Source organism: Methylobacterium sp. CM6246 (assembly GCF_054818005.1).
In genome coordinates this window covers 6,015,660-6,073,330 of the sequence record NZ_JBTXKY010000001.1, presented here as the reverse complement: position 1 = coordinate 6,073,330, position 57,671 = coordinate 6,015,660, and the positions used below count along the sequence as shown (strand labels likewise).

The following is a 57,671-nucleotide window of genomic DNA, read 5'->3' as shown; positions in this document are numbered from 1 at the left end:
GTCCACCAGCATGTAGGCGGCGAAGATCAGAATTAGAGAGATGAGGGTCGAGACCGGCATCGCGAGGGCCGTGATGCTGAACACGATCGCGAGTACGCCCCGGAGGGCTATTACCCACCAGTTCTGGGCCAGCGAATAGTTCATGACGTCCGTATCGAGCGAGATCCGGCCGACTATTGAGGGTTGAGGGCTTCCACCAGCCATGTGCGTCCTCGTCGTCTGGAGTGTGTGAGATGGACCGGCCCGTGATCCGGTCCGTCAGTGCGGCGTGGTCTGGTCAGGCGCTTTGTCCTGCTGGTCCGATGCGGCGCCGCTCTGGCTGGGGGAGCCTGCCGGGGCGTTGTCGGCGCTGGCGCCATGAACCTGCACGCGGCGCGTGCGCCGCTGTGCCCCGCTCTTCGGGAGCGTGATCGTGAGCACCCCGTTCGCGACACGAGCCTCGGCCTGCTCAGGATCGACACGGAACGGCAGTGCAAGCGCACGTTGGAACGTGCCGAAAAGGCGCTCACGCACCTGAATACTCTGCCGATCCTCCGCGTGCTCGATCTCTTTCACGGCGCGGATGATCAAGGTGTAGTCATCGAGCATCACCTCGACATCCGCCTCGCGAGCGCCGGGCACCTCGGCGGTGATGCGCACCTCACGCTCCGTCTCGGTCATAGTGATGTCCGGGACGAGGATCTTGGCGTCGAGCTGGTCGGCCGCACCTGCGGTTCCAGCGCCCGCGCCCGGCATATCCTCGAGCAGGCGGTTCATGTCGTGGTAGAGGGCGAGAAACGGCGGCAACAGCGGGCTCGGCACGCCGCGCTTGGTCGAACCGCCCGACCGCTGGAAGGCGACGGGTTCGCGAGACATAATATGGATCCTCCCTAAGCTTGGCAGGATACCGCCCGGCTTGCTTCCTCGGTCGAGCGGGCGGAAGACCATCGATTAGCGGGTGCTGCCCGTCTCGGCCCTGACGCGGATCAGTCTGACTTCAGGATCGGCCGCGCGCCGACGATCCCGGCCCCATAAGGCCGGCGGTAGCGTCAGGCTACACCGGCAAGGCTGGCAGACATTCGTTCACGACCAGCCGCACGCCGCCGGCCTGATCGGAGCGGTCGAGCACGACCGCGATGCCAGAGATCTGATCCCGAGATCGGTCCGTTTCGGGGACCGAAACCGCCAGCCTCCAGCGCGAACGGCGGCGATACGAGCCGGAAGGCTGCCGCGGGATGCGCCCGTCCCGTCGCGCGAAGATCTGACGTCGCCGCCATCCGCACCCCGCGAAGTGATCGCGGAAATATCCCGGACCTGGCCGCATCCGCGCGAGCGTCACCCCATTCGGCTCGCGAGCCTGTCCGGGCGGCATGCGGGCGAAACTGCACTGGGCTGACACGCGTCAGGGCAGTGGGCGCAGACCGCAGCAAAGTTTGTCTTCCGCTTCGCCCACTCAGGGGAGGCTAGCCCCGTAATCAGCGAGCGGAGATCTCGGCGGGGAGCGCCAGAGCCACCCTAGCCGCGGTCGCTTCCGCAAACAGGTCGCACGATGACGCCGGTCAGGGCGCCCTCAACCCCGCGCCGATACTGAGCGCGGCTCGCGTTGGGCTCACTCCGCCGTCGACAAAGGGCTCCGATTCCCGTCCGCCACACAGGAGGCACGACAATGGCCAGAGCGCCCGCGAGTCCACCGACCGCGGCCCCGCCGAGCGCAGCCGCGACGAAGCCGGCCGCTACAACCGGTCCGACGCCCGGGATGGCAAGCGCGGTGAGAGCCGCGAGCGCGGTCACGCTGCCGCCCACGACGCCGCCCACCGCAGCGCCAGCGACCGCCGGGTTCCGAGCGCTCCCGTCGAGACGCTCGGCCTGTTTCGTGTCCGCGTCGTTCGATACCAAGCTGATCTCGACACGGTGCAGGCCGGCGCGCTCGAGCGCCTGGACCGCCGTCGCAGCCGTCTCTTAGTCCTCGAACAATCCGGCGACGGCAACCACATTCTCGGCCATCGAAGCACCCTCTCGCGGCAGCCCTGAGAAAATCCGGTCCGGTCGAGACTGACATTTCGCGGCGCGCGCGCATTGACGCGCGTCAGTGCGCAACGCGACGATGCGGTGTCAGACATGCGGGGCACACCCCCTCGTACCGCAGAGAATGCTGTCAACCCGGACGCGCTGTTCCGCCGCTTCGAGGGCATTCAAGGTGTCAATCCGTGTCGGGCCCAGCATTTATTTGGGAGCTGTAGGCAATCCTCTCACGGTAGGCTCAGAGGACCTGCAACGGACCGTCGCGCGGTCCGAGCCCATCGCTGGCACCTCGGAGAAGTCGCTACCGTACCCGGGAGGAATGGCCGCGCGACCTCAGGCCAGCTGTGCTCCTGGGCCACCTGTGCGGCTGCGGGTTTAGCGCCGTCGACCGCCCGAAGCCCGAGTTGCGACCCAGGCCTCTCGCTGCCCGGTCGTCCAGCGCACCATCGTGGGGCCCGGCAGGGCGTAGTAGATCAGCAACAGAATATAGATGCTGACGCTGAGATAGGGGGACACGAAGGCCAGAACGAAGGCGAGGCCGTACAGGAGCGGCACGAGCCGCCAATGCCAAGTCAGCGCGTAGCGACGATTCGCGTCTACGTTTGCTTTCACCAGTTTGGCCCGCTGGGCATGCTGCCACATGAAGCTGAACATCGTCCCCGCCAGACAGAGCGCGGCGCTGTAGAGAAGCGCTGCGACGCGAAGGTCGTTCGTGTCGGCACGCGCGTATTCCGCCATGAGCGCGGTCGTGAACGGAAGAATGGCGACGCAGAGCAGCAAGATCAGGTTCGTGAACAGCAGCACATGGTCGCTATGGCGCAGATAATGGAACATGGTGTGATGGTTGGCCCACACCACGCCGACCTGCAGGAAGCTGAGGACGTAGGCGGCATAGACGGGCCACTGCCGCAGCAACAACGCAGTCAGTTCCTCTCCGTGCCGCTCGGCTTCCCGCGGCACGCGGATGTCCAGGACCAGGAGCGTGATGATGATCGCGAAGACCCCATCGCTGAACGCTTCGATCCGTGCTGGCGAAGGCGCCTCGTCGATCAGCGTGAACGGAGCATCACCGGGAAGCTCGGATCGTTGCTGCAGCATGCCCTGTCCATAGTCTGTAGCGGCGTTTCGGGAATTGCGCCGCTTCCGGATCCGCCGGACTCGGCCGTCGCTCGGTCCGTCCGAGCCCCGATACTCATAGCGCTTCGCGAAATCTGTGTTTTACTCGCACTGTTGGGCCCATGATCCGCGAGCATCGGCAATCACGTCGGAAACGGTGTGTCACGGCGGCTCAGAAATCCATGCCCCCCAATCCACCACCCATGCCTCCACCCGGCATGGGCGGCGGTGGGTCCTTCTTGGGCGTTTCGGCGATCATCGCCTCCGTGGTGACGAGCAGGCCGGCCACGGAGGCCGGGTCCTGCAGGGCGGTGCGCACCACCTTCACGGGATCGACGATCCCGACCTCGATCATGTCAACGTAACGCTCGGTCTGAGCGTCGAAGCCGAATGTCGGCGAGTTACTTTCCATGACCTTTCCGACCACGATGGATCCTTCGACGCCAGCGTTGTCGGCGATCTGACGAATCGGAGCCTCGAGAGCCTTGAGGACGATCTTGATGCCGGATTGCACCTCGCTGTTCTCGCTCGTCAGGCCGCGGGCCGCCTCCTTTGCCCGGAGCAGCGCGACGCCACCACCGGGGACGATGCCTTCCTCGACCGCCGCGCGAGTGGCGTGCAGGGCGTCCTCGACCCGATCCTTCTTCTCCTTGACCTCGATCTCGGTCAAACCGCCGACGCGGATCACCGCGACGCCGCCCGCGAGCTTGGCCAGGCGCTCCTGCAGCTTCTCACGGTCGTAGTCCGAGGTGGTCTCCTCGATCTGCGCCTTGATCTGGCTGATCCGGCCCTCGATGTCGGACTTCTCGCCGGCGCCGTCGATGATCGTGGTGTTCTCCTTCTCGATCCGCACGCGCTTGGCGCGGCCGAGCATCGGGAGCGTCACGTTCTCGAGCTTGATGCCGAGATCCTCGGCGATCATCTGGCCCTTGGTCAGGATCGCGATGTCCTCGAGCATCGCCTTGCGGCGGTCACCGAAGCCCGGCGCCTTGACGGCCGCGACCTTCAGGCCACCGCGCAGCTTGTTCACCACGAGCGTGGCCAGAGCCTCGCCCTCGATGTCCTCGGCGATGATCAGGAGCGGCTTGCCGGTCTGGACCACGGCCTCGAGCACCGGCAGCATGGCCTGGAGCGAGGAGAGCTTCTTCTCGTGGATGAGGATGTAGGGATCCTCGAGCTCGGCGACCATCTTCTCCGGGTTCGTGACGAAGTAAGGCGAAATATAGCCGCGGTCGAACTGCATGCCCTCGACGACATAGAGCTCGGTCTCGGCGGTGCGGGCCTCCTCGACGGTGATGACGCCCTTGTTGCCGACCCTCTGCATGGCGTCGGCGAGCATACGGCCGATCTCCGGATCGCCGTTGGCCGAGACCGTGCCGATCTGAGCGATCTCATCGTTCCTGGTGATCTTGCGGGCGTTCTTCTCCAATTCCCTGATAACCGCCGTCGTCGCGAGGTCGATGCCGCGCTTCAAATCCATCGGGTTCATGCCGGCGGCGACGTACTTGGCGCCCTCGCGGACGATGGCCTGGGCCAGAATGGTCGCGGTGGTGGTGCCGTCACCCGCGATGTCGTTGGTCTTCGAGGCCACTTCGCGCACCATCTGGGCGCCCATGTTCTCGAAGCGGTCGGAGAGCTCGATCTCCTTGGCGACCGTCACACCGTCCTTGGTGATGCGTGGGGCGCCGAAGCTCTTCTCGATCACGACGTTGCGGCCCTTCGGGCCCAGCGTCACCTTCACCGCGTCGGCGAGGATGTCGACGCCGCGCAGCATCATCGCGCGCGCTGTGACGGAGAACTTGACTTCCTTGGCAGCCATGATTCCGCTCCATAAGCCAGATTTTCAATCTTGGTTGTGCGGAAGGCGCGATCTAATCGACAATGACGCCGATGATGTCGGACTCCTTCATGACCAAGACATCCTCGCCATCGACGACCAGTTCGGTCCCGGACCATTTCCCGAAGATCACGCGGTCGCCGGCCTTGACGTCGAGGCCGACCATGTTCCCGTTGTCGTCACGTACACCCAGACCGACGGCGACGACTTCACCCTCCTGGGGCTTTTCCTTCGCCGTATCGGGAATGATGATGCCTCCCTTGGTCTTCTCCTCGGCACCGGTGCGCCTGACGACGACCCGATCGTGCAGCGGTCGGAGTTTCATCGTAAGCCTCCTCAATAGTCCGGTTCGGCTGTTTCTGCGTCGCGGTGACGTTCGGTCGAGCATTGCGCCCCGTGGCGCGAGGGCTCGGCGCGCCAACACCGCGATCGAGCCGTCGTTCAGACTGTCGGCGCCGGCCTTGTTTGTGTTGAGGGCACCCGGCGGGACCGGTCGATCACGCGTCGCGCCAGGCTGCCGTCACGTGAGGTAACGAAACTCCGGCAATTTACTCAGCTCGTCCTTACTGGCACCGGGCAGCACGATCTTTCCTTTCTCGTCATCAAGTTGCAGCCGCTCGAACGGGGTTGCAATCAGGTGACCGCCGAGCCCGAGGAATCCTCCCACCTGTATAACGGCGAATAGAACCTTATCTTTTCCGATGATGATATCGTCGATGCTGCCGATTTTCTCATCCTTGTCATTGACGACAGCGCTACCGTGCAGTTTCGTCGTACGCCAGCCTTTCGCCACTTCCTTCACGTCCACGCTGAGGAGGCGGACGACTTGAGAGAAGGCCGGCACGGCCACCCCGACCGTCGCGACACCGCCCGCGCACATGGCCGCCGCCACGAGCGTCGCGATGACGCGATGGCGCGCCCCGGCGGCATGACCCGAACGCTGAGGCCGAGACGCGTGGTGCAGACCGTTGTGCACCAGGGCATCCCGCCAAGCTGCGGCCGGTCGAACGTGGCGATAGAGGTTCATGAGACCACTCCCTGGAAACGGTGCTGGACACGGCGCGCGACCGAAACCGGGGTCATGGCCGCCGACACTCTCTGCAATCGAAGTTGTGCTTCCGCGATGGACCTCGCACATTGATCCACGTCAGACGGATGAGCGATTGTTCGCGGCCCCTGCCGGCGGCCGGCTTGGACGAACTTCGGAGGCTGACGGTCCCGGCGACGAGTACCGAGGCGGAACCAGTCCTCAAATATGCTCATGCCGCAATCGCGCGCGACGGGCCCCGCCGGGATCGGACCGATGCCGATCTGGATCGCCCGCTCCGGCCCGTGGGCCGTGCCGCACGAGCCGGACGCATTCGTCCGACAATCGCAGATCCCGTGTCGCGGTTGGGAAGGCCCCGGCCTTTAGCGCGAAGGCGCGGGCAAGCACACGGCAGGCGCCGGCGCCAAATACTGTCCTTCCGGTGACCTGCACCGTAATTGTCCTGCGCGCCGAAGCGTCACGCCATAGTGGGCTCGGTGAGAATGTAATCGATCATCGCAGCGAGCTCCCTCTCGAAATCGCCTCTGACCCTCTGACCATCGCCGCTGACCATCGCGGTGTCATCGGCCGCGCGGATCACATCATAGGACGGCTCTCTCAGAGCCAGAAGGATCGCACGTATGATCGCTGTGCGGTCGTCGGGCAAAACTGCGACGTGCCATTCGAGCGATCCAGCCTTGTTTGCTGCCTCGTACAGGTGCTTCATGTCAGGGGTCATCAGTCGTCCCCTTGTAACTCGCCAACGCGGTATCAGCCGAAGAGCGCCAGCGAGCACGGCCGAGAATATCGGCCCCTCGCGCAAGCCGATCCTGCGTCCCCATCCACCCTCCTCGCCGACAGACTTCCGCCTCGCATCGCCGGCCATCGCCGCGGTGGTCAACCGTTAAGAGGCAGACGAGTCCGCGCGGCATCACGGACAGGGCGTCCCGCTCGCGGGGCCGGACTCGACCGCGATCTCGATCGTCCGTCGCGGGAGCGTGAGCGGTGTCCGTGTACAATGCTCGGGCAGACACGGTCGCCGCTGAGACGATACGGCCGATACCCGACACCGCGCCGCTTGTCGGCGGAACCGCTCAGCGTGGCGTGAGGAAGCCGATCGGCTGGCGCTGCGGACCCTCCTGCCTGAGGGTGCGCAGCATCTCCTCGTAGTCCCTCTCCATCTCGGGGGTGACCGAGGGCCGGGTCTCGCGGACCGCCTGCTCGAAATGGTCGCGCTGCACCTGGGTCGCCTCCAGCGACGCGCGCAGGGCCAGCAGACCGGCGCGGCGGGTGAGATCTTCCAGGTCCGCGCCGGTGAAGCGGGCGGTGCGCTCCGCGATCGCGTCAAGGTCGACGTCCTCCGCGAGCGGCATGTCCCGCGTGTGAATGGTCAGGATCCGACGGCGACCGGCCACATCTGGAACCGGCACGTAGACGAGTTCGTCGAAGCGTCCCGGGCGCAGCAACGCCGGATCAAGCAGGTTGGGGCGGTTGGTGGCCGCCATCACGACGACGCCCTGCAGCTCCTCCAGCCCATCCATCTCGGCCAGGATCGTGTTGACGACGCGCTCCGTGACGGCGGGCTCGCCCAGCCCCCCACCCCGCGCCGGCGCAAGGCCGTCGATCTCGTCGATGAAGATCACCGTCGGGGCGACCTGCCGAGCCCGCTGGAACAGGCGTGAGACCTGCTGCTCGGACTCACCGTACCACTTCGACAAGAGGTCGGAGGATTTCGTCGCGACGAAGTTCGCTTCTGCCTCCCGCGCCACCGCCTTGGCCAGCAGTGTCTTGCCGGTGCCCGGTGGCCCGAACAGGAGGAAGCCCTTGGCCGGGCGGATCCCGATGCGGCGGAAGGCCTGCGGCCACCGCAGGGGCAGCTCGACGCCCTCGCGCAAACGCATCTGCGCCTCGGCCAGCCCCCCGACATTGTCCCAGGTTACATCCGGCACCTGGATCATGATCTCGCGCAGCGCCGAAGGCTGGATGCGCTTCATCGCCGAGAGAAAGTCGTCGCGCCGGACGCTCAGGCCCTCCAGGATCTCCGCTGGGATGCCGTCGCGCAGGTTCACCTCCGGCAAGATCCGGCGCACCGCGTCCATGGCGGCCTCGCGGACCAGCGCGCCGAGATCGGCCCCGACGAACCCGTAGGTGGTACGCGCCACGTCATCCAGGTCGACATCCTCGGCGAGCGGCATGCCGCGGGTGTGGATGCCGAGAATCTCGCGCCGGCCCGGCTGATCGGGCACACCGATGATAATCTCGCGGTCGAAACGGCCGGGACGGCGCAGGGCCTCATCAATGGCGTCGCGCCGGTTGGTGGCGCCGATCACCACGACGTTCTGGCGTGGCTCAAGCCCGTCCATCAGAGTGAGGAGCTGCGCGACGATGCGGCGCTCGACCTCGCCCGTCACCTGCTCGCGCTTCGGCGCGATCGAATCAATCTCGTCGATGAAGATAATCGAGGGCGCGTTCTGGGCGGCCTCCTGGAAGACTTCGCGCAGGCGCTGCTCGGACTCACCGTAGCGGCTGCCCATGATCTCGGGGCCGGCGATGTGGAAGAACCGCGCCTCGGTCTCATTGGCCACCGCGCGGGCGAGCCGCGTCTTCCCCGTACCGGGCGGCCCGTGCAACAGCACGCCCTTCGGCGGGTCGATGCCGAGGCGCTGAAACAGCTCCGGGTGGCGCAGGGGCAGCTCGACCATCTCGCGGATCTGATCGACGGTGTCGCCGAGGCCGCCGATATCGTCGTAGGTGACGTCGGCGCGCCGCCCATCTTTCGGCTCTTCGAAGAGCGGCCTGAGCTCAATCTCCGTTCCCTCCGCCACAAAGACGATGCCGCGGGGCTGCGTGGAGACGACCACGAGGCGGATTTCCTGCAGGCCGTAGGTGGGCCCTTCGAAATAGGGGCGCAGCTCCGGCGGGACGCGCGGGTCAGCTGCGGCGCGCGACTGGGTCGAGGTCGAGATGACGTCGCCCGACACGAGGGGGCGCCGGAACAGGGTGCGGCGCAGGGCCTCTCCCGACCCCTGGAGGCGCATGTTCTTCTGAGCCGGCGCGACCACGACGCGGGCGGCGGGTCGGATCTCGGCGGCGCGGATCTCGACATGGTCGCCGCTCGCCGTGCCGGCATTGACGCGCTGGAGCCCGTCGAGGCGGACGAGGCTCAGACCTTCGTCTTCATCGTAGGGACCGACCGCGATCGCCGCAGTGTGGCGCTTGCCGACGATCTCAATGACGGCGCCCTCGCGCAGGCCGAGCTGGGTCAGAGCCGCATGGCCAAGACGGGCGATGCCCCGCCCCGCATCCTGGGGGCGGGCATTAGCGACCTGCAATCTGAGGGTCTGCTCCTGGGCTTCAGCCATAGGAACTCCCGGTCGGGACGTTTGTCATCCCCACGCAGTCAACCGCTGGTGCCTAAGTTGGTTCGAGTCGACGCCTTGAGAAATACTTGCCGCGCCGCGGGAGCTGCCCCCCCGGCTCTTCGGTTCCGATGCGCTTGGCGACTTACATGACCGGCAAGATGCTCAACTGGAAGCGACCGATCGCCGAGCAGAGCTCGGCGTGACATTTCCCACAAGTGGGCGGCCAAATGGAGCTTCAGCGACTTCGTGTTCCAGAGTGACTTCGATCGCGTCTCCGATCTGGGCAAGATCGGGAGCGGGGTCGGAGAGAGCTTTGATAGCGTCGCGGCCCTCGTGAGCGCCATTCAAAGCCTGCACGTGGCGAAGGTGCTGCCGCTCTAGGCGCACCGGCATCTCGGCGACCGGTTGGGAGCGATCCGACGCTCGATGGAGCGGCCCGGTAAGCGCCCCATTCTGAGGCGGACGTGTGGGGCAAGAGGTCGAATGGTGTGTAGGGCGGAAGGCGAGATAGGCATAGCGCCTAAAAGCGAACTCTCGGCCATGCATCCAAGACGACCGCAGCAGCTGAGTCACCCCGTCGGCGACAGCGGACAGCCGCGCAGGCGTCTCAGCAGTCTCTGGAACAGACAAGAAAATTGATTTCGGCAGAATGGCCAAGCCCTTGTGCCGAGCGTGCCGAGAGATGCTCACCAACGAACGCGTCGGGCTGCCACGTGTTCAGCAGCCACGGCACGCGCGCCCCCGCCATCGGCTCGGCATAGAGGTAGCCCTGCGCGTAGTCACACCCCATGGCCGCGAGGTGCTGCGCCTGCCCCACCGTTTCCACACCTTCCGCCGTGGCCGTCATCCCGAGGTTCCGGCCGAGGCCGATCACGGCCGCCACGATCGCCGCGCTGTCCGCGTCCTGGTCCAGATCGCGCACGAAGCTCCGGTCCACCTTGATGTGATTGACCGGGAACTGCTTCAGGTGCGTAAGCGAGGCGAAGCCTTTCCCGAAATCGTCGAGCGCGATGCTGATGCCGTGGTCGTGCAGGCGTGCGAGGGTCGCGGGAAGGGTCTCCGCGCCGTGTCCGAGGAACACCGTCTCGGTGATCTCGACCTCGAATTGTGGTGCGGGGATCCCGAAGCGGTTCAGGATATCGAGGATCAGGCCGGCCAGATCGGGCTTGCGGAACTCGGCCGACGCGAAGTTCACTGCGACGCGCCTGAAGGGGAGGTCCTGCTCGTTCCAGGACCGCATGTCGGCCGCCACCGTTTCGAGAATGGTGTCGCCGATCGCGGTGGACAGCTCCGGATCCTCGAAGGCCGAACCGAAATAGCCCGGTGTCAGCAGACCCCTCTCGGGGTGGCGCCAGCGTGCCAGCGCCTCGAAGCCGACGATCCGGCCGGTCGTGATGCAGACCTTCGGCTGGTAGTACGGCACAATCTGCCCGGCCGCGAGGGCGGCGCGAACCTCGGCGGCGATCCGTAGCCGGCGCAGCACGTCCACGTGCATCGAGGGCGAGAACGCAACGACACGGTCGCGGCCCCGCAGCTTGGCCTGGGTCAGCGCGAGGTCGGCGTCCTTGAGAAGCTCGCGCCAATCGGCGTGCTGATCCGGGTAGGCCGCCACGCCGACGCTGGCTTGGCAGGTCAGCGTATGGTCCCGGATCCGCAAGGGCTGCCGCAGGCGCTCGATCAGCGTTTCCGCGTGCTGAACGGCGTGGGACAAGAGCAGCGGGTCGACGAGAATGAGGGCGAACTCGTCGCCCGTCAGCCGCGCGAGCGTATCGCAGGGGCGCAGGCCGTCCCGCAGGCGATCGGCGACCGCGCAGATCACGGCATCGCCGACGTCGTGGCCGAGGGTGTCGTTCAGGGCCCTGAGACGATCGAGGTCGATCAGCAGCAGGCTCACGCAGGTCCCGTCCCGCTCCGCCTCCGAGAGGGCCGCCTCGATCCGTCCGCGGAACAGTTGCCGGTTCGGCAGACCCGTGAGGGCGTCGAGGTTGGCGGTCCGCCACAGCTTCTCCTGCGCGAGCTTGCGTTCCGTGACGTCGAAGGTGATCCCCACGATCCGATCCGCATCGACCCGCTCGACCGACGAACACAGCCATTGGAGGCGGCCGCCAGGTGAGACGTACCGGAACTCGTGCTCCGCGCGCGCCTCGCCCAATCGGATGAAATCCGCCATGGGCGCCCGGTCGTCCGGGTGTACGAGATCGAGGAACTCCGATTGCCACGGGGCGGGCAGACCGAGGACCTGCGGGGCGTTCTCGGATCGGGTGCTGCGCCCCGTCGTGAGGTTGTGCTCCCACGCCACCATCCTACCGGCACGCAGGGCCAGACGCAGCCGCTCCTCGCTGGCGCGGAGCGCGGACAAGGCCTGCCGCTGCTCGGTCATATCGCGGACCGCACCGACCATCCGGATAGGCCGCCCTCCGGCATCGCGGACGACGAAGGCTTGGTCGATCACTTCCGTGTAGACCCCGTCGTCCCCGCGGTAGCGGTACGCGGCCTGCCACCGATCATCCGTGCCTTCGACGGCGGCGGCAAAGCCGGTGAGCACGCGCGCACGATCCTCGGGATGGATCCGAGCCCCCCAACGCGACCGCGACGGCTTGCTCGCGTCATCCGTGTAGGTGAGCACTTCGCCGGTCGACTTGATCCAGGACACATCGTCCGACGCCACGTCCCAGTCCCAGATGCCGTCCTGCGTGGCGCGCACGGCCAAGCGGTACCGCTCCTCCTGGACCCGGATGGTCTCGGCGGCCTCATGCCGCTCGTGGATGTCGGTGATCGTGCCGACCCATTCCCGGACCTGACCGGCCTCGTCCTTCAACGGGACGGTCCGGCCCAGGACCCAGCGATACTGGTCCTGCCTATGGCGGACCCGGTACGTGGCCATGCCGGCCTGCGCGGTGGCCCTGATGGCATGCCATGTCGCGGTGACCGCCTCCCGATCGTCCGGATGCACGGCCTGCAGCCAGCCGAGCCCGAGAGAGGCGTCCGGGCCCTGTCCCGTGTAGGCCGCCCAGCCGCTGATCTCGACGAGGCCGCTGGCCGCGTCCGCGCGCCAGACCATGGCGCCCGTGGCCTCGATCAGCGCCTGATAGCGCCGCGCCGTCGTTTGCAGATCGGCCTCCAGCGCGACCTGGGCTGTGATGTCCCGGGACACGGCCAGAATGCGCCTCGGGCCGGATCGGTCGCCCGGAAGCGAGCTGAGGTTGACCGCCCACCATTTCGGCTGCCCCGAGGGCGTCGGGCAGAAGCCGCGGAAGCTGGCGCCGTCCCCGGCCCTCACGGTCGCGAGGGCGGTCCAAGCCGCTTCGCGATCCGCCCCGTGCCAGAAGTCGAGCCAGGATCGTCCGAGAAGCGGCTCGATGTCCGCGATCTCCATCACGGTCCGGCCGCCGGCGCTCATGAAGAGGAGATGGCCCCCCGGATCGACGAGCGTCACGCAGTCGGTGCTGCTCGCGAGCAGGCCGCTGAACAGGGCGCCGAGCAGCCCGGGCCCGGACCGGGCCGGGCGCGCGCGATCCGTCGTTGGACCCAGTGCCTGCCCCTGATCGGCGCTGGCAGGTCCGGCCGCCTCGGGCCCGTACAGGTGATAGCCGCCGCGATGGGCGGCCTTGGCGCGGTAGAGCGCCTGGTCTGCGCGCGAGAACAGGCGGTCGGCGTCGAGTCCGTCGTCCGGCGCGCGGGCGATCCCGATGCTGAGGCCGATGCTCGCCGGATAGCCGTCGAGATCGACCGGCGCCGCGATCGCCGCCAGCAGGCGCTCGGCCAGCGCGACCGATTCCGAGACGTTGCCCTGCCTGGTCTGGATGATGACGAACTCGTCGCCTCCCAGGCGCGCCACCAGATCCTCGGCGCGCAGGACCCCCTTCAGCCGCTGCGCCACCGCGCACAGAAGGCTGTCGCCGGCCTGATGCCCCAGGGTATCGTTGACCGGCTTGAACCGATCCAGATCGAGGCAGAACAGCGCGAAGCCGTCGCCGCCCCGCTGTGTCCGCGCGATCGCACACGCAAGCTGCTCGCGGAAGTGGAGCCGGTTCGGCAGGCCCGTGAGCGGATCGTGACGCGCCATATGGGCCATCTGCCGCTCGGCTTCCTTGCGCAGGGCGATGTCGCGGATGACGGCGACGTAGCCGTCCGGCGCCCCCAGCGCCGGGTCGTAGGTCCGGTTGAACGAGACCTCGACCCAGACCCACGAGCCGTCCTTGCGGCGGTACCGCTGCTGGCTGACCGCTTGTTCGATCTGTCCGCACCCCACCTGATGGAGCAGGTGCGCGAAGGCTGCGGCGTCGTGCGGATGGACGAAGTCGATCGGCTTCGTGCCGATGAGGTCTTCCGGCTCGAAGCCGAGCAGCCGCTTCGCCGCCGGCGATACGTAGCGGCGCGTGCCGTCGCGGTCGCAGCGGACGATCACATCGGTGGCGTTGTCGGCCAGCAGCCGGTACAGCGCCGCGCTCTCGCGAGCATCGCGCTCGGCCCGGCCCATGCGCAGCAGGGTGACGGCGATCTCCGCCAGATTCCGAAGCTGGCTCTGCTGCTCGACCGTGAAGGTGCGCGGCACCCGGTCGATGACGCACAGGGAGCCGAGATGGAGGCCCGGGGCGAGCACGAGCGGCGCGCCGGCATAGAAGCGGATCTGCGGTTCGCCCGTGACCAGTGGATTCACGGCGAACCGCGCATCGCGTGTCGCGTCCTCGACCACCATCACCGCGTCGGACAGGATGGCGTAAGTGCAGAAGGATACGGCCCGCGGCGAGCCGCTCAAATCCAGGCCACATTGACCCTTGAAGCGCTGCTCGGTCTCGCCGACGAGGCTGACGAGGGCGATCGGGACTCCGAACAGCGCCTGCGCCGTCCGGCAGAGGGCGTCGAACCGCGGCTCGGGGGGCGAGTCGAATACGTCGAGGTCGCGCAGAGCCTTTAGACGACCGACCTCGTTGGGATCGACCCGGCCTTGCCCTACGAGGGACGGTTTTCCGAAGCTTCGGACATCCTTCTCCTGAAGGTTCCACGGCAGCTCATGGAAGCGCGCCTCGGGAAGACGCGGGAGATGACGGCCCGGGCGATCACGCCGAGCACGGCCGAGAACAGCCTGCTGTCGGCCAGCCTCGCGATGCTGACGCATCACACGGGCGATTTGAGTTCGGCCGCCGAAGCTCTTCTCGAACCGCACCTGCTCGACCTGATCACCTTGGCCGTCGGGCGGACGATGGCTCAGGACAGGGTGCGCACGTCGCGGTCCCGCTCCCTTGTCCGCGTGGAACTGCGGGCCGTGGTCGAAGCGCACTTGGCCGACCGGACCCTCGACGCCGGCTCGGTCGCCAGTGCGGCCGGGGTCAGCGTGCGATACGCCAATGCAGTGCTGGCGGATGAGAACACGTCGATCGTGCAGCTCATCCAGGCGCGGCGCCTCGCGCGCTGTTGGCAGGCCCTGGAAGATCCCAGGCAACGTGGCCGGACGGTCAGCGAGATCGCCTTTGGCTGGGGGTTCTCGGACATGACCCATTTCGGCCGCCGGTTCAAAGCCGCCTACGGCGTATTGCCCAGCGCGTATCGCCGCCGCGTCGGGCAGTAATACCGAACGCCCGCTCCGCTCGGCTTTCGATCCGGTGCCTGGATCCGGCTGATATGCGTCAGGGCCCGGGACCCCGGGACGTGGTTGCTGACCCCGACGCGGGGGCCGCCGAACGCCGGGATCGTCCGATGCTTCATGTTCAAGGCACAGCCGACCCGAGCGTCACGCCCGGATTCCGGCGCATGTTCGCCCCGGGCCGGCTGACGGTCGGCGTCTTCTTCCCCATAGAGGCCTTCCAGCGCGACCAGCCGACCATGCGCGACCAAGAGCGCCTGGCCGTCCAGGCCGAGGAACTCGGCTACGCAGCGCTCTGGACCCGCGACGTGCCCCTGCGGGATCCGAACTTCGGAGACCTCGGGCAGGTCTACGACCCGTGGGTCTGGCTCGGGTGGATCGCCGCGCAGACGCGCGCGATCGCCCTGGCGACGGGGTCGATCGTCCTGCCCCTGCGCCACCCGCTCCATACCGCTAAGGCCGCCGCCTCCGTGGACCGGTTGTCGGGGGGCCGTTTCGTCATGGGGGTGGCCTCGGGTGATCGGCCGATCGAATTCCCGGCCTTCGGCGTTCCCTCGGATGCGCGCGACGTCTTGTTCCGCGAGAGCCTCGTCGTCATCCGCAAGGTCCTCGAGGAGTCGTTCCCCACCCTGCGCTCGCGCTTCGGTGAGATGCTCGGCACCGTCGACCTCGTGCCGAAGCCGATCGGGCGGCTGCCGATCCTCGTTACCGGATCGAGCCGGCAGAGTCCGGAGTGGATCGCCGAACATGCCGACGGCTGGATCACCTACCCGCGCTCCCTCGAGCGCCAAGCCGACCTCGCGGCCCGGTGGCGGGCCACCACTGCAGCGGTGGCGCCGGGCCGGTTCAAGCCCTTCGCCCAATCCCTCTACGTCGATCTGCACAGCGATCCGGACCACCCGCCGCAACCCATTCACCTCGGGTTCCGCAGCGGTCGCAAGGCCCTGCTCGGCTTCCTGGTCGCGCTCCGCGCGATCGGCGTCCACCACGTGATCCTGAATCTGAAGTACGGCGCCCGCAGCGCGGACGACGTGCTCGAAGAGATCGGCCTCGAAGTGTTACCGCAGTTGACAGTTTTAGAGCCGTGCCCGATCGCGGTGCAACGCGATCTACAGCAGGGACGCCAGCTTCACCGAACGCGGCGCGAGCCCCCTCTCCCGCACGGGAAAGGGCTCTCGTCGCACCCGCCAGGCCGGTCCGACGCACGATCGTCGTGTCCCGTACGCGATGCAATCGGGAGCGGATCTGAGTTCTTCAAGACGCCCGTTTTCGCAGAAGCAGTATTCGCTTCGGCGCCGCGTGCTAGCTCGCATCGCGCATCAGGTTGCCGTTCATGCGCTTGAGGGCGACCGGATTGAGAAGGGTGACGTAGCGTCCGCGCGTGGCGATCAGCCCGTCGAGGCGCAGCGTGGTGAACGCCCGGCTGACGGTCTCGCTCGAGAGGCCGAGATAATCTCCGATGTCGGTGCGCGACATCGGCAACGCGATCGATCGACCGGCCGAAACCCTGTCCATGAGGTCGATCAAGAAGTACGCGAGCTTCTGAGCGGCGCTGGCGCGGCCGAGCGCCGAGAGATCATGGGCGCGCTCGGTCATCCGCAGCAGCCATGACAAGAGTTCGTTCGCGATCTGCGCGTCCGATATGGCAAGCGCGTCCAGCCGAGAGCGGGAACAGCGCACGGCCCGCGTCTCGCTGACCGCCTCGGCCGAAGAGGCATGTAACGGGGTCCGCTCCAACCCGAAGAAATCCCCGGATAGATAGAAACCGCGCACGACCCGATTTCCATCGCAACCGATGTTGACCGTGCGGATTATCCCGGCAACCACCCAGTATACAGCATCTGCGATATCGCCTTCGGCATAGAGGGTCGCGCCGGGCGAGAAATGCTCGGCCCGTCCGAGGGGGATGGTGCGCGCCAGCGTGAGATCGCCAGTGGCCTGGGCCAGAGCGGGCGGCCATTGAACATGCGGGCCGGGAGCAGGCACGACGTGACCATACTGCAGCATGATGCTCCTCGCTCGCAATATCTCGAGATCTCCGAGATCGTGCATCGCTGCAGGTCTCACAATTCGGAGGGCACCTAGGGACTATCCCGGTTCCGTCGGTTCATCCTGCGACTCGGCGGCGACCTCGGGATCGGGGGGCACCGCGCGGCGAGGCCGACGCGGAGATCGCGCGCCGGGGACCGGCGCGGATGCGCGGAGGAGCGGCCCGATATCCGCCACCGGAACTGATGCGCGTCAGTGCCGAGACGCCCCGCCGCGTCGTCATATGCGCCCTGGTTGCCCCGCAGGCTGGCCGGGAGATTCTGGATGGGACACGTCTTAGCACCGGGAGTTACGGCGCCCGATTTCACGCTCCACGTTACTCCGGACCAGACTCTCTCGCTCGGCGATCTGCGCGGACGGCCCGCCGTTCTGGCGTTCTATCCCGCGGATTGGAGCCCGGTCTGCGGGGATCAGATGGCGGTCTACAATCAGGTGCTGCCGGAATTCCGGAGACACGACGCCGAAGTCGTCGGAATCTCGGTCGATAGTGCCTGGTGCCATCAGGCCTTCGCCGAGACGCGCCATCTCCATTTCCCCCTGCTCGCGGACTTCGAGCCGAAGGGCGCGGTCGCCCGCCAATACGGCGCCTACCGCGACGGCGACGGCGTCTGCGAGCGGGCGCTGTTCGTGGTGGATCGCGAGGGCCTCATCTTCTGGAGCTACCGCTCCCCGATCGCCGTCAACCCCGGTGCGGACGGCATCCTCGATGCGCTGGATCGACTCAAGACTCAGGAGAAAAGCGATGGCCGAACACAAAGTGCCGGTGTCGTCGGCTGACCATGCCCGGGGTGGTGCCGCGGGGCGAGTGGTGCTCGTCGAGTACGGCGACTACGAATGTCCCTATTGCCGCGCTGCGCATGGTGAGGTCCTGCGGCTCGGCAAGCACTTCGGCGACGACCTCACCTACGTGTTCCGCCATTTTCCGCTCACCGAAATCCACCCGTTCGCGGAGCCGGCTGCGGAGACCGCCGAGTTCGCGGGGGCCCAGGGTCGGTTCTGGGACATGCACGACGCGATCTACGCGCATCAGGATCAGTTGAGCCTGCCCTTCCTCGTGGGCGCAGTCCGGGCGCTCGGCCTGTCGGTGCGCGATTTCGAGGTTGCCCTCGAGGCGAAGACCTATGCCCCGAAGGTCGCGCAGGACTTTCTGAGCGGCGTTCGGAGTGGCGTCAACGGGACGCCGACCTTCTTCATCAACGGCCATCGGCACGATGGTCCGTTCGACTACCAGCATCTGGCGGCTGCCATTCAATCGGTGCGGTCCAGGCCGTAGCGCGCGGTGTAGGCGGTCAGCCCCACGCAGCCCGCGGCCCACCGCAACGCACATCGACCCGGCCGCGATCTCGATCGGTCTGCACAGCACGGACAGGAAGGAGTATTTCCCATGGCAAAGGCGATCGGCATTGATCTCGGCACGACGAACTCCTGCGTCGCGGTGATGGACGGCAGCAAGGCCAATGTCATTGAGAACGCCGAGGGCGGTCGCACGACCCCATCGGTGGTGGCCTTCACGGAATCCGGCGAAGTTTTGGTCGGGCAGCCGGCCAAGCGGCAGATGATCACGAATCCGGAAAACACCGTTTTCGCGATCAAGCGGCTGATCGGGCGACGTTACGACGACCCGATCACCAAGAAAGACATCGGGATGGTGCCCTACCGGATCGTATCCGGGCGGAACGGCGACGCCTGGGTCGAGATCAAGGACAAGACGTACAGCCCGAGCCAGATCTCCGCCTATATCCTTCAGCGCATGCGGGAGACCGCCGAGCTGAAGCTCGGTCAGTCCGTGACGCAGGCGGTCATCACGGTCCCGGCCTACTTCAACGACGCCCAGCGTCAGGCCACCAAGGATGCCGGCAAGATCGCCGGCCTCGAGGTGATGCGGATCATCAACGAGCCGACCGCTGCCGCGCTCGCCTACGGCCTCGACAAGAAGGGCAGCGGCCGCGTCGCGGTCTACGACCTCGGCGGCGGCACCTTCGACGTGTCGATCCTGGAGATCGGCGACGGCGTCTTCGAGGTGAAATCCACCAACGGCGACACCTTCCTGGGCGGCGAGGACTTCGACAACCGCGTGGTCGAATACCTCGTGGCGGAGTTCAGACGAGAGCAGGGCATCGACCTGACCAACGACAAGCTCGCTCTCCAGCGTCTGAAGGATGCCGCCGAAAAGGCCAAGATCGAGCTGTCCTCGGCGACCCAGACAGAGGTGAACCTGCCCTTCATCACCGCCGATCAGGCCGGGCCGAAGCATCTGAATATCAAGCTCTCTCGCGCCAAGCTCGAAGTCCTGGTCGACGACCTGATCAAGCGCACGATCGGACCGTGCGAGGCCGCGCTCAAGGATGCCGGGCTGCAACCGTCCGACATCGCGGAGGTCGTCCTCGTCGGCGGCCAGACGCGGATGCCGAAGGTGCAGGAGGTGGTCCAGACCCTGTTCGGGCGCGAGCCGCATCGCGGCGTCAATCCCGATGAGGTCGTGGCCATCGGCGCCGCGATCCAGGCTGGCGTGCTCCAGGGCGACGTCAAGGACGTGCTGCTGCTGGACGTGACCCCGCTGTCGCTCGGCCTCGAAACGCTCGGCGGCGTGATGACCAAGCTGATCGAGCGCAACACCACCATTCCGACGAAGCGCAGCCAGACCTTCTCGACGGCCGAGGACAACCAGAGCGCCGTCACGGTCCGGGTCTTCCAGGGCGAGCGCGAGATGGCGGCCGACAACAAGATGCTCGGCCAGTTCGACCTCGTCGGCATCCCGCCGGCGCCCCGCGGCACGCCGCAGATCGAGGTGACCTTCGACATCGACGCCAACGGCATCGTCAACGTGACGGCCAAGGACAAAGCCAGCGGCAAGGAACAGCAGATCCGCATCCAGGCCTCGGGCGGGCTGGATCAGAGCGAGATCCAGCGCATGGTGCGGGAAGCCGAGGCCCACGCGGAGGAGGACAGGCGGCGCCGGGAACTGGCCGATGCCCGGAACCAGGCCGATGCCGCGATCTACACAGCCGAGCGCAGCCAGCAGGAGGCGGGCGAGCGTGTTCCGAGCGACCTGAAGAGCGAGTTGCAACAAGCGATTACGGCTTTGCGCGCGGCGATCGGCGGCGAGGTCGTCGACCGCATCAAGCAGGCGACCGAGCGCCTGTCGCAACTGGCGCAGCGCTTGGCTCAGGTCCTGAGCGCGCCGCCCGAAGGTCACGAGGCCGGTGCAGGCGGCGGCGGGAGCGGCCCGCAGCCCGAGGTCGTCGACGCGGAATTCGAGGAGCACGGCCGGCAGAACCAGGGCGCGCACTAGAGGCGTGCGACGCCGCGCCGTCAGCGTCCATCATCCGGGGTGAGCGATGCAGATCGACACGTATACCGATCATCTCAAGGGCGCGATCCAGGCCGCCCAGAGCCTGGCCCAGCGCACGGGCCATCAGCGGCTCACGCCGCTCCACCTCCTGAAGGCGCTGCTCGACGACGCGGACGGCTTGGCCAAGTCGTTGATCCGGTCAGCGGGCGGCCGCCCCGAGGCGCTCGCGTCGGATCTGGACCGCGAATTGGCCAAGCTTCCGAGCGTCGAGGGCTCCGGTGCCGGCCAGATCTTCATGGCACCTGAAACCGCGCGCCTGTTAGACCAGGCCGAGGAGCGGGCGCGGGCGGCCGGGGACAGCTTCGTCACGGTCGAATACCTGCTGCTCGCCCTGGCCGAGACCGCGGACGGTGCGAGCTCGCGCCTCCGCGAGGCCGGTGTGACACCGGAAGCCCTCAAGACCGCCATCGCCGAGCTCCGGAAGGGGCGCCGGGCCGACAGCGCGTCAGCCGAGGAAGGCTACGAGGCCCTGCGGAAATACACGCGCGATTTCACCGAGGATGCCCGCCAGGGCAAGCTCGATCCGGTGATCGGACGCGACGGGGAGATTCGTCGCGCCGTCGAGGTACTCTCACGCCGGACGAAGAACAATCCCGTGCTGATCGGCGAGCCCGGCGTCGGCAAGACCGCGATCGTCGAAGGTCTGGCCCAGCGCATGGTCAACGGCGACGTGCCCGACACCTTGAAGGATCGCCGTCTCCTGTCCCTCGATCTCGGTTCGCTCCTGGCTGGCGCGAAGTACCGGGGGGAGTTCGAGGAGCGCCTGAAGGCTGTCCTTCAGGAGGTCTCGGCTTCGGGCGACGTCATCCTGTTCATCGACGAGCTGCACACCCTCGTCGGCGCCGGAAAGGCCGAGGGGGCGATGGATGCCTCCAACATGCTGAAGCCGGCCCTGGCCCGGGGCGAGTTGCATTGCATCGGTGCCACCACCCTGGATGAGTATCGCAAGAACATCGAGAAGGATGCCGCGCTCGCCCGCCGCTTCCAGCCCGTGTTCGTGGGCGAGCCCTCCGTCGAGGAGACGATCTCGATCCTGCGCGGCCTGAAGGAGAAGTACGAGCTCCATCACGGCGTGCGGATCACCGACAGCGCGATCGTCGCGGCCGCCACGCTGTCCCACCGCTACATCGCGGACCGGTTCCTGCCCGACAAGGCGATCGACCTCGTCGACGAGGCCTCGAGCCGGCTCCGGATCGCGGCGGAGTCGAAGCCCCGGGAGCTCGACGAAATCGACCGCCGCGTGATCCAGCTCAAGATCGAGTGGGAGGCCCTGAAGAAGGAGACGGATCCGGCCGCCCGGGAGCGCCTGACCAAGGTCGAGGATGAACTCGGCACCTTGGAGACGAAGCAGGCCGAGCTGACCGCTCAATGGCAGGCCGAGAAGGCGAAGCTCGGCGAAATGAAGCAGATGAAGGAGCGCGCCGAGCAGGCCAAGATCGAACTCGAGCAGGTGGAGCGGCGAGGCGACCTGACCCGCGCGGGCGAACTCCTCTACGCCGTGATCCCGCAACTGGAGCAACGGCTCGCGGGCGCGATGCAGGCGAGCCAAAGCCGTTTGATCAAGCAGGAGGTGACGGCCGAGGACATCGCCTCCGTCGTCGCGCGCTGGACCGGCATTCCCGTCACGCGGATGCTCGAAGGCGAGCGCGACAAGCTGATGGCGATGGACGACAAGCTGAGCCAGCGCGTGGTCGGCCAGGGACCGGCGGTCGTGGCCGTGTCCGACGCGGTCCGGCGGGCCCGTGCGGGCTTGCAGGACCCGAACCGGCCGATCGGCTCCTTCCTGTTCCTCGGGCCGACCGGGGTCGGTAAGACCGAGTTGTGCAAGGCGGTGGCCGAATTCCTGTTCGACGACGACCGGGCGATGCTGCGGGTCGACATGTCCGAATTCATGGAGAAGCACGCGGTCTCCCGGCTCGTCGGCGCGCCGCCCGGCTATGTCGGCTACGAGGAGGGCGGCGTCCTGACGGAGGCGGTCCGGCGGCGCCCCTATCAGGTGATCCTGTTCGACGAGGTCGAGAAGGCGCACCCCGACGTGTTCAATATCCTGCTGCAGGTGCTCGATGACGGCCGGCTGACGGACGGGCAGGGCAACACGGTCGACTTCCGCAATACGATCATCGTCATGACGTCGAACCTCGGCGCCGAGTTCCTGGCCGCCCTGATGGAGGGCCAGCCGGCCGAGGCGGCCCGCGAGCAGGTCATGGAGGTCGTGCGCCGCGCATTCCGGCCGGAATTCCTCAACCGGCTCGACGAGATCATCCTGTTCAACCGCCTGGGCCGCGGCGACATGCGCCGGATCGTCGACATCCAGCTCGAAGGCCTCGAACGGCGGCTGGCCGAACGGAAGATCGTCCTGCAGGTCGAGGCGGCGGCCAAGGACTGGCTCGCCAATGCCGGCTACGATCCGGTCTACGGCGCGCGTCCCTTGAAGCGCGTGATCCAGCGCCATCTGCAGAACCCGCTGGCCAAGATGCTCCTGACGGGTGCGCTCAAGGACGGCGAGCCGGTTCCGGTTTCGGTCGTCAACGGCCAACTCGCCGTCAGGGGCGCGAGCCTGGCTCAGGCGGCCTGACACCACCCGCGCCGACAGGAGGCCTGGTATGGCCGATAACCCTTTGGACCCGGCGAGCGCACCCCCCGCCGCCGCCGGCCAGTCCCCCCCGCCGGAGACCGGCGCGACCCCTCAGCCGGGCACGGACGCGACCCGGGCCCTGCAGGCGGAGAACGCGGCGCTTCAGGACCGCGTCCTGCGAGCCTTGGCCGAGGCCGACAACACGCGGCGTCGGGCGACGCGCGACGTGGCCGATGAACGCCTTTTCGCCGTGACGGGCCTCGCCCGGGCGCTCTTGCCGGTCCTGGACAACCTGCGCCGGGCCATCGTCGCGTCGGAGCAGCCGGAGTCGCAGGGCGCGTCGCTCATCGACGGGGTGCGCGCCACGGAGCGGCTGCTGATCGGGGCGCTCGCGGGCGTCGGCGTGCAGCGGGTCGATGCCCGTAGTGCTCTGTTCGACCCGTCGCGGCATGAGGCCATGATGGAGGTCGATGATCCGGCGGCCGCGCCCGGGACCGTCCACGACGTCATGGAGGATGGCTACGTCCTCCACGATCGGCTCCTGCGCCCCGCCCGGGTCACCGTGACCCGTCGCGCCATGGCCCGGGACGATCACGACGGGGCCAATCCATAGGACGACGTCCGCAACGGGTGCGGGCTTCGCCACACGACGGCGCAGGGAGGAAGCGTTGAGCGACGATCCCTATGCGATTCTGGGCGTGAAGCGCGATGCCTCCCCGGAGCAGATCCGGAAAACCTACCGGAAGCTCGCGCGCAAACTGCATCCGGACCTGAACCCGGGCAACACGGAGGCGGAAGAGCAGTTCAAGAACGTGGCGCGGGCCTATGACCTGTTGAACGATCCGGAGAAGCGCGCGCGTTTCGATCGCGGCGAGATCGACATTTCCGGCGTCGAGCGGCCCCGGCAGCGCTACTATCGCGACGTCTCGGAGCCATCCGCCGACCATGCCTATGCGAGCGACGCGGGCTTTGCGGATTTCGAGGTCGACGACCTCCTCTCCGAGATCTTCGGACGCAGGGGGCGGTCGGAGGTCCGGCGCCGGGGCGCCGATACCCGCTACCATCTCGACCTCGATTTCCTCGATGCGGTCAACGGCACCACCCGCTCGGTGACCCTGCCGGACGGCGCGACGCTCGATGTCCGCATCCCGGCGGCCACCCGCGAGGGACAGACCCTGCGCCTGCGCGGCAAGGGCGAGCCGGGTCGGAACGGCGCGCCGCCGGGCGATGCGCTGATCGCGATCGGCGTCCGCCCGCACCCGGTCTTCCGGCGCGAAGGCGACGACATCCATTTCGAGCAGGGCGTTCCGCTGCACGCGGCGGTGCTCGGCGGCCGGATCGCCGTGTCGGCGCCGTCCGGGCCCGTGACCCTGACGGTCCCGAAATGGAGCACGTCCGGCACGGTGCTTCGCCTCAAGGGCAAGGGCGTCCCGCGGTCGGACGGGACCGCGGGCGACGCCTTCGTCAAGCTGCTGATCAAGCTTCCGGACAAGCGCGATCCGGAGCTCGAACGCGCGATCGCCGAGTGGCACCGGACTGAGTGAAATGGGGTGGCGGTATGGACGCGCGCGAATTCCAGGCTCGGTCGGACCTGCCTCCCGACACGCTTGCGATCTGGCTCGAGATTGGCTGGCTCCGGCCGGCGCTCCGCGAGGGCGTCCGGCACTACGTCGAGATCGATCTGGCCAGGGCCCAACTGATCGGGGATCTGCAGGCCGATCTCGGGATCAACGACGATGGCATCGCGGTCGTGCTCGACCTCATCGATCAGGTCGGCGGCTTGCGGCATGTGCTGCAGGCGATTGTCCGGGCCCTGCAGGCGCAGCCCGACCTCGTCCGCCGGCAGATCGTCGAGGCCTGCGCGGCGCAACGCCGATCCTGACGCCGAACTGACCGGCGTCAGCGCCGCGATGCAGCTGACAGGCTAATCCAACGCGCGCCCGCCGCCTCGACCGAGGATACGAGCTGGAAGAGCGGTCACCTCCGCGGTCCCTGGGATTCATCGGAAGGAACAGGACGATGGCCAAGTTCGCTCTTCTCGTCATCCTGAACGCCAAGCCCGGACAGGAAGCGGCGGTCGAGGCGTTTCTGAGGGACAGCCTGCCCCTCGTGCAGGACGAGCCCGGAACCGTCGCATGGTTCGGCCTCCGCCTGGGCCCATCGACCTTCGGGATCTTCGACGCATTTCCCGACGAAGCGGGACGGGACACCCACCTCTCCGGCCGCGTGGCGGCGGCCCTGAAGGAGCGCGCGCCCAATCTGTTCGCCACAGCCCCGCAGATCGAGAAGCTCGACGTGCTGGCGGCAAAACTGCCGTGAAACGCGGACCGATCGTCGATCGGGGTTCGCCCAGGACGTTCGCCATCGATCCACACAGCATGACGAAACCGGCGGCCTGAGGCGCCGGCGGACGTGGCGTTCCCGCTGTGGATCCGCGCGCGGCGCAACCATCGAGGAGACATCGCCATGGCACGGGTGGTCAGGTTTCATCGGACCGGTGGACCGGAGGTGATGCAGTTCGATGATCTGCCGGTCGGCGATCCGCAACCGGGCGAAATGCGCGTCCGCATCGAAGCGATCGGTCTCAATCGCGCCGAAGCGATGTTCCGGTCGGGTACCTACCTCGAAACGCCGCGCCTGCCCGCACGCCTCGGCTACGAAGCCTCCGCGACGGTCGAGGCCTTGGGCGAGGGTGTGGAAGGCTTCGCGCCAGGCGATGCCGTCAGCGTCATCCCGGCCTTCTCCATGAACGCTTACGGCGTCTACGCCGACACGGCCATCGTGCCGGCTTACGGCGTCGTCCAGCGCCCGACCGGTATCTCGGCGATCGAGTCGGCGGCGGTCTGGATGGCCTACCTCACGGCGTGGGGTGCGCTGATCGACATCGGTCATCTCGGGCGGGGCGACGCGGTCATCATTCCGGCTGCGTCCTCCAGTGTCGGACTCGCCGCGATCCAGATCGCGAACAGCGTCGGCGCGATCCCGATCGCCACGACCCGGACGCGTGCCAAGGCGGCGGCGCTGGACGAGGCGGGCGCCGCGCACGTTGTCGTCACGTCCGAGCAGGATCTCGTCGCCGAGGTCAACCACGCGACCGGCGGCAAGGGCGCGCGCCTCGTGTTCGACTCGGTCGGTGGCCCCCAGGTCGAGGCGCTCGCCCAGGCGATGCGCCATCACGGCGTCATCCTCATCTACGGCGCCCTCGCGACCGCCCTCACACCGTTTCCGGTCATCGCAGCCATGCAGAAGGCCCTCACGCTGCGCGGCTACACCCTGTTCGAGTTCATTCGAGATCCAGAGCGGCTGGCCCGCGCCGCGGCGTTCATCGACGATGGGCTCGCCAGCGGAGGCCTCATGCCCATCATCGCGAAGACATTCCCGCTCGACGCGATCGTTCAGGCACATGTATACATGGAGTCGAACGAGCAGTTCGGGAAGATCGTCGTCACCGTCCCGCACTGACATCGTGGTCCTTGACGAGCTCGGCCGAGGACGGCCAGCGCCCCCGGCATGACGTCGGCCGTCGCAAGGCGTTCCTGACTCAGTTTATAGTTGGTGCTTTCGAGGGAGTTAAATGAACATCCTCATTGGCGGAGCGTCCGGGAACCCAATTCGCGCCGGCGATCAGTACACGCCAATGGCTGCTCGATATGCAGTGAATGATCATGGGTGATGTATCGAACATCGTATTGCAAGCGCCGGACGGCTCCCATGCATTCGGCAGTCTGGTCGAGCACACGGCATGGCTTTCGGCGCAGAAGGAAGCCTTCCAGACCGCCATGGACGGCGCGCCGCTGGCCGAGTCACTGGGCATCCTCGTAGAGACGGCCCGCTCTCAGTCGGGCGGCAGCTTTCGCTCCGCCTTCTACTTGACCGATCCTGGCGGCACCGGGCTGCAGCACGTCATAGGCATGCCCGAGCCCTATGCCCTGGCCGCGGGCGGCATCAAGATCGGGCCGGACTCGCTTGCCTGCGGTCTGGCGGTCTTCACCGGCCAGCCGGTCATCACCGTCGACGCGAGGAAGGACCCACTCTGGCAGCCATGGCTCTGGTTGGCCGAAGAGCACGGCTTTCGTGCCGTCTGGTCGTTCCCGATAGAAACCGTAGCTGGGCGGGTCGTCGGCACCTTCGTCGTGTATTTCCGTGAGCCGCGTGAGGCCACGCCCCGCGATCACGAATTTGCCACCGCCCTGACCCGGACCGCGGCAATCATCATCTCGCAGCACCAGCAAGCCGCAGACTTGATCGAACGGCGCATCGCGGACGAGGCGCTGCGTGAAAGCGAGGAGCGCTTTCGGGCCGTGGCCGAGCAAGCCGAAGCCGGTATCGTCATCGTCGATGCGATGCACCGTATGAGCTTCGTCAATGACCGCTACTGCGAGATCCTGGGCCGCCCGCGCGATGATCTGCTCGGCCGCACCGTGCAGGCGGTGACCCACCCGGACGACTGGGCGTTCAACGAACCTTTTTACCGGCGCGCTATGACAGAAGGCGCATCCTTCACCATCGAGAAGCAGTACCTGCATCCGGACGGTACGGTCGTGTGGGTGCGCAACGTCGTCAGCGCCCTTTGCGATGGGACGGGCGCCATCGTCGGCGGCCTTGCGGTCTCCATCGACGTCACCGAACGTCATAGGGCCGAGGCGGCCTTGCGCGTGAGCGAAGAGCGCTTCCGGCGATTCGCCGAGCATACGGCTGACGTGCTCTGGCTTGCCGATCTGGACAGTAGAGCCCTCGACTACCTGAGCCCGGCTTTTACGCAAGTCTGGGGTATGCCCCCCGAAAACATGCCGGATCTTGCGAGCTGGCTCTCAAGCGTTCACCCCGAGGACCGCGACGCCGCCGCGCAGGCAATCGAGCGCGTCAGTGGCGGCGAAACGTTCGTGCTGGAGTACCGCATCCAGCGCGCCTCGGACCACGCCGTGCGCCGCATCCACGACACCTTCTTCCCGATCCCGGGCCTCGATGGTCGGATCCAGTCGGCGGGTGGGATCGCGCAGGACGTCACCACCGATATGGGCCTGCGCGCGTACGTGATTGCGGACGGCGATGACGCCCGGCGTGGCCTCGTCGGCACCCTGCAGGCCGCCGGTTACGAAGTTCGCGCCTTTGCCAGCAGTCAGGCCTTCCTGAAGATAGCGGGCTCGCTGATGCCAGGCTGTGTCGTGCTCGACTTGAGCGACGCCCGCGGCCTGGCTGCCTTGAACGAGTTGAAGGCGGCACGCGCACATCTGCCCGTGGTGGCGGTCGGCACGAGCGGGGACGATCTCGGTTTCGGGGTTCGCGTCATGAAGGCGGGAGCGGTCGATTTCCTGGAAGCTCCCTGGACGCCGGAGGTGCTGCTGTTCGCGGTGAGAACGGCACTCGCCGAGTTCAACGCCGAAACCGGTCGCGTGCGCGGGGGCGACGAGGCCCGGAGCCGGACCGCGGGGCTCTCCGGGCGCGAGCGCGAGGTCCTGGAGGGTTTGCTCGCGGGCGGTACCAACAAGACCATTGCCCGGACGCTGGGCCTGAGCCCACGCACGGTGGAAATTCACCGCGCCCGGGTCATGGAAGCGCTTGGCGCCCGCACGCTGCCCGAGGCGGTTCTCATCGCAACCTCAGCGGGCGTGCGTCCCGCCAATCCCGACGGCACTTAGAGCGTTTTCCGCCCAAGCGAATGCAGATGTGGCCTAATGAATTGTGCCAAAATGAATGGTTTATACGGTAATCCGTCCCCCTGAATGGCGAAAAGAGGCCCGGAAGGCTGCTTAAAAACATCCAGGCCTATTCGGAAAGGGCTGCCACGGGTCGAAATATGGTCTTTGTGAGCATCAGTGAGGCAATCTAGTGCACTGATGCAGACGAACGCAACAAGAGCACAGAGCTAACCCACTGCGTTAATTTGATAATCCGGTGTGCGCTGTGCACCATTTGTGCGCCTCAGTGCACTAGGGCAGCGTAACGCTGCAAGCCATGGCGCCGCTGGATTGCCCCGCTGGCCAACGATGGCGAGTTTCTTCCAGCAGCCGGCAGAGGTACCCGGCCTCGAACTCCGCAAGTTCGCGCAGCCGCCGCGGCGCGAGGATCCGCACGCGACGCTGCCGCAGGGCAATCAGCCCGTCGCGACGCAGGGTTTGCAGTACGCCCTCCTGCTCCAAAAGAATGGTGTGCTGCTCGACCGGCTGGGCATAGCCCCTCAGACCGCCAAGCGCTGCCCGGTCCTGCTCCGTCAGCGGGGCGAAGCCATCGAGCTTACGCCCCACCGCACAGACAAATCCGTCCTCTCCTGGCGCCGGGGATGAACGGCGTACGAGGCGAGTGGCCACCGGCAGGGTAGGCGTGATCTCGGTGATCGGGGCGGTCATCACCATCGGGTCCCTCTCTAGGATGATGGCCCATTCTCCCAGTGGCACGCGGCAGGCGCATCCGGTTCGTGTCTAAGGAACCCGCCAATCCGAGCGCCTCGATGCTCCCGCTTCGGCGAGTCATCGCATGAAAAGCCGCGGGAGGGGATGCCCCGGCGGGGGCCAAATGAAGTGCGGCTCAGGAGGCGCACCGCGCGCTACGGAGAACACCGTAGGTAATGACCGGATAGTCTGATCGCGGGCGGCATGTACTTCCCCTCGTCTGGCAACCGATTTGAGGTCAGGAGAGCGCAATGCGAGCAGTCGTTTATAATGGCCCGCGCGATGTTGCGGTGCAAGACGTGCCCGACGCGCGGATCGAGCGGCCTACCGACGTCCTCGTGCGGATCACGAGCACCAACATTTGCGGCTCCGACCTGCACATGTACGAGGGCCGGACCGACTTCCCGCGCGGGGGCGTGTTCGGGCACGAGAACCTCGGCCAAGTGGCCGAAGTGGGCAAGGCCGTCGATCGGGTGAAGGTCGGGGACTGGGTCGCTATCCCCTTCAACATCGGCTGCGGGTTCTGCAAGAACTGCGAGCGCGGCTTGAGCGCGTACTGTCTGACCACGGCCGACCGAAGCGTCGTACCGAACATGGCCGGCGCCGCGTACGGCTTCGCCGACATGGGCCCGTATCGGGGCGGCCAGGCCGACCTGCTGCGCGTTCCCTATGGGGACTACAATTGCCTGACACTGCCGCCGGATGCGGAGGAACGGCAGAATGACTACGTAATGCTGGCCGACATCTTCCCGACCGGCTGGCACGCCACCGAACTCGCAGGCCTGCGTCCCGGCGAGTCCATCGTCATCTATGGGGCCGGCCCGGTCGGCCTCATGGCGGCCCTCTCGGCGATGATCAAGGGCGCCAGCAGGGTGATGGTCGTCGATCGCCATCCCGACCGCCTGCGCCTAGCGGATTCGATCGGCGCCGTACCGATCGACGACTCCAAGGGCTCCCCGGTGGACCAGGTGCTTGCGTTGACGAACGGCATAGGGGCCGATCGCGGCTGCGAGTGCGTCGGCTACCAAGCGCACGATCCGCAGGGTCACGAGCACCCCAACATGACCATGAACGACTTGGTGAAGTCGGTGAAGTTCACCGGCGGCATCGGCGTGGTCGGCGTTTTCACGCCCCAGGATCCGGCCCCGCAGGACCCTCTCTACAAGCAGGGCGAGATCGTTTTCGACCACGGCCTCTTCTGGTTCAAGGGTCAGACGATCGGCGTCGGCCAATGCAATGTGAAAGCCTATAACCGACGGTTGCGTGACCTCATCGCGGCCGGCCGCGCGAAGCCGTCCTTCATCGTCTCGCACGAGCTTCGGCTGGGCGAGGCGCCGAAGGCCTACAAGCACTTCGACGCGCGCGACGATGGCTGGACCAAGGTGATCCTCAAGCCCGCCGCCTGATTGGCCGAGCCAGGCTGCCAAGCCGGGCGACCGACTCGCCCGGCTTATCCGCCATCTGCCGGAAGGGTGCGAACGTGAGGACGCCATGCCGATCTACGACTACGCGTGCGACGCTTGCGGGCCGTTCACGGCCATGCGGCCCATGGCGCAGTTCCTGGACCCCTGTGCCTGCCCGGAATGCGGCGCCGGGGCCACACGGACAGCCTTGAGCGCACCGGCCATCGTCGGCGGCAGCGCGGGTGGCCGCGTCGCCTTCGCGGCAACCGAGCCGAGCGCGTCCCCCTCGCGCCCGGCTTCGGCTGGCCATCCCGCCGGCTGCGGCTGCTGCGTCCGCCGCTTGCCACTCCCGGGTGCCCTGTCCGCGGGCGGACGGGTCTTCACGGCGCACGGGCCAGTCCGGCGCGGCTTTCCGTGATGGAATTCGCGTGCGGCTGCCCCCAACGCGCGCAAACCCAGCCTGACCGAGGACCAACCATGGCTTCCGACACCCTCAACGGCCTGAAGGTCGCGATCCTGATCACGGACGGTTTCGAGCAGGTCGAGATGACCGAGCCGCGCAAGGCGCTCGACGAAGCGGGGGCCGAGACGCAGATCGTGTCGCCGAAGGACGGCGCGGTGAAGGCCTGGAAATTTACCGAATGGGGCGATCAATTCCCGGCGGAAGTGCCCCTGAATACGGTTCGCCCCGACGACTACGACGCGCTGCTGCTCCCGGGCGGCGTAATCAATCCCGACACGCTGCGAACGATCCCAGCCGCCGTCGCGTTCGCGAAGAGCTTCTTCGACGACGGCAAGCCCGTCGCCTCGATCTGTCATGGCCCCTGGACCATCATCGAGGCGGGCGCCGCGCGCGGGCGACGCCTGACCTCCTGGCCGTCGCTCCGAACCGATCTCCGGAACGCGGGGGCCGAATGGGTGGATGAGCCGGTGGTCGTGGACGGGAACCTAGTCACCAGCCGCAAGCCCGATGACATACCGGCGTTCAACCGGGCGGTGATCACGCTGCTGGCAAGTGCACGCAGGGGCGTTCGGCCCGCGTGAGCCGCGACGAACGCGCGCGATCGCTCCAGGGCTATCACCCTTCTCTGCGGCCAACCGGAGATCCGCGATGAGGCACACCGAGGTCTGTGTCCGGCCGTTCGGAGGCGTGCCACGCCGGGGCGTCAGCCTCGCGCTGACCGGATGTCTCATCCTCGCGGCCGTCGGAGCCGAAACGGTTGTGCGGGCCGTCCCCCGGGACACGCGCGATATCGCGCTGCCCGGGGAGGCCGCGTATCCCGAGAGCATCACGGCCACCGCGGATGGCACTCTCTACGTCAGCAATTTCGCGGGCGGCGGCGTCACCCGGATCGAGCCGGGCGCATCCTCAGGCCAGGTCTGGATCGCCCCCGGTGCGTTCGAGACGCGCTCGACCTTCGGCGTGCTCGCCGACGAGGCGTCGGGCACGCTCTGGGTCTGCTCGAACGATCTCTCGGCACTCGGCATCCAGGGACCCAGCGACGTGAAAGGCGCCGCGCTGAAGGGCTTCGACCTGAAGACCGGCGCCGGAAAGGTCAGCGCGCCGTTTCCCGTCAGCCCGGCCATCTGCAACGACATCGCGCTCGGACCGGACGGGGCGGCCTACGTGACCAACACGCTGGGGCCGCAGATCCTGCGGCTGAAGCCCGGCTCGCAGACGCTGGAGGTCTGGCAGAGCGACCCGCTTCTGGCGCCTGAGGGCAAGGGTGCCGGGCTCGACGGCATCGCCTTCGGCACCGACGGCAACCTCTACGTCGATACGTTCACCAAGGCCGAGCTGTTCCGGATCGACGTGAAGGACGGGCAGGCCGGCGCGGTGACGCCGCTGACACCCTCACGTCCGCTGGTCCTCACGGACGGCCTGCGGCCGCTCGGCGACGGCGCCTTCCTCCTGGCCGAGGGCGGCGGCCGGCTCGACCGGATGACCGTCTCCGGAGATACGGCCAAGGTGGAGGTCCTGCGGGACGGCGTCGCCGGCGGCGTTACCGGCGCCGCCAAGGTCGGCGCCACGGCCTTCATCACGGTCGGGCAGCTCGCCGTCATCACCGATCCGGCGCGGAAGGGCACCGAGCCCGAACTCCCGTTCCGCGTGCTGGCGGTGCCGCTGACCGCGCGCTGACGGCTGCGGTCGCGCGCGGATTTCAGAGCGCACCGTCCCTGAATACCCGGCCGTATTCGCCCAGATCTTGCAACCGTGGTTTGTGGCAGCGCCTCGAGAGGACACCATGTGTGGGATCCGTTCGTCGACCCTCGTCCTGTCCGCCAGCGTCGCGGCAGCCGTCCTTCTGGCCGCTTGGCCAGCCGCACGGGCCGCCGACTCGGCCTGTGACGGTGGCACAGGCGGCCTCAGCCTGCCGGCCGGCTTCTGCGCCACGATCTACGCCGATGGGATCGGCCATGCCCGCCAGATGGCCGTGGCGGCGGACGGCACGCTCTACGTCAACACGTGGAGCGGCGTGTACTACAAGAACGACACGCCCCCGCCGGGCGGCTTCCTGGTCGCGCTCAAGGATATCAATGGCGACGGCAAGGCCGACGTCACGGAGCGCTTCGGCGAGAGCTCAGCCGAGAGCGGCCGTGGCGGCACCGGGCTGGCGCTGTACCAGGGTGCGGTCTACGCCGAGAGCAACGACCGCATCATGCGCTACCCGCTGAAGACGGGCGAGGTGGCGCCCAAGGCCCCGGGTGAGGTCGTCGTCTCCGGCCTGCCGGTGACGGGGGACCACCCGATGCACCCCTTCGCCATCACCCCGAAGGGCGATCTCCTCGTCGATCTCGGCTCGGCGACGAACGCCTGCGAGGTGAGGAACCGCGTGCCCGGTTCGCCCGGCAACGCGCCCTGCACCGAGAAGGAGACGCGCGGCGGCATCTGGCGCTACGACGCAAAGGCGCGCGATCAGACGTTCTCGCCGGCCGAGCGGTATGCGGCCGGCCTCCGCAACGGCGAGGGTATCGCGCTGGATGCGCAAGGCCGGGTCTTCTCGACCCAGCACGGGCGCGACCAGCTCCACGAGGACTGGCCGAAGCTCTACACGGCCAAGCAGGGCTACGAGCTGCCCTCGGAGGAGGTCGTCGAGCTGAAGCCGGGCGCCGATTACGGCTGGCCGGAATGCTACTTCGACCCGGCGCAGAAGACGCTGGTGCTGGCCCCCGAATATGGCGGCGACGGCGGTCGCAAGGTCGGGCTCTGCGCCGACCGGCAGGGGCCGGCGGCGTGGTTCCCGGCGCACTGGGCGCCCAACGATATGAAATTCTACGTCGGGTCAGGGACTGGAGCAGGGTTTCCGAAAGCCTATCGCGACGGCGCCTTCATCGCCTTCCACGGCTCCTGGAACCGCGCGCCCGGCCCGCAGGGCGGCTACAGCGTCGTCTTCCAGCCGTTTAAGGACGGCAAGGCCGCGGGCGACTTCGTGGTCTTCGCCGACGGCTTCGCCGGGGCCGTCAAGGAGCCGGGCCGCGCGGAGTACCGGCCGTCCGGTTTGGCCGTCGGCCCGGACGGGGCGCTCTACATCTCCGACGACGTGAAGGGCCGCATCTGGCGCGTCACCTATGCGGGCGGCGACCCGAACGCGGCTCTCGCAGCCGCGCCGAGTCCGCAAAACTCCGCGACCGCGTCCACCGACGCGGCGCCGCCGGAGGGCCTGCATCCGGATGCCGGCCGCACGATCGCGGCGCTGCCGGTGCCGAAGGGCGCGACGCGCGAGCAGGTTGCGCTCGGCGAGCGCATCTTCCACGGGGAAGTGGCCGACGCCACGTGCGGCGGCTGCCACGGCTCGGACGGCAGGGGCTCGCCGGTCGGGGCCGACCTCACCGGCGGCCATTGGCTCTGGAGCGACGGCAGCCTGGCGGGACTCGAGCACACGATCGCCAACGGCGTGCCCGAGCCGAAGGAGCACCAGAACGCGATGCCCCCCATGGGTGGCGTCGAGCTGTCCCAGGCCGACCTGAAGGCCGTCGCGGCGTATGTCTGGGCCCTGGGCCATCACGGGAAGTGACCGGCCTCACCGCCGACGGCGCGCCCACGCCCGCCGGTAGGACTGAGATCGGAGCGTTCAGCCCCTCGATGTGAGCGTCGAGAGGCTTCGAAGCCAGTCCGGCAGGCGTGCGCCCCTCCGGTCATCGATCGTCGAGAGACGCTTTGAGGCGCTCGGCCGCCGGTCTGGATGAGGCCGGGTTCTGGCCGGTGATTAGCAGCCCGTCCCCGACCACGTAGGGCTGCCAGTCGCCGGCCTTGGAGAACAGGCCGCCGTTCCGCTTGAGTTCGTCCTCGACCAGGAAGGGGACCACCGCGGTCAGGCCCACGGCCTCCTCTTCGGTGTTCGTGAAGCCGGTGACGGCCTTGCCCGCGACGAGCGGCGTGCCGTCGGGCGCCTCGGCATGACGCAGCACGCCGGGGGCGTGGCAGACCAGGGCGACTGGCTTGCCAGCCCGGAGCGTCGTCTCGATCAGCCGGATCGAGGCCGGATCCTCGGCGAGGTCCCATAGGGGGCCATGGCCGCCGGGATAGAACACCGCGTCGAAACCCGCGTGGGTGACGCCGTCGAGCCGGCCCGTGTTCGACAGGGCGGCGTTGGCCTCAGGGTCCGCCTCGAAGCGTCGGGTCAGGTCGGTCTGGAAGTCCGGCTCGCTGCTCTTGGGATCGAGCGGCGGACGCCCACCCTTCGGCGAGGCGAGGACCACCTCCGCACCGGCATCCCTGAACACGTAGTAGGGGGCGGCGAGTTCCTCCAGCCAGAAGCCGGTCTTGCGGCCGGTGTCGCCGAGCCGGTCATGCGAGGTCAGCACCATCAGGATCTTCATGGTCATTCTCCGGGGCTGGTCTGGGTCTGTCGTTCTGGCTGCCGTCACCGTCTTCCGCTGCTGATCGAGCGCAGACTCCGGGTCGACGGTCCATCAGGGATGTCAGGGTTGCCAGCCCCCATTGGCGTGGGCCTCAAGCTCCTCCCGCAGATAGGGTGCCGTGCGGCTCGCCCGCGCCTGGGCCACGATCTCAGGACGGCCGGCCGCCACGATCGTGCCACCCAGGCTTCCGGCGCCCGGCCCCACATCGATGACGTGATCGGCCCCCGCGACGACGCGCATGTCGTGTTCGACCATGACGACCGTGTTGCCCGCATCGACCAAGCCGTTGAGCTGGAGCATGAGGCGATCCACGTCGGTCGGGTGCAGCCCGGTCGTCGGCTCGTCGAGGACGTAGAGCGTGCCCCCGCGCTGCCCCCTCTGCAACTCGGTCGCGAGCTTGATGCGCTGCGCCTCCCCGCCGGAGAGTTCGGTCGCCGGCTGGCCCAGGCGCAGGTAGCCGAGGCCGAGATCCCGCAGCACGAGGAGCGGCCGCAGCACGGAGGGCTCGTCCGCAAAGGCCGCGCAGGCGCGCTCGACGGTCAGCCCGAGCACGTCCGCGATGGTCAGCCTGTTCCAGGTGACCGTCAGCGTCTCCGGTGCGTAGCGGGACCCGTGGCAGGTCGGGCAGGGGGCGTAGACGCTCGGCATGAACAGGAGTTCGACGCTGACGAAACCCTCGCCCTCGCAGGCCGGGCAGCGGCCCTTCGCGACGTTGAAGGAGAAGCGGCCGGCGTCGTAGTGGCGCCGGCGTGCCTCGGGGGTGGCGGCGAACAGCTTGCGGACGCCGTCGAATAGGCCGGTATAGGTCGCGAGGTTCGAGCGGGGCGTGCGCCCAATCGGTTTCTGATCGACCTGGACCAGACGCCGGACCCCATCCATGCCGCCGACGATGCGCCCCTCCGTCGGATCCGGCGCCTCATCGAGGGGATCCTCCGGCTCGTCGTCGGTGTCGATCGGCCTGCCGAGACGGTCGCCGACGAGGTCCAGCAAGGCCTGGCTGACGAGGCTCGACTTGCCGGAGCCCGAGATGCCCGTGACGGCGGTGAGACATCCCAGCGGGAAGGAGGCCGAGACGCTGCGCAGGTTGTTGCGGACGATCCCCTCCAGGCGCAGCCATCCCGCGGGCTCACGCTGCGGACGCTGCGGCGGCTCGGCGAGCCCGAACAGGTGCAGGCGCGTGCGCGACGCCTCCACCGCGCGCAGGCCCTCCGGCGGGCCGCTGTAGAGCACGGTGCCCCCGTGCTCGCCCGCCGCTGGACCGACATCGACCAGCCAGTCGGCGCGGCGCATCGTGCCGATGTCGTGCTCGACGACGAACAGCGAATTGCCCGAGGCGAGCAGCCCAACAAGTGCTTCGTGCATGGCATCGCCGTCGGCGGGGTGCAGCCCCGCCGTGGGCTCATCGAGCACGTAGGCGACGCCGAAGAGCTGCGAGCGGAGCTGGGTGGCGAGGCGCAGGCGCTGCAACTCGCCCGACGACAGGGTCGTGGTGACCCGGTCCAGCGACAGGTAGCCGAGGCCCAGCTCCGTGAGCGTCCCGATCCGGTCGATGAGATCGGCGGCGAGGCGCTGGGCGGCGAGCCGCTTCTCGATGGAGAGGTTCGGGGTCGCGCGCACGTCCGGCGCACCCGCGTGGGCCGACGCCCCGGAGGCGACACGCCGCGCCCGATCCCGCCGGCCCGCTTCGCGGTCGAGCGTCCCGGAATCGGCGCTCGCGGCACTGTCGTCATCGGGCAGCCGGTTCTCGGCGACGGGCTGCATCACCGCGGCGAGGTCGGCGAGCGGCATGCGCGACAGGTCACCGATATCGAGGCCCGTGAAGGTGACCGAGAGCGCCTCGGGCTTCAGGCGCTTGCCGTGGCAGGCGGGGCAATCCTCGCTGACGAGGTAGCGTGCCGCCCGTCGGCGCATGAGCGCGCTCTGCGACTTGGTGAAAGTGCCGAGCACGTGGCGGCGGGCGCCGGTGAAGGTGCCCATGTAGCTCGGCTCCAAACGGCGCTGGCGGGCGCGCCGCGTCTGCTCCGGGGAGAGCCCGGCATAGACGGGCTCCTGCGGCTGGTCGTCGGTGAACAGGATCCAGTCCCGGAGCGCCCGCGGCAGGTCCTTCCAGGGCGTGTCGACATCGACCCCCCGGCTCACCAGGATGTCCCGCAGGTTCTGCCCGCCCCAGGCCTGCGGCCAGGCCGCGACGGCGCGCTCGCGGATCGTCAGCGACGGGTCGGGCACCATGGAGGCTTCCGTGGCCCGGTAGATGCGCCCCAGCCCGCCGCAGGACGGGCAGGCGCCCTGGGGCGTGTTGGGCGAAAAATCTTCCGCGTAGAGCATCGGCTGGCCCGGCGGGTAGGTGCCGGCGCGCGAGTACATCATCCGCACGAGGCTCGACAGGGTGGTGACGCTGCCGACCGAGGAGCGGGCGCTGGGTGTGCCGCGCTGCTGCTGGAGGGCGACGGCCGGGGGAAGTCCCTCGATGGCGTCGACGTCGGGTACGCCGACTTGATCGATCATCCGCCGCGCGTAGGGGGCGACCGATTCGAAATAACGCCGCTGGGCTTCGGCGTAGAGCGTGCCGAAGGCGAGCGAGGATTTTCCGGAGCCGGAGACCCCGGTGAACACCACGAGGGCGTCGCGCGGCAGCTCCACGTCGACGTCGCGCAGGTTGTGCTCCCGGGCGCCTTTCACCGTGACGTAGCCTGGCCGTCCCGCGCCCGATCGAGCCATCCCGGCTAGTTCTCTAGGCTTCGGTTGGTCCATCAAATCGCCCTCTCGGTGAGTGCTCTCCCGTATGACAGCAAACGCCGCTGCGCCGAGGGGAGATTAAGCGGCGCGGGAACTGCCCTCCGCGCGCTCGTCAGTGGATCGCTTTCATGGACGAAACCCAATCGGGCGTGGCGTGAGCGGAGGGCATAAATCCGCACCACCCTCCAAGCCTCTTGCTCGCGCGCGTGGCAAACCCAGCAGATGGTGTCGGCCGGCCGGCGTGGTACCTGGATGCATCCTAAGGGAGATGCCGGCCGGGCCACCACTCGAAGCCTTGCCCCAAGAGCAAGCCTGATCGTTGCCGGCAGCGGAACACCCATTCCTGGGAGAACACGCAGCCAACGCGATCGTCCCGCGAGGCATGAGGAATCGGCAGAATGAGCTTGGCGGATCGCCGAAGCTTGCCGGCTCGCGCATCCGACGAGACCATCCTTAGGGAAACCCCGTATCAAACCAGGGCGCTACAGCCGACGTTTGTCTTCTACGACAGGGGTCGAGACATGGTGGGGCCGTTTGGAGCCGCTCGCTCCGCGCCTCCTACGCCGCTTGACCCTGACACGAGTCCGCCCGTCGCAGCACACTGACCAAGGGGGTGACCCATGCCTGATCGATCCGGCAACGGCAGACCAGGCGACCACAGGGAGACTTTTCGCGCCTCGGCCGGCCCGCGCGAACAGGCTAGGTCCGGCTTCGGCAGCGTCGGATGGGCGCTCGCCGGTGCAGCGGGCGTGGCCGCTCTCGCCGTCCTCGGCGCGCAACGGCTCGATCCGCCGAAACGTGGACGCACGCGAGAGACCGACGCGGCGAACGGCTGGAGCGACGAGCCAGAGGTCGAATATTCGATCACTATCGAGCGCCCTGCCGATGTACTCTATCGGGTTTGGCGGGATCCAGAGACCCTCCCGCGCATAATGGGGTTCCTGGCTGAGATCCGCCCGAGTGGAGAGGGACGAAGCGAGTGGCGCGCCGATGGCCCGCTCGGCCAGAGCCATGCCTGGGTCATGCAGATCACCGAAGACCGGCCCGGCGAGCTGATCCGCACAAGTTCGGATGGCGGCGGCCTCGTGACGGAGTGCGAAATCCGTTTCCGCGCAGCGTCGGGCGATCGGGGCACGGTCGCCACGCTGCGCATCCGCTTCGATCCGCCCGGGGGCATGCTCGGCGACGTCGCGGCGCGCTTCTTCGATAGCGTCGTGCCGAAGGCGCTGGTGTCGAAAGCGCTGCACGCCTTCAAGAGCCTCGTCCTGACAGGCGAGATCCCCACCACCGATCGCCAGCCGGCGGCCCGGCGCGACCCCCGCTGAGGAGCCTGATCATGCGCGCGCTCTACTGGAACGGCGTCAACGACCTGCGCGTCGGAACCGTCAAGGACCCCGAGATCGTCAACCCGCAGGACGCCATCTTGAGGGTCAAATTATCGACCACCTGCGGCTCGGACCTGCATTTCATCGACGGCTATATCCCGACCATGAAGGCCGGTGACGTCATTGGCCACGAGTTTATGGGCGAGGTCGTCGAGGTCGGGCCAGCGGTGCGGCGGGTGAAGAAAGGCGACCGGGTCGTCGTCCCCTCGTTCATCGCCTGCGGTGAATGCTGGTATTGCCAAGAAAAACTCTTCTCACTCTGCGACTGCACGCACCCCAAGCCGGAACTCCAGGAGCCGCTGCTCGGCTATCCGACCGCCGGCATCTACGGTTACACGCACGCCTTCGGAGGTTATGCGGGATCCCACGCCGAATATATCCGCGTGCCTCATGCCGACGTGGACTGCTTCAAGGTGCCCGAGGGCGTCGCGGACGAGACGGCTTTGTTCCTCTCCGATGCGGCACCGACGGGCTACATGGGCGCCGATTTCTGCGACATCCGGCCGGGCGACACGGTTGCGGTCTGGGGCTGCGGTGGTGTGGGCCTGATGGCCCAGCAGAGCGCGCGGCTGATGGGCGCCGAGCGGGTGATCGCCATCGACCGCTTCCCCGAGCGGCTCAAGATGGCACGGGAACACGCCGGCTCCGAGACGCTCGACTACACCCAAGTGCACAGCGTTCTGGAAGCCTTGAAGGAGATGACCGGCGGGCGGGGGCCGGATGCCTGCATCGACGCGGTCGGAATGGAGGCGCACGGCACCGGACCACAATACGCTTACGACCGCGTGAAGCAGGCACTGCGACTGGAGACGGACCGCGGGCAAGCCTTGCGCGAGGCCGTCATGGCCTGCCGCAAGGGCGGCACGCTGTCGGTGCTTGGCGTCTATGGGCTGATCGACAAGTTCCCGATGGGCGTCATCATGAACAAGGGCATGACGGTGCGCACCGCCCAGCAGCACGGGCAGGCCTACATGGACCGGTTGCTCGCGCATGCCGCGAAGGGCGAGCTCAACCCGGCCTACCTTGCCACGCACCGCTTCAGCCTCGAGGACGGACCGCACGGCTACGACATGTTCAAGCACAAGACGGACGGCTGCGTGCGCGCGGTTTTCGCACCGTGAGAACCACCGCCCTGGCGGTGGCGCTTAACGCCAGCGGCACGTCCCGGCGTTCGAGTGGTCAGTGATCAGGCTGTCCGCGGGCGCGTTAAGGGCAAGCGCGGCCGACGCTGACCTGCAGATCCAACCGTCGCTGCCGAGCGCGCCTTCTTCACAGGGAGAATTTGCCAATGGAGCAGCGCCCGTTTGGTCCCGTGCCGCGCGCGGTTGCGATGATCGGCCAGGGAACGTGGTACATCGACGACGGACACCGATCCACCGCGGTCGCTGCCCTGCGCCGCGGCCTGGACCTCGGCATGACTCACCTCGACACCGCCGAGATGTACGGCGACGCCGAGGTCGTGGTCGGTGAGGCGATCACCGGACGGCGTGACGACGTCTTCCTCGTCTCGAAGGTCCTGCCGAGCAACGCCTCGCGTGCCAGGACCATGGCGGCCTGCGAGCGCTCGCTCGCGCGCCTGCGCACCGACAGGCTGGACTGCTACCTCCTGCACTGGCCCGGTTCGCACCCGATCGAGGACACCTTCGCCGCCTTCGAGCGACTTCGCGAACAGGGCAAGATCCTGTCCTGGGGAGTCAGCAACTTCGACGTGCCCGACCTTGCCGCCGCGTGGAAAGCCGGGGGCCAGGGAAGGATCGCCTGCAACCAAGTGCTCTACCATCTGGAAGAGCGCGCGATCGAGCACGCCGTCCAGCCCTGGTGCGAGGCGCACGGCGTCGCCGTCGTCGCCTACAGCCCCTTCGGTCATGGCAGCTTTCCCGGTCCCGGCACGCCGGGCGGCCGCGTGCTGGAGAGTATCGCAGCCAATCACGGCGCGACCGCCCGCCAAGTCGCGCTCCGGTTCCTGGTGCGGCGGCCGTCCACCTTCACGATCCCCAAGGCGTCCAGCCCCGAGCACGCCGCCGACAACGCGGGCGCCGGCGCGCTATCGCTGACGGGAACCGAGTTCGTCCAACTCGACGCGGCGTTCCCGCCCGGCCCCCGGCCGCGTCGGCTTCCCATGCTGTAGTCCCAAGATGCTCGCTTGGCCGAAGCGGTGGTAGCCGCACCCACGAGTCATCGTTCAGCCAGAGGCGGCTGGAGGGCTATGTCGGCCGGGTGCCCCTGCTCTCTGCGGTGGCGCAAGGAGTTGCCGGCTCCTGAACAGACCTCTTTGCTGCGGGTTGATCATACGTGCATCGCGAAGTCCGACTCGGATCGAAGCAGCGCCGCAAAGCCCGTAGAACCCCCAGTACGCACGTGAGCCATGATGGCAGAGACCCGAACAGCCCTGGTCGCGGGCGCGAACGGCATCATCGGCAAAGCGTTGATGCATGAACTTGCGGCATCGAAGGGTTGGCGCGCGCGCGCCCTTTCACGGCGGCCGCATGGGTCGAGCCAGGCCATTGCGGCGGATCTAACCGACCCGGACGCGACCCGGGCCGCCCTCGCCCAGGCCCGCGACATTACGCATCTGTTCTATGCCGCGTTCGCACCCCAGCCGAGCCTCGCCGATGAGGATCGGGTGAACGGCTCAATGCTGCGCAACCTTCTCGATGCGCTGGAAGCCGCGGGTGCGCCGCTGGAGCGCGTGGTGCTGTATCAGGGCGCGAAGGTCTACGGTGTCCATCTCGGGCCGGTTCCAGCCCCATTTTACGAGGACGAGAACCCCCGCCACATCGGGCCGAACTTCTACTTCAGTCAGGAGGACGAGTTGCGGGGCCGGGCGGATCGCGGCGGCGCAGCTTGGTCCATCCTGCGCCCCGACGTGGTGGTCGGCGACGCTGCCGGCAACACCATGAACATTGCCATGGTGATCGGCGCCTACGCCGCCTTGTGTCGGGTTGAAGGGGCGGCGTTCCGCTTCCCCGGGCCGACCCTCGTCTACGAGGGTGTGTTTGCCCAGGTGACGGACGCCAGCGCCCTCGGCCGAGCAAGCCTCTGGGCCGCTACGTCCGATGCCGCGCGCGGCGAGGCTTTCAACTACGTGCACGAGCCCTTCCGATGGCGGCGGGTCTGGGAGAAGCTCGCCGCCGCGCTCGATCTGCCGCTCGGGCCGCCGATGCCGATGCGCTTGGCCACCCACATGGCGGATAAGAAGCCGGTCTGGGCACGGCTGGTGGTGGAACAGGGCTTAAGCGAGCTGCCGTACGAGAAAGCGGTTGGCTGGAGCTTCGGCGATTTTGTGTTTCACAGCGACTTCGACCTCGTATCCGACATGGGTAAGATCCGGCGCGCTGGATTCGGAGAGAGCGTAGATAGTGTCGAGGCCCTGATAGCCGCCATCCGCCGCCTGCAGGAAGCAAAAGTGCTGCCGCGTTAGGGCCGCGGTAACACGTGGAAGGGACATACCATTGCCCGACCTCGTCGCAATCATGGCCTGCACGCACGGCGGCGATCGCCTGCGTCGAAACCGGTGCTCGGCCGGGACTTCGACTTCAAGGTTTAACAGGTGGAACTTTGCAGGTGGCGGACGGTGGATCAGCGTGGAAGGGACTACGGCCATCGGCTCTGCAGAGCTGATCGATAAAAGTCCCGCCCAGCCTGCCGTCCTGCTGCTGCACGGCTCTATTTATGGCCGAGTTTGGTGGATCAGGTCGCGGGGAGGAAGTGTCTGCGTCCGGGTCAAGCTTGGCACGGCCGAACACGGCCCCCTTCGACAAATCAAGATGGCTGACGTGCCCGTCCAAGGTGTTGCGCTTTACGTCTGCTTCCATGCATCAAGTCGGGTCCCCTCTACGACTGGGTTGGAAAGCTACGGGGCCGTCCGCTTTTCTGACGGACCTCCTCCGAAGCAGACCAGCGGCTTTCGGCCAGGTTCGGTCATTCACGGCCGCTCAACCTGCCGGCAAGCGGACCTTCCGACCTTCAGCAAAAGGTGTGCACGAGCTCGTGGCCGGCGATCCAGCGCTCAACGCGGATGGTGGTTCGGCGATCTCGTGGGGCGAGCGCCATCGGGAGCCAGGCGGGTTCGCCCATCACCATTCGGCTTCACGTGATTCTGCGTCGGGCCGGGGCCACGGCTTTGGTTTGGGCGGCGGTTCGCGCTCGGCCTCGGTGATGGCTGCCTGCAAATGAGCGCGAGCCTCGCGTGCATGGGCCGTGAGCCGTTGCAACGAGACGTAGCGCTCCTGCACCGTCCTGCAGGCCGCGATCACCTCGCCGATGACGGGGACGAATGTCGCCGTGCGGCGCAGTTCCTGGCACGCCGCTGCGACCACAGCTGGCTGGAATCTGAGCTCGACCAGATCGAAGCACAGCGCGTTGAGGTAGGTGGCCGGGTTAGCTGGCTGCCGGGGCATAGTGTCAAACAGGACCGCGACCGCCGCCGCAGTGGGCGCCTTGTCCGGAAGTTGGCTCAGAGCCGCCGCGACCACAGCCGAAATCCGATCGAGCGTCGCCTCGGATGGTATCGCGGTCAGATCTCTACGCGCGTCGGCCATAGCAGCGCTGTCGCTTCGAAGCACCGAGGCATACGGGTTCGAGAGCGCGACCGCGCGCCAATCGATCGGACCGATCTCGGTCAGCAGACGCTCGACCCGCAGATGGGTCTGCACGTCGAGCAAAGGATTTCGATCCGCTCGCGCAATAGCGCGACCGGAGCTTGGCTCAGTCGCCATGGTCGAGGTTCCTCATCAGGGCTTCGATCGCGCTAAACGACTGCCGGCCGTTCTGCCGTGACGGCGCATGCCGTGGTGCGGGCTCGTCAGCCCACCTGCCGGCGTTCAACCAGGTCTTTGCGTGAGCGGTGAAGGTTGGATCCTCGCCGGCCCGCTCAGCCGCGAAGCGCTCGGCGCCGGTGATCAGCTCCTCCGGCGTCGCCTTTCGGTGGCGCATGATGCGCTCGAACACGGGCTGCGCCGCGGCCTTGCCAACCTTGCGCGGGTAGGCCTCCCAGAACCGATCGAACGCTGATGCATCGAGCGATTCAGACCTTGTTCCTTTCCCTTGTTCTTTCTTCCCTTGTTTGGGGGACTGTTTCGTCCCTACCCCCAGGGACCGTTTCGTCCCTAGAAGAGGGACCATTTCGTCCCTCGTGTTAGGGACCTTTTCCTCCCCGCTTAGGGACGGCTCGGTCCCGATTTCGACCGCATCTTTCGCCCGGTCGAAAGCCAAGATGAACGAGCCGGAACCGACTGCTCGATCTGCAGCGACCCAGCCTGAGGCTCGCAGCTCGCGGACGGCGCGGACCGCTGTGCGCCTTGCCATGCCGGCGCCTCGTGCCAGTGTCTCAAACGAGGGCGTGCACCGCCCGGTGGTGGCGTTGAGGTGAAACAGGAGGCGGCCAGCCACGGCCTTCGCGGCCGGTGAGAGATCCGGATCTCGGAGCACGGCCTGAACCATGCGCCATTTGTCGAGCAGCGAGAGCGGGGTACTCATTCGAGGTCACGCATCATGCGGTCGATGGTGAACACCTCGTCGGAGATCTCCAGCGCGCGCAGGACCTCCGCATCGGTGACGCCTGGCCAGATCCGCCGGGCCCAGTGCAGATAGCCATTGGTGCCTATCCCGCTCGGAGGGGGCTCGCACAGCACTCGCGCGATGAGTGGGGCATAGTCGACAGGTATTCGTCGCGTCGGTGAATTACTCACAGTCGAGGCCTCCCTGTTCCCGGCACCGCCCACGGATGCGGTCCAATTCCCGGCGCATGGCGCGCTCGCGCTTCTCGGCATCGTCCGCCCAGGCCGCTTCTGCCGCCAGCTCTTGCCGGAGCCGGTGCACGTTCTGGCTGGCAGCATGGAACTGCCACTTCAGGAGTTCGGAGTGCGCAGGCTGCTCATGGCGGCCCGGATACTACTGCCGCGCAAGAGCCAGGATGGCCCTTGCCTCCTCGTTCGAGTTCATGAGGTCGGCAGCAGTCGCCAGGGCCATGTCTATCCGATCGGTGCAGGATGAAGGGCGGCCCGCCGTCGCTGGCCACGAACACGATAGCGACGTGGAGCCGCCGTCCGCTTCGATCCGCGGTGCACGTGGAAGCCGGACGCGATGAACTCCATGCGATCGCCTCTTATGACCGCGTTTCGCGGGCCTTGGCTTCGCACTCTGCTAGCCACAGCGTCAGACTGGACCGGCGAGCGCAGACGCGACCCGCAACTCGGAAGGTGGGAAGGTCGCCCTTCTCGATCATGTGGTAGGCCTGGCCGTACCGCACCTCCAGATGTGCTGCGATCGCGCTAACCCCATACAATAAATCGTTTTCTCGCGTTTCCTTGCGCATGGATCCCACCTCGCGTCCGTCGAAAGGATTGCGCAACCGGCAAGCCCGAACGGCTGCTAAACGTGGCAGCTGCTACAGCGAACCAGCCCACACCAGCCAAAATCTTGCTACCCACAAAAAAGCCCGCAAAAAGCGGGCTAAGGTTCTGTAATGACTTGTGTTTTCAGACAAACGCTAGCACGTTGTCGTTCGCGTCCCAGTGCCCGACCACGTTCCCGGCCATCCATGAGGTGACCGGATTGCCGTCGTGCTGGAGCCGGGTTGGATCGTCGTGGCGCGTCACCAGGTCGTCGGTCGACCTGGTGATGTGCGAGGCCGTCTTCGACACCGAGTAGACGGTGTGCCCGCGCTCCTCGATCGCGCCGGCCAGGAAGTCGGCCTGGAAGCGGTCGACCCCGAACGCCGCAACGTTGTGGCCCTCGATCATGGCCAGGACGTCGGCCAGGATGGTCGGGTGGTGGACGTGGCTGCCGCGCGTGGTCGTGAGGTAGCCGGCCCGTTCCCAGGCCATGAACTGATCCGCGTACCGGTCGTCCTTGAACCGCGGCGAGCGCTCCGGTAGCCAATACCGGAACACCGCGTACAGCACCTCGCCGACCTCGATCAGGAAGGAGGCCGCGTTCAGATCCGAGGCGCTAGCGAGATCGACCCCGACGTACATCGGGAAGCCCTTCAACGCGTCGAGCGTCAGCTTCGGATCCCCGCAGGCGTCCCAGCGCTCGGTCGAGAACAGGTTGCCGGCGGCCCGGCTCCAGAGGTTGAGCCGGGTCCGCTTGTACTCCTGGAGCTTCGCCTCGCTCTTGCGGGCCTCGCGTTCCTCGGTCTCGATTGACGTGGGATTCAGCGAGACGCCGTAGAGCGGGTTCAGCTTCTCGATGACGGCGGGGTCGAAGCGGCGCTCCTCGTCCTCCTTGTCGCCCGCGTACATAGCGACGAACACCCGATCCGCCCGCAGCTTTCCTTCGAGCACCTGCTGATCCGACCGCCAGCCGTCATAGGCCGGGCCGGTGGCGTCGCGGCCGGCAGTCGAGATGCCGAGCCACAGCGGCTGCCGCCGCGCGCCCTGCGCGCTCTTCAGCACGCCGATCACGTCCTGGTTCTGGGCGTGGACTTCCTCGGCGAGCACCACGTGCGGGTTGAGGCCGTCGAGGTTGGGCGCCTTGCCTGCGAGGAGCTTCAGCTCGGCGCCGGTGCGGCGGAACCTGATCGTCTCCGTCGTGTCCTTGGCCATGAGCCAGGTCTTGAGCTCGGGCTCCTTCTCCAACGTCTGCCGGATCGCGAGGTACGGGATATCGGCCTGCTTCTCCGAGCCCGCCGCCACACAGCCCTCGGCGCCCGGCTCGTCCTCGTAGTTCAGGCAGTACAGGACGATCCCCACCGAGAGCGCGGTCTTCGCGTTCTTGCGGGGGACCCAGAACGCCACCTCTCGAACCCACCGACGCCCGGTGTCTCGCTCGCGGAATCCGAAGGTCGCGGCGATCCACCAACACTGAACCGGCTCCAGCGTGATCGTACCGGCGAAGCCCTTGATGTGCGGGAGTGTCTCGATGAACGCGCAGGGGTCGTTGGCCCGGTCCGCGTCGAAAATGAAGTCGCTGCTCGGCTTCTTCGCCTCCTGCAGCATGTTGAGGAAGCGGTGGCAGCCGAGCCGTTCCCAGCGGCAGGCTACCACCGCCCCCTGCACGACGGCCTGGGCGTACCATTCGGCCATGCCAGCGTAGTCGGGGAGCTCTTTGCCCTTCAGCTCGATCCGCTCGAACCGCTCGTCAGCGACGGTTCGGGAAACCGAACCACGCGAACCGGTTGATGGGCGCTTCCTGCGGCGCGCTGATCGGCTTGTTGATATCATCGAGCTTCAGCCGGGCCTGCGCCTTCTGGAGGTTCGTGTACCAAGACGCCCGCGGGGTCAGGCCCTCGGCGGAGATGCGCTGGATCTGGTCGAAGCAGCTGGCGTAGGCCGAGAGCGCGATGTGCATGCTCTTCGACAGGCGCCCCGCATTCCAGATCAGCCGTCCGGTGCTGTCGTATTCCGCCCGGGCCGCATCGGTTTGCAGCGGCAGGGCGCACGGTGGGAATGCGCGGAAGCCAGGGTGTGCAAGGACAGCCGGATCGCCCTGGCCTACCTGCGCGAGCGATGGCTTCGGCATGGCCCCGGTCCACTCACTCTTTTCGCCCCCGTCACTGAACTAGTGATCGAAATCTGAAGATTGGTAGCCGCTCCCAGGGTCCGCTACGGGCGGGGGAGCGGACCCGGACCCCTCCCCGAAGCGGACGTTCTGCCCCCGACCCAACACAGTCGTAGGGACCGCCATCATCGCTTCTTGAAAGCGGCCATTCGTTGGCCGTCCGGCAACTTCGGCTCGGGGTGGGGAGCCGACCCTAACCCTTCGCCCTGAAGCGGACGTTCTGCCTGCGACCCAACCCAGTCCTAGGTCTTAGACCAACAAGCCGCCGAGCAGCGTCTGAGACTGGGCGTTGAGGCCATTGATAGCGAAATTACAGCGCCGGAACCACCGTTGCCTTGACGGCTTCGCCATCCTCCTACACAAACCGATGACGCGTGTTTTGCCGCTTCGTAGCAAAAACTTCTATATTCCATAATTTTTAGCGATCCACTCAGCTTTGCTTAGTTGATGGCTTTCGTCCGACCTGCCCCAGTAAGGACCTACATGTCGCAACGTCTTGATCGAAGCTTGTGCCGCATGCCTCGCAGGTTTGTGGAATAGCGTCAGCACGGCTCTTACGCACCGTTGATCCGCATTCGGGGCAGCCGACTGGAGATGGTGCGGCTTCCTTGGAAAACGGGATGCCGCGCTTGGCCGCTTGCAGTTTGAGGCATCGGACAAGTTCAGAAGGCGCCGCCAGCACCCGGTAATAGTTTACGCGACGTGGAAAGAAGCTCGTCTCCTCGCTTCGAGGGCTGCGCCGTCCGACATCACCGAACTTGACGTCGTTGATGACGATAGACGATGCGCCCTCTATAATCTTGATAGCTGTGTTCTGATACTGATGGTTTCGGCGCGCCACTACCTTTCGCTGGTGATTGCTGAGCCAGGTCACAAGCTTCGTGTACTCTCTTCGCCACGCGGCAATCTCCGCGCCGATCGCGTCCCGGGATTGCGCCGTAAAAAATGGCCCCCTGCTGAATCCCCTCAGCGCAGCGAAGCGGCCGGCTTGTCGTTGCTGAAGCGCGATCAGCAAATCCTGGTAGGGCTGCTCGAACAGGGTTGCGTCGGTTGCCAGCAGCAGTTCGAGGCCGACCCGCGCGCTCGTTTGTACACGCTCCCTAAGTTCATCGACGAAGGCAAACGAGTCGATGAGATCCCGCTGGAGAACGATGAAACGAGGCAGACCGTCCGCCGACGCTACGGTCGCAACTCGAAGCCCCTCTGGCACGCGCCGCCACCCGATATCCACGGCGATCGCCTTGGCGCTAATTGGAATCGGAGAGGCAGGCTCTGCGGTGCGCGTACAAATAAAGCTCGCCGCCCATTTCCACCGCTCGGCGACGCGACGCCGCGTGATGATCACCTCTTTCACCCGGCAATCGTTGGGAATTTGCCTGTGCATCACCATGGGCCACGTGACGCTGCGGCGCTCGCCGGATTGAACGAACACGGTTGCCGTGAGCCGCGTTCGTTGTAGACGTCGTCGTTCACCACGGCTTTCTGCAGACCACGCCCGTCCCGATGGTGGGCGGATCATCACCTGACTCAGGCTGCCATCGAACAGGTGCTCGACGTCGGCGCCGCCTTGTAGTGTGTTTGTGATACGGCTGTTTCCGCTTAGGGCGCGGCGGCGCATGGTATGACCGCCACGAACCGCTGCACTGCGAGCGTTCTCGAAGGCCCGAACGAGCGGGTTGTAGTTCCCCCACCAAAGGCCACTGTTCTGTCTAGCGACTTTCACCGCCTCTCGCCGGGCCAGCTCCAGATCACGAAGTTCAGCGGCCATCCGTTTCGTGACCACCTTCTGCGTTACCGCCAGATGTTTCTTAGCCTCTGATACAGCTGACAAAGCAGCATTGTCTTTGACAAGCTGCTCATAAGCCGCTTTGGCGCCTATAAGATCATTATCCGTTAAGATTATATTATAATATTTTAAGAAATATGATTCATGTATATCAACTAGGTGGTTCCATAAAGCATTCACTCGTTCGAGTTCTTGATCGCAATCCGAATGCCAATCGATCGGTTCGAGCAATCCATAATGCCTGATAACGATTTCACGCGCTTCACCGACCGTATGGATTGCTTGTTCTTCTATCATGCACTCGGACCCGCAAACTTCGGTTGTCGTATGGCGCCCCCACTGAACCTGATGAGACGCGCGCTCCACATCTGATGGCAGGAGAACCTGCACGGTTCGGCACCTGAGATCATACGCCCGCCGCTACTGCTCGCACATGCAGCATATCTGGCGGCGTAAATAGCATGCGTGCACGTTGAACAAGCTGTTGCCGGCTAATGCCTTCTCGGAATGTTGCGAGCCAGCAACATCACACGGGAACCACGGCGGAGGACGCGAATCCTCGTTGATCGCTGGAACTTGATCGCACATGGTGATTGGGCACGGGGGCATCGCCAAGCGAAAGCCCGCAGGAGCCTGCCGCTAGATGCAGGCCGAACGAACTATGCGGCGTGATCCGGATCAACCGGGCGAAGCCGTTTTGTTGGGTCTCGAAGCTTTGGAGATGTCTATGAAGCTCTTAAAGAGCTCACTGCTTGGTTCCGCCACCGCGTTCATTGCGATCGGAGCCGCTCACGCCGCCGACCTTCCGGTCAAGAAGGCGGTCCCGATCGAGTACGTCCGCGTCTGCTCGGCCTACGGCGCTGGATTTTTTTACATCCCCGGCACCGACACCTGCCTGCGTCTCTCCGGCCGCGCCCGGTTCGAGGGCGGCTACATGACCAGCTACTCGCGCCAGTTCGGTAACGGCGGCGACACCTCCGGCTACCAGGGCCGGATGCGTATCAACCTCGATGCCCGCACCCAGACCGCCTACGGCACCCTGCGCGCCTTCGTGCGCTTCGATGCCGGCGCCCGCACCGGTTACTCTGGCGTAGGCACCTCCGGCACCCAGCAGCGCATCGGCCAGGCCTATCCCGGTCTCGGCATCGACAGCTTCGGCCGCGACCAGCAGTTCGCCAACGTCGACAAGGCGTTCATCCAGTTCGCCGGCCTGACCGCCGGTCGCGCCTCCTCGTTCTTCGACTTCTACGCCCACGACTTCGAGTTCGCCGGTGCCACCGCGGGTTCGGACATCGCGTCCACCAACCTGCTCGCCTACACCGCCACCCTCGGCAACGGCCTGTCAGCCACGATCTCGGCCGAAGATCCGGTCTTCCGCCGCAGCCCGATCTACTCGCCGTCCAACAACCCCGGCGGTGTCACCGTCAACGCGTCGATCGCGAACTTCGCGCAGACCAATTCGCCGGCTCCGGTGTTCATCGGTTACACCGGTGCCACCCCGACCCGCTTCAGCCAGGTCGATGTGATCCAGCGTTCGCGCATGCCTGACGTCGTCGGCGCCTTGCGCCTCGACCAGGCCTGGGGTTCGGCCCAGGTTTCCGCCGCTGTTCACGAGTTGAACGTTGGCAACGTCCAGAACGGTGCCGGTACTGGAACGGGTTCCAACGTCAGCATTCCGCACGCCAACAACTCGTATGGCTACGCGGTGCAGGGCGGCCTGAAGATCAACGCGCCGTTCATCGCTCCGGGTGATGCGCTCTACCTGCAGGGTGCCTACGGCAGCGGCTCTCAGCTCTACACCGGCTACTCCTCGTTCAGCGGCTCCTACTCGCAGAACGCCGCGACGATCCAGGGCCAGAAGTTCAACCAGTTCTTCAACGACGCAACGGTCAACCCGTTCACGGGCCAGCTTGAGCAGTCGACGAGCTTCACGGTTGTTGCTTCGTACCTGCACTACTGGTCGCCAGAGTGGCGCTCGGCCGTCTTCGGGTCGTACGGTGAGCAGGACTTCACCCAGCGTGCTCGCTCTGCCCAGGGTGCAGCGTTCGGGGTGATCAATCCGAACGGTGCGAACAGCTTCGGTGCGAACGCCGTCGGTGTGCCCGGCACACGATTCTTCCAGCTAAGCGAAGCCCTGCGCGATACCTACCAGTTCGTTGCGGGTGCGAGCTTGATCTGGTCGCCGGTGAAGGACCTCGATATCGGTGTCGAGGGCTACTACACCCAGATCGGCGTCAAGAACGGCCGCGTGATCGACAAGGACAAGGATCCGACCGCTTACTCCCGCGTCGGCGCGATCAACGCCGGTGGCGCAGTTGCCACCACCACCGCAGACTCGGTGTCGTCGTTCCGCTTCCGCGTCCAGCGCGACTTCTAAGCCTCTCTACGCAACCTGCACCGGGGCCTCAAACCCCGGTGCAGACCTGACTCTCGTGCTTCACGCACCTTGCGAGCCCGGCCTCACAGCCGGGCTTTTTCACGTGCGCATCATATCGCCCAGAGATTCTATCAACTGCCGTACCGTATCTGGCAGGGAGATCCTCGGAGCCCCCTCGAATCGATATTGTGAGGTTCGAGCGCAGCTACCATCCGGTTTCGACCCCTTCCGGTCGTAGTCTAGGCCTCACCAATCAGCCCTTAAAAGGACGTTCTAAGCTTCAGCAACGGGTCGATAGCAGTCCCTCGCCGTGGGTACTAAGCATCTGATTCGGACGCCAGAACGGACCAGCCTACCGAAATTGCTGCGGCCGCTCCGCGGGATCATCACACCAGAGCGGGAGCTGATCGAGCTGCTCGGTCTTGCGAGCGAACTCTTCCATCTCCCGCTTCACCCCGTGGTGCGTCAGGCACAGGCTCCACCGGTTGTTCGGTTCGAGCATCGGTCCGCCGTCCGAGACCGGGTATTTGTGATCCGCCAGCTTCGCGAAGGTCAGCTGGCCGTTCTGGTCACACCACACACAGAACGGATGCCGGCGCCGGTGCTCCGCTGAGACCTTCCGCCAGACGTGATCATAGCCCCGCTCCGTCGCCGAGCTGCGCTCGTAGCGCTTCGACAGGATCTTGGTGGGCCTCGGACCGCGTCCACGTAGGGGCTGGGGCATGCAAAAACCGCTCAGCGAATTTTTTTCCGGTCGCGTCTCGGAAAATGGCTTCCCATTCGGTTGCCGCTCCCTTGATCGCGATCCTTAATCCGACCCCCCTATACCTTCGGGGCTGTCAGCATGTCTGCGGGCAGAGTCCTAGCAAAGAGGGGGGTCCGAAACCTCCCTCCGGGCCGCGCTGCTCATCCTTCGACCCGGGCGTCCGGGGAGTACAAGGGGCGGTCATCCGACACCGCGAACGGCGCGGTTCGCATAGATTCAGAACCGATTCGACGAGTCAAGCCGGCTATGTGGAAGCAGCCGCTTCGATCGAACTGAACGCAACAGGGACGGTCCCATGCGCGTCCGCTAGATGTGATTTCCTGCCGGTCCGCTTCGGAGCGATGCGCGCGTTGAAGCTGACGTCACTTTCACCTGTAGAGAAGCGGAGAAACCTGCCCCTTTCTCCAAACGGTATGCAGCCTCAGTCAACCTCTTCGTCAACGCTAGAGAGGAATGAGGCCGGAACCAATATTCCAAGCTTTTTGGCCTTCTTCATATTTATGGATAAGTAAAAATGAGTATTGAGCTGAACCGGAAGTTTTCCGACTTCAGTGCCTTCAATTATCTTCCTAACGTATCCGGCGGCCTTCTTATATGCATCCGCTTCCTCAGGACCATAAGCCACGAGCGCCTCGTCTTGCGTGGTCGCTTTGTTGTAGGCCATGACTGGAATGCCATATCTTTCAGATGTTGAGCTTATAATTTTTCGATGTATGTAATTAAAACTGTCATTCATAAGAATGAGGCCACATTTATTAATCGACAATGTATTAATTGAATTCTCAATATCCCGCTCGTTAGCAACAGGAGATAGTATCGATGTCATATTCTTTAACCTAGCGGTTTCCTCGAATGGAGAAATATAGTATTTATAGTACGGGGCGGTGATAGGATTATACATCATCGATACGCAGGATATTCCTGGCAGAAGTTCTTTTAGGTACTGCACCCATTTACCAGCAAGGGTGCCCTCCGAATTTATGAATCCGGTAACATTTTTACCCGGTACAGCTAAATTATCTACAAAACCGCTACCGACTGGATCTGCTACCGTCGCAAATACAATAGGTATCGTTTTGGTTTCTTGCAAAAGAGCGCGTACTACGGGTGTAGTAGCTGCGAAAATTACGTCAGGTCGGCTTGATATGACACTCTTGGCATAAAGTTTTGCATCGTCGATACTTCCAGCCGACCAGAAGTATTCATATTTAATGATGACACCTTTTGGCTTGTCATTCTCTAAGGCTTCTGTGAAAACTTTTACTAGACTTTGTGCCGCAGCATCACTCTCTGAAAAATTTGTGAAAACCGAGACTTTCTTCTCTGGGCGGCTCTGATCACCGACAGCGACATTCGAGCAAATCGTAAGCGCCAAAATTTGTAGCAAAACTATCTTAAGCATTGCTGTATGCGCCCTTACAAAGCCAATGTCGAATGAGATTGGTATGAGGTTCGGCCCTTGGACTGAATGCAATAATGCTGGAAAACGTAGCTGGTGCTGACTAAACTATCAAGGGCGGGGCCGGATGGCAGATTAGGTACTTGGTTTTCACTTGGAACATAAAAATCCAAGTCTCAGGCGTTAGGATCTTGACCCAGACCTAATACCGTAACTCGTTAGGCGTAAGAGGGCTCGAATATTTTCGTCGCCGGCGTAGTTGTAAGCCATTATAGAAATCGATCAATAGCTGTTTTCGAGAAGCTCGGCCGGCTGTTTGTAAGGGTGATATGGGTCGAAATCTGCTTTTGCCGGCATTCGTTTAAGCCGCCAAATTCCCATTTTGAATACTTTCTTCTCTGCCCCCTCGCCGTCACACCCGCTCGAACTGCTGCCGCTCGAGCTCGACCGGTGTGGCTCGGCCGAAGATGCTGACCGCGACCTTGTAGCGGTTGAGCTTCTCGAACGTCTCTTCGATCACGCCGTCGAAGCTGGCGAAGGGACCGTCGACCACCTTCACCGCCTCGCCGATCTCGATCCGGTCGAGGTCGTCGATCGTTGGGGCGGAGCCGATCAAGACCTCCGCGAAGTCGCGCATCTCCTGGTCGGGCACGGTCACCGGATGGATCACCGGGTTGCCGGCCTCGTCGACCCCAGTCTGCCGCCGTTCGATCCGCTCGACGTCCCAAGCGAACGCCCGGTCGTGGCGCAGGCACGGCATCGTGCCGTAGACCCGCCGCTCCATCAGCCAGGGATGCTCGACGGCCAAGCACTCCAGCTGGCTCCGCTGCTCCAGCCCGACGAAGACGGTGTGGTCGAACAGCGGCATGCGAATCCGCCGGATCCGGCCTGAGGCGAGACGCTGCTCGATCTCGTCCCGGGGCCGGAAGAACGGGATGCCGGCGTTCCGGAGCTTCTCGCACAGCTCGCCGGTGTGGCCGACGCAGGCCTGCACCATGGCCCACTGCTTGCCGGCCGGCAGCTCGTGCTCGGCCCGGCGGGCGGCGATGCGCTCAGCCTCTCGCTCCCGACGCTCCCGGTCATGCCGCTCGCGCGGGCTCTTGGTGGGCTCGTCCGCCTTCGCTGCGTCTGCCTCGTCGCGCTCGGTCCGCTCCTGCCGCAGGATCTCACCCCGGCGCATGAACGCCTTGTGGGCCCGCTCCTGCTTCAACTTCAGCCTCAGCCGCTGCTTCCGGGTCAGCCGTTGGCTCACGCTACACCCCTCACACACCTGTCGAATCCCGGCCTCGTCGCGCCGTATGCGCGTTGACCCGCAGCTCAAGTCCCTGATCTTGTTCCGATATCGGTATGCCGAGGACGGGTTGGCCCGCGGCACCCTCCCTCGCGGCTGGGGGGGTTCAGCCCTGCCATGGCCTCCGCCGCCTGGGCGGCCAGCGCCTTCGCAGCATCCCGGTGCATGCGCTCCCAGCGCAGGGCGGAGCCGGAGATGCGCTGGTGGCGGACCATCACGCCGCCTCAAGCAGCAGCCGGGGCGGGATCCGACATCCGGGCTGGCCGGGAGGCGGCCCAAACACGGCCTCCGACCACGCTCCGGCGTCCCGGCGAAACCGCTCGATCCACTTCCGCAGCGTCGGCTCGGGCCACTGTCCCGAGACGCCGAGGTCGACGAGGTCCTCAGCGGGCGTTAGGGCTGCCGGCACTGCGGCCAGACCCTGAGCGACACGGCTCTGGCGCTGCGCCGCTACCCGCTCGGCGACCCGGTCGGCATAGACCATCCAGGTTCGAATCGGCACTCGGGACGAGCGGGCGATATCGAGCAGGGCCGGGACGATCTCAGCCTCCAAATCGAGCCCATCGGCTTCCAGTTTGGCGATCGGCCCGATGCGCAGATCCTGGGGACCGCCATCGAGGGCACCGCGGACTCGGGCCTCAACCCGGTCGAAGTTGGCCTTGGTGTTCCAGCCATCGGCATGGCCCGGCCACGCCGCCTCGTCGCTAGCGACAGTTGCCGGATCGGCCCGGTTCAGGGTCGGGCGCGCGGGGTAAGCCACGGCGGCGGGGGTTTTATCTCCCTTCCCTTCCATTCCATTCCCTTCCCTTCCTACGTCGATCGTTCGACGACCGTTCGGCGAAATGGGATCGGTAGGATCGGGTATTTTGGACCTTTGGGGCCGATCTATCTTCTGGTGATGCCAGCCAGTGACCTGAAGAAACTCTTTATCTTCAATAACATAGAGGCGGATTAGGTCATTCGCCGACAATTCGACGAGCATTCGGCGAACAGTTTCGGCCGTAAAGTCGTCTGACGGGAAGACGCTCGCTTTGATCCGTTTGTCCGAGGCGACCATGCGTCCGGCATCGTCGCAGAAGTTCCAGAGCCCGATGAACAGGAGACGAGCGTTCGTCGAACACTCCATCACCTGCTCGGAGGTCCAGAACTCCGGTTTGATCGTGCGGATTCGGGCCATCAGAAGCCCCCTCTCGATGTCTGAGCGATGGCGGAATGGGCGACGTCGCACCAAAGGGGCAGCGTGACGGGCGGCCCTGATCGATTCTTGCCGAGGATCAGTTCGAGCTTGTGCTGGACCTGCATCATGCGATCAGCGAGCTCCGGCGTGGGGGACGCCTTCATCTTGCGCTCGACGTAGACGGCCTCTCGGAACAGCAGCAGGACCGCGTCGGCGTCCTGCTCGAGCTCGCCCGAATCTCGGAGGTCGGCCGGGGTGGGCCGGCGATCCTCGCGGTCCTGCTTCTCGACCCCGCGGTTCAGCTGGGCGAGCAGGACGACGCAGATGTCCTCAGCCTTCGCCAGCTGCTTCAATGCGCCCGAGATCTCGCCGATCTCGAGCACGCGCTGGCCCTGGTACCGGTCCGAGACCTTGATGAATTTCAGGTAGTCGACGAACACGACGCCGAGGCGCACGCCGATCTTCGCGAGCCGCCGCTTCTCAGCCTTCACTCCGAACGCGATCTGGGCGACCGTGACGCCGGGCTCGCACTCCAGGCGCAGGTGCAGCTTGTCGAAGGTCGCAGCGGCCTGCTCGATGCGCCAGGCCTCCTCATCGTCGATCTCGACGCCGGCCATGATCTTGCCGAAGGTCAGCGGCCGGTTGTTGACGTAGGACAGATCCGACAGGTACCGGGCGATCTGCTGATCGCGGG

General features: G+C 66.2%; 47 protein-coding genes (2 of these 47 cut by a window edge). 23 read left to right on the top strand and 24 right to left on the bottom strand.

What is annotated here, in order from left to right; all coding sequences use genetic code 11:
- The 8 genes from ACYQPG_RS29315 to ACYQPG_RS29280 all read right to left on the bottom strand — a co-directional run.
- Window positions 1-144, bottom strand: partial view of an HdeD family acid-resistance protein gene (locus ACYQPG_RS29315; protein WP_461232351.1) — the beginning only. It extends 435 nt beyond the left edge of the window; 144 of the gene's 579 nt are visible here — the first part of the coding sequence; it begins with the start codon at window positions 142-144; its stop codon lies beyond the left edge, outside the window.
- 114 nt (window positions 145-258) lie between these two features.
- Window positions 259-855, bottom strand: coding sequence for an Hsp20/alpha crystallin family protein (locus tag ACYQPG_RS29310; protein WP_461232350.1), 597 nt, complete (start codon window positions 853-855; stop codon window positions 259-261).
- A gap of 1,521 nt (window positions 856-2,376) precedes the next feature.
- Window positions 2,377-3,099, bottom strand: coding sequence for a TMEM175 family protein (locus tag ACYQPG_RS29305; protein WP_461232349.1), 723 nt, complete (start codon window positions 3,097-3,099; stop codon window positions 2,377-2,379).
- Between the two features lie 190 nt (window positions 3,100-3,289).
- Window positions 3,290-4,936 carry a chaperonin GroEL gene (groL, locus tag ACYQPG_RS29300; RefSeq protein ID WP_461232348.1) on the bottom strand — a complete coding sequence of 549 codons (1,647 nt, stop codon included), beginning with the start codon at window positions 4,934-4,936 and terminating at the stop codon, window positions 3,290-3,292.
- A 52-nt stretch (window positions 4,937-4,988) separates the two neighbouring features.
- Complete coding sequence (locus tag ACYQPG_RS29295; RefSeq protein WP_060768194.1) at window positions 4,989-5,279, bottom strand: co-chaperone GroES; 291 nt, start codon at window positions 5,277-5,279, stop codon at window positions 4,989-4,991.
- A gap of 195 nt (window positions 5,280-5,474) precedes the next feature.
- A complete protein-coding gene (locus ACYQPG_RS29290; RefSeq protein ID WP_461232346.1) occupies window positions 5,475-5,981 on the bottom strand; it encodes a PRC-barrel domain-containing protein in 507 nt (168 codons plus the stop codon).
- Between the two features lie 478 nt (window positions 5,982-6,459).
- The gene (locus ACYQPG_RS29285) at window positions 6,460-6,708 is read right to left on the bottom strand and encodes a hypothetical protein (protein ID WP_461232345.1); all 249 of its coding nucleotides are present in this window, start codon (window positions 6,706-6,708) and stop codon (window positions 6,460-6,462) included.
- Window positions 6,709-7,075: 367 nt separating this feature from the next.
- On the bottom strand, window positions 7,076-9,343 hold the full coding sequence (locus ACYQPG_RS29280; protein ID WP_461232344.1) for a CDC48 family AAA ATPase: 2,268 nt from the start codon (window positions 9,341-9,343) through the stop codon (window positions 7,076-7,078).
- A gap of 246 nt (window positions 9,344-9,589) precedes the next feature.
- On the opposite strand from ACYQPG_RS29280, the gene ACYQPG_RS29275 reads away from it, so the two are divergent.
- The gene (locus ACYQPG_RS29275) at window positions 9,590-9,724 is read left to right on the top strand and encodes a hypothetical protein (RefSeq protein WP_461232343.1); all 135 of its coding nucleotides are present in this window, start codon (window positions 9,590-9,592) and stop codon (window positions 9,722-9,724) included.
- A gap of 226 nt (window positions 9,725-9,950) precedes the next feature.
- Here ACYQPG_RS29275 and ACYQPG_RS29270 read toward each other — a convergent pair whose 3' ends face one another.
- Window positions 9,951-14,252, bottom strand: a complete 4,302-nt coding sequence (locus ACYQPG_RS29270; RefSeq protein WP_461232523.1) for a diguanylate cyclase domain-containing protein — start codon at window positions 14,250-14,252, stop codon at window positions 9,951-9,953.
- A 39-nt stretch (window positions 14,253-14,291) separates the two neighbouring features.
- Between ACYQPG_RS29270 and ACYQPG_RS29265 the strand changes: the two genes are divergently transcribed.
- Together ACYQPG_RS29265 and ACYQPG_RS29260 are read left to right on the top strand one after the other, a co-directional pair.
- Entirely contained in the window at window positions 14,292-14,912 is a 621-nt protein-coding gene (locus tag ACYQPG_RS29265; protein ID WP_461232342.1) for a helix-turn-helix domain-containing protein, read from the top strand.
- Between the two features lie 128 nt (window positions 14,913-15,040).
- On the top strand, window positions 15,041-16,270 hold the full coding sequence (locus ACYQPG_RS29260; RefSeq protein ID WP_461232341.1) for an LLM class oxidoreductase: 1,230 nt from the start codon (window positions 15,041-15,043) through the stop codon (window positions 16,268-16,270).
- Here the strand turns inward: ACYQPG_RS29260 and ACYQPG_RS29255 are convergent.
- Window positions 16,230-16,934: a helix-turn-helix domain-containing protein gene (locus ACYQPG_RS29255; protein ID WP_461232340.1), complete on the bottom strand. Its 705-nt coding sequence runs from the start codon at window positions 16,932-16,934 to the stop codon at window positions 16,230-16,232. The genes ACYQPG_RS29260 and ACYQPG_RS29255 overlap by 41 nt on opposite strands.
- Before the next feature lie 306 nt (window positions 16,935-17,240).
- Here ACYQPG_RS29255 and ACYQPG_RS29250 point away from each other — a divergent pair, with 306 nt between their 5' ends.
- The 10 genes from ACYQPG_RS29250 to ACYQPG_RS29205 all read left to right on the top strand — a co-directional run bounded on the left by ACYQPG_RS29250 (window position 17,241) and on the right by ACYQPG_RS29205 (window position 28,542).
- Window positions 17,241-17,753 carry a redoxin domain-containing protein gene (locus tag ACYQPG_RS29250; RefSeq protein ID WP_461232339.1) on the top strand — a complete coding sequence of 171 codons (513 nt, stop codon included), beginning with the start codon at window positions 17,241-17,243 and terminating at the stop codon, window positions 17,751-17,753.
- Window positions 17,719-18,249, top strand: a complete 531-nt coding sequence (locus ACYQPG_RS29245; RefSeq protein WP_461232338.1) for a DsbA family protein — start codon at window positions 17,719-17,721, stop codon at window positions 18,247-18,249. Before ACYQPG_RS29250 ends, ACYQPG_RS29245 begins: the two co-directional genes overlap by 35 nt.
- 111 nt (window positions 18,250-18,360) lie before the next feature.
- Entirely contained in the window at window positions 18,361-20,268 is a 1,908-nt protein-coding gene (dnaK, locus tag ACYQPG_RS29240) for a molecular chaperone DnaK (protein ID WP_461232337.1), read from the top strand.
- Between the two features lie 46 nt (window positions 20,269-20,314).
- Window positions 20,315-22,903, top strand: a complete 2,589-nt coding sequence (clpB, locus tag ACYQPG_RS29235; RefSeq protein WP_461232336.1) for an ATP-dependent chaperone ClpB — start codon at window positions 20,315-20,317, stop codon at window positions 22,901-22,903.
- A 28-nt stretch (window positions 22,904-22,931) separates the two neighbouring features.
- Window positions 22,932-23,516 (top strand): nucleotide exchange factor GrpE, encoded by a 585-nt coding sequence (locus ACYQPG_RS29230; protein WP_461232335.1) that lies wholly within the window; start codon window positions 22,932-22,934, stop codon window positions 23,514-23,516.
- A 55-nt stretch (window positions 23,517-23,571) separates the two neighbouring features.
- Window positions 23,572-24,447 (top strand): DnaJ C-terminal domain-containing protein, encoded by an 876-nt coding sequence (locus tag ACYQPG_RS29225; RefSeq protein WP_461232334.1) that lies wholly within the window; start codon window positions 23,572-23,574, stop codon window positions 24,445-24,447.
- A gap of 14 nt (window positions 24,448-24,461) precedes the next feature.
- Window positions 24,462-24,785: a chaperone modulator CbpM gene (locus ACYQPG_RS29220; protein WP_461232333.1), complete on the top strand. Its 324-nt coding sequence runs from the start codon at window positions 24,462-24,464 to the stop codon at window positions 24,783-24,785.
- A 137-nt stretch (window positions 24,786-24,922) separates the two neighbouring features.
- Window positions 24,923-25,222, top strand: coding sequence for a putative quinol monooxygenase (locus ACYQPG_RS29215; protein ID WP_461232332.1), 300 nt, complete (start codon window positions 24,923-24,925; stop codon window positions 25,220-25,222).
- A gap of 147 nt (window positions 25,223-25,369) precedes the next feature.
- A complete protein-coding gene (locus ACYQPG_RS29210) occupies window positions 25,370-26,365 on the top strand; it encodes a zinc-dependent alcohol dehydrogenase family protein (RefSeq protein ID WP_461232522.1) in 996 nt (331 codons plus the stop codon).
- A gap of 197 nt (window positions 26,366-26,562) precedes the next feature.
- Window positions 26,563-28,542 carry a PAS domain S-box protein gene (locus tag ACYQPG_RS29205; protein WP_461232331.1) on the top strand — a complete coding sequence of 660 codons (1,980 nt, stop codon included), beginning with the start codon at window positions 26,563-26,565 and terminating at the stop codon, window positions 28,540-28,542.
- A gap of 291 nt (window positions 28,543-28,833) precedes the next feature.
- Here the strand turns inward: ACYQPG_RS29205 and ACYQPG_RS29200 are convergent, their stop codons facing one another.
- Window positions 28,834-29,250, bottom strand: a complete 417-nt coding sequence (locus tag ACYQPG_RS29200) for a hypothetical protein (RefSeq protein ID WP_461232330.1) — start codon at window positions 29,248-29,250, stop codon at window positions 28,834-28,836.
- Window positions 29,251-29,543: 293 nt separating this feature from the next.
- On the opposite strand from ACYQPG_RS29200, the gene ACYQPG_RS29195 reads away from it, so the two are divergent.
- The 5 genes from ACYQPG_RS29195 to ACYQPG_RS29175 all read left to right on the top strand — a co-directional run bounded on the left by ACYQPG_RS29195 (window position 29,544) and on the right by ACYQPG_RS29175 (window position 34,711).
- Window positions 29,544-30,698 carry a glutathione-independent formaldehyde dehydrogenase gene (locus ACYQPG_RS29195; protein ID WP_243963620.1) on the top strand — a complete coding sequence of 385 codons (1,155 nt, stop codon included), beginning with the start codon at window positions 29,544-29,546 and terminating at the stop codon, window positions 30,696-30,698.
- An 85-nt stretch (window positions 30,699-30,783) separates the two neighbouring features.
- Complete coding sequence (locus tag ACYQPG_RS29190) at window positions 30,784-31,113, top strand: FmdB family zinc ribbon protein (RefSeq protein ID WP_461232329.1); 330 nt, start codon at window positions 30,784-30,786, stop codon at window positions 31,111-31,113.
- Window positions 31,114-31,172: 59 nt separating this feature from the next.
- A complete protein-coding gene (locus tag ACYQPG_RS29185; protein WP_461232328.1) occupies window positions 31,173-31,739 on the top strand; it encodes a type 1 glutamine amidotransferase domain-containing protein in 567 nt (188 codons plus the stop codon).
- 67 nt (window positions 31,740-31,806) lie between these two features.
- Entirely contained in the window at window positions 31,807-32,835 is a 1,029-nt protein-coding gene (locus tag ACYQPG_RS29180) for a Vgb family protein (protein ID WP_461232327.1), read from the top strand.
- A 106-nt stretch (window positions 32,836-32,941) separates the two neighbouring features.
- Window positions 32,942-34,711 carry a c-type cytochrome gene (locus tag ACYQPG_RS29175; RefSeq protein ID WP_461232326.1) on the top strand — a complete coding sequence of 590 codons (1,770 nt, stop codon included), beginning with the start codon at window positions 32,942-32,944 and terminating at the stop codon, window positions 34,709-34,711.
- Between the two features lie 121 nt (window positions 34,712-34,832).
- Here ACYQPG_RS29175 and ACYQPG_RS29170 read toward each other — a convergent pair whose 3' ends face one another.
- Both ACYQPG_RS29170 and ACYQPG_RS29165 read right to left on the bottom strand, forming a co-directional pair.
- Window positions 34,833-35,516 (bottom strand): type 1 glutamine amidotransferase domain-containing protein, encoded by a 684-nt coding sequence (locus ACYQPG_RS29170; RefSeq protein ID WP_461232325.1) that lies wholly within the window; start codon window positions 35,514-35,516, stop codon window positions 34,833-34,835.
- A gap of 102 nt (window positions 35,517-35,618) precedes the next feature.
- Complete coding sequence (locus ACYQPG_RS29165) at window positions 35,619-38,309, bottom strand: excinuclease ABC subunit UvrA (RefSeq protein WP_461232324.1); 2,691 nt, start codon at window positions 38,307-38,309, stop codon at window positions 35,619-35,621.
- 605 nt (window positions 38,310-38,914) lie between these two features.
- Here ACYQPG_RS29165 and ACYQPG_RS29160 point away from each other — a divergent pair.
- The 4 genes from ACYQPG_RS29160 (at window position 38,915) to ACYQPG_RS29145 (ending at window position 43,100) form a co-directional block, all read left to right on the top strand.
- Window positions 38,915-39,619: an SRPBCC family protein gene (locus ACYQPG_RS29160; protein ID WP_461232323.1), complete on the top strand. Its 705-nt coding sequence runs from the start codon at window positions 38,915-38,917 to the stop codon at window positions 39,617-39,619.
- An 11-nt stretch (window positions 39,620-39,630) separates the two neighbouring features.
- Window positions 39,631-40,800 carry a zinc-dependent alcohol dehydrogenase gene (locus tag ACYQPG_RS29155; RefSeq protein WP_461232322.1) on the top strand — a complete coding sequence of 390 codons (1,170 nt, stop codon included), beginning with the start codon at window positions 39,631-39,633 and terminating at the stop codon, window positions 40,798-40,800.
- A 167-nt stretch (window positions 40,801-40,967) separates the two neighbouring features.
- Window positions 40,968-41,807, top strand: a complete 840-nt coding sequence (locus ACYQPG_RS29150) for an aldo/keto reductase (RefSeq protein WP_461232321.1) — start codon at window positions 40,968-40,970, stop codon at window positions 41,805-41,807.
- 240 nt (window positions 41,808-42,047) lie between these two features.
- Window positions 42,048-43,100, top strand: a complete 1,053-nt coding sequence (locus ACYQPG_RS29145; protein ID WP_461232320.1) for an SDR family oxidoreductase — start codon at window positions 42,048-42,050, stop codon at window positions 43,098-43,100.
- A 655-nt stretch (window positions 43,101-43,755) separates the two neighbouring features.
- Here the strand turns inward: ACYQPG_RS29145 and ACYQPG_RS29140 are convergent.
- The 6 genes from ACYQPG_RS29140 to ACYQPG_RS29115 all read right to left on the bottom strand — a co-directional run bounded on the left by ACYQPG_RS29140 (window position 43,756) and on the right by ACYQPG_RS29115 (window position 50,357).
- Window positions 43,756-44,343: a hypothetical protein gene (locus tag ACYQPG_RS29140; RefSeq protein WP_461232319.1), complete on the bottom strand. Its 588-nt coding sequence runs from the start codon at window positions 44,341-44,343 to the stop codon at window positions 43,756-43,758.
- Window positions 44,344-44,386: 43 nt separating this feature from the next.
- Window positions 44,387-45,157: a helix-turn-helix domain-containing protein gene (locus ACYQPG_RS29135; protein ID WP_461232318.1), complete on the bottom strand. Its 771-nt coding sequence runs from the start codon at window positions 45,155-45,157 to the stop codon at window positions 44,387-44,389.
- A complete protein-coding gene (locus tag ACYQPG_RS29130) occupies window positions 45,154-45,369 on the bottom strand; it encodes a hypothetical protein (RefSeq protein ID WP_461232317.1) in 216 nt (71 codons plus the stop codon). Before ACYQPG_RS29130 ends, ACYQPG_RS29135 begins: the two co-directional genes overlap by 4 nt.
- Window positions 45,370-46,158: 789 nt before the next feature.
- Window positions 46,159-47,706 carry a terminase large subunit gene (locus ACYQPG_RS29125; protein WP_461232316.1) on the bottom strand — a complete coding sequence of 516 codons (1,548 nt, stop codon included), beginning with the start codon at window positions 47,704-47,706 and terminating at the stop codon, window positions 46,159-46,161.
- A 55-nt stretch (window positions 47,707-47,761) separates the two neighbouring features.
- Window positions 47,762-48,142, bottom strand: coding sequence for a hypothetical protein (locus ACYQPG_RS29120; RefSeq protein ID WP_461232315.1), 381 nt, complete (start codon window positions 48,140-48,142; stop codon window positions 47,762-47,764).
- Window positions 48,143-48,611: 469 nt separating this feature from the next.
- A complete protein-coding gene (locus tag ACYQPG_RS29115; protein WP_461232314.1) occupies window positions 48,612-50,357 on the bottom strand; it encodes a nuclease/transposase family protein in 1,746 nt (581 codons plus the stop codon).
- Window positions 50,358-50,694: 337 nt separating this feature from the next.
- Here ACYQPG_RS29115 and ACYQPG_RS29110 point away from each other — a divergent pair, with 337 nt between their 5' ends.
- A complete protein-coding gene (locus ACYQPG_RS29110) occupies window positions 50,695-52,344 on the top strand; it encodes a porin (protein ID WP_461232521.1) in 1,650 nt (549 codons plus the stop codon).
- Window positions 52,345-52,696: 352 nt separating this feature from the next.
- Here ACYQPG_RS29110 and ACYQPG_RS29105 read toward each other — a convergent pair whose 3' ends face one another.
- From ACYQPG_RS29105 to ACYQPG_RS29085, 5 genes are all read right to left on the bottom strand, one after another.
- Window positions 52,697-53,068: a hypothetical protein gene (locus tag ACYQPG_RS29105; protein ID WP_461232313.1), complete on the bottom strand. Its 372-nt coding sequence runs from the start codon at window positions 53,066-53,068 to the stop codon at window positions 52,697-52,699.
- Window positions 53,069-53,531: 463 nt separating this feature from the next.
- Window positions 53,532-54,512: an ABC transporter substrate-binding protein gene (locus tag ACYQPG_RS29100; protein ID WP_461232312.1), complete on the bottom strand. Its 981-nt coding sequence runs from the start codon at window positions 54,510-54,512 to the stop codon at window positions 53,532-53,534.
- A gap of 409 nt (window positions 54,513-54,921) precedes the next feature.
- Window positions 54,922-55,761, bottom strand: coding sequence for a transcription termination/antitermination protein NusG (nusG, locus tag ACYQPG_RS29095; protein ID WP_461232311.1), 840 nt, complete (start codon window positions 55,759-55,761; stop codon window positions 54,922-54,924).
- A 253-nt stretch (window positions 55,762-56,014) separates the two neighbouring features.
- Window positions 56,015-56,977 carry a hypothetical protein gene (locus ACYQPG_RS29090; protein ID WP_461232310.1) on the bottom strand — a complete coding sequence of 321 codons (963 nt, stop codon included), beginning with the start codon at window positions 56,975-56,977 and terminating at the stop codon, window positions 56,015-56,017.
- Window positions 56,977-57,671, bottom strand: partial view of a replicative DNA helicase gene (locus tag ACYQPG_RS29085; RefSeq protein WP_461232309.1) — the 3' portion only. Its footprint extends 760 nt past the window's final position; 695 of the gene's 1,455 nt are visible here — the last part of the coding sequence; its start codon lies beyond the right edge, outside the window; it ends in the stop codon at window positions 56,977-56,979. Before ACYQPG_RS29085 ends, ACYQPG_RS29090 begins: the two co-directional genes overlap by 1 nt.

What these genes read in the sequence shown, in the direction of transcription:
- ACYQPG_RS29310 (WP_461232350.1), bottom strand. Translation starts at nt 855, where the DNA reads ATGTCTCGCGAACCCGTCGCCTTCCAGCGGTCGGGCGGTTCGACCAAG.
- ACYQPG_RS29305 (WP_461232349.1), bottom strand. Translation starts at nt 3,099, where the DNA reads ATGCTGCAGCAACGATCCGAGCTTCCCGGTGATGCTCCGTTCACGCTG.
- groL (WP_461232348.1), bottom strand. Translation starts at nt 4,936, where the DNA reads ATGGCTGCCAAGGAAGTCAAGTTCTCCGTCACAGCGCGCGCGATGATG.
- ACYQPG_RS29295 (WP_060768194.1), bottom strand. Translation starts at nt 5,279, where the DNA reads ATGAAACTCCGACCGCTGCACGATCGGGTCGTCGTCAGGCGCACCGGT.
- ACYQPG_RS29290 (WP_461232346.1), bottom strand. Translation starts at nt 5,981, where the DNA reads ATGAACCTCTATCGCCACGTTCGACCGGCCGCAGCTTGGCGGGATGCC.
- ACYQPG_RS29285 (WP_461232345.1), bottom strand. Translation starts at nt 6,708, where the DNA reads ATGAAGCACCTGTACGAGGCAGCAAACAAGGCTGGATCGCTCGAATGG.
- ACYQPG_RS29280 (WP_461232344.1), bottom strand. Translation starts at nt 9,343, where the DNA reads ATGGCTGAAGCCCAGGAGCAGACCCTCAGATTGCAGGTCGCTAATGCC.
- ACYQPG_RS29260 (WP_461232341.1), top strand. Translation starts at nt 15,041, where the DNA reads ATGCTTCATGTTCAAGGCACAGCCGACCCGAGCGTCACGCCCGGATTC.
- ACYQPG_RS29255 (WP_461232340.1), bottom strand. Translation starts at nt 16,934, where the DNA reads ATGCTGCAGTATGGTCACGTCGTGCCTGCTCCCGGCCCGCATGTTCAA.
- ACYQPG_RS29250 (WP_461232339.1), top strand. Translation starts at nt 17,241, where the DNA reads ATGGGACACGTCTTAGCACCGGGAGTTACGGCGCCCGATTTCACGCTC.
- ACYQPG_RS29245 (WP_461232338.1), top strand. Translation starts at nt 17,719, where the DNA reads ATGGCCGAACACAAAGTGCCGGTGTCGTCGGCTGACCATGCCCGGGGT.
- dnaK (WP_461232337.1), top strand. Translation starts at nt 18,361, where the DNA reads ATGGCAAAGGCGATCGGCATTGATCTCGGCACGACGAACTCCTGCGTC.
- clpB (WP_461232336.1), top strand. Translation starts at nt 20,315, where the DNA reads ATGCAGATCGACACGTATACCGATCATCTCAAGGGCGCGATCCAGGCC.
- ACYQPG_RS29230 (WP_461232335.1), top strand. Translation starts at nt 22,932, where the DNA reads ATGGCCGATAACCCTTTGGACCCGGCGAGCGCACCCCCCGCCGCCGCC.
- ACYQPG_RS29220 (WP_461232333.1), top strand. Translation starts at nt 24,462, where the DNA reads ATGGACGCGCGCGAATTCCAGGCTCGGTCGGACCTGCCTCCCGACACG.
- ACYQPG_RS29215 (WP_461232332.1), top strand. Translation starts at nt 24,923, where the DNA reads ATGGCCAAGTTCGCTCTTCTCGTCATCCTGAACGCCAAGCCCGGACAG.
- ACYQPG_RS29210 (WP_461232522.1), top strand. Translation starts at nt 25,370, where the DNA reads ATGGCACGGGTGGTCAGGTTTCATCGGACCGGTGGACCGGAGGTGATG.
- ACYQPG_RS29205 (WP_461232331.1), top strand. Translation starts at nt 26,563, where the DNA reads ATGATCATGGGTGATGTATCGAACATCGTATTGCAAGCGCCGGACGGC.
- ACYQPG_RS29200 (WP_461232330.1), bottom strand. Translation starts at nt 29,250, where the DNA reads ATGACCGCCCCGATCACCGAGATCACGCCTACCCTGCCGGTGGCCACT.
- ACYQPG_RS29195 (WP_243963620.1), top strand. Translation starts at nt 29,544, where the DNA reads ATGCGAGCAGTCGTTTATAATGGCCCGCGCGATGTTGCGGTGCAAGAC.
- ACYQPG_RS29190 (WP_461232329.1), top strand. Translation starts at nt 30,784, where the DNA reads ATGCCGATCTACGACTACGCGTGCGACGCTTGCGGGCCGTTCACGGCC.
- ACYQPG_RS29185 (WP_461232328.1), top strand. Translation starts at nt 31,173, where the DNA reads ATGGCTTCCGACACCCTCAACGGCCTGAAGGTCGCGATCCTGATCACG.
- ACYQPG_RS29180 (WP_461232327.1), top strand. Translation starts at nt 31,807, where the DNA reads ATGAGGCACACCGAGGTCTGTGTCCGGCCGTTCGGAGGCGTGCCACGC.
- ACYQPG_RS29175 (WP_461232326.1), top strand. Translation starts at nt 32,942, where the DNA reads ATGTGTGGGATCCGTTCGTCGACCCTCGTCCTGTCCGCCAGCGTCGCG.
- ACYQPG_RS29170 (WP_461232325.1), bottom strand. Translation starts at nt 35,516, where the DNA reads ATGAAGATCCTGATGGTGCTGACCTCGCATGACCGGCTCGGCGACACC.
- ACYQPG_RS29165 (WP_461232324.1), bottom strand. Translation starts at nt 38,309, where the DNA reads ATGGACCAACCGAAGCCTAGAGAACTAGCCGGGATGGCTCGATCGGGC.
- ACYQPG_RS29160 (WP_461232323.1), top strand. Translation starts at nt 38,915, where the DNA reads ATGCCTGATCGATCCGGCAACGGCAGACCAGGCGACCACAGGGAGACT.
- ACYQPG_RS29155 (WP_461232322.1), top strand. Translation starts at nt 39,631, where the DNA reads ATGCGCGCGCTCTACTGGAACGGCGTCAACGACCTGCGCGTCGGAACC.
- ACYQPG_RS29150 (WP_461232321.1), top strand. Translation starts at nt 40,968, where the DNA reads ATGGAGCAGCGCCCGTTTGGTCCCGTGCCGCGCGCGGTTGCGATGATC.
- ACYQPG_RS29145 (WP_461232320.1), top strand. Translation starts at nt 42,048, where the DNA reads ATGGCAGAGACCCGAACAGCCCTGGTCGCGGGCGCGAACGGCATCATC.
- ACYQPG_RS29135 (WP_461232318.1), bottom strand. Translation starts at nt 45,157, where the DNA reads ATGAGTACCCCGCTCTCGCTGCTCGACAAATGGCGCATGGTTCAGGCC.
- ACYQPG_RS29125 (WP_461232316.1), bottom strand. Translation starts at nt 47,706, where the DNA reads ATGGCCGAATGGTACGCCCAGGCCGTCGTGCAGGGGGCGGTGGTAGCC.
- ACYQPG_RS29120 (WP_461232315.1), bottom strand. Translation starts at nt 48,142, where the DNA reads ATGCCGAAGCCATCGCTCGCGCAGGTAGGCCAGGGCGATCCGGCTGTC.
- ACYQPG_RS29110 (WP_461232521.1), top strand. Translation starts at nt 50,695, where the DNA reads ATGAAGCTCTTAAAGAGCTCACTGCTTGGTTCCGCCACCGCGTTCATT.
- ACYQPG_RS29105 (WP_461232313.1), bottom strand. Translation starts at nt 53,068, where the DNA reads ATGCCCCAGCCCCTACGTGGACGCGGTCCGAGGCCCACCAAGATCCTG.
- ACYQPG_RS29100 (WP_461232312.1), bottom strand. Translation starts at nt 54,512, where the DNA reads ATGCTTAAGATAGTTTTGCTACAAATTTTGGCGCTTACGATTTGCTCG.
- ACYQPG_RS29090 (WP_461232310.1), bottom strand. Translation starts at nt 56,977, where the DNA reads ATGGCCCGAATCCGCACGATCAAACCGGAGTTCTGGACCTCCGAGCAG.